The following is a 56,854-nucleotide window of genomic DNA, read 5'->3' on the forward strand; positions in this document are numbered from 1 at the left end:
CGGGTGCGTGCGGCGCCGGCAGGCAGCGTGTCGCGGGCACCGCGCTCAGGTGCCGGTGGCCGGCCGCCGTGAACGCTTCGCAGATCGTGCGGAACCACGCGCGATCGACGACGGCCAGCACGCGGCGCCCGTCGGGCAGCGCGTCCGGATCGAGCGCGATGTGACACCCGAGCGGATCCTGGATCAGCTGATCCTCGACGATGTTGGGCAGCGCCTGGCGCAGCTTCGGGCCCTTGAGCGGCGGCACGGTCGCGGCCAGCAGCAGCACGTCGCGCGCGGCGACGATCAGCACCGTCGCATTCGCGCGCGGCAGCAGCGCCAGCGCGGCGCGGCCGGCGCGCTGCACGTGGCCGGCCTTGTCGACGAGCGTGAACGGCAGCTCGGGCCACTGCCATTCCTGCAACGGCACGGCAGGCTCGCGCGGCGGCAAAGAAACAATCAACGTGCTCACAAGAGCTCCTCTCCCGAATGGCGTCGTTATAGCTGGTCGCGAATGCGCACGACCCGTGTCGAGTGCGTGGTCGGATCACGATACACGAGCGAGGTGCGATCGACCTCCGCGCGTTCGTGCTGGATCCGGCCATGCACGATGAAATAGCTCGAATTGACGTCGACGAGGCTCGAATCGAGCGTCACGTTCGGCGGCGCACCGGCGCCGCGCAGCGCGAGCTGCACATCGGCGACGTTGCGGAAAAACACGGTCTCGCGGCGCGACACGAGCGCCTGCGCGGACGACACGCTCATCCCCGGAATCAGCGCCGCGATCACCTCGGCCGGCGCGGTGTTCATGTTCACGGGCGTCGTGGTCGGGAGTACGGTGACGAACGGGCGCAGCCGCGCGACCATCTCGGGCGTCACGCCGTCGACGTCGAGCAGGCTGTCGACACCCGTCATCATCAGCGGCGCGGGCCCGCGGTCGCCGCCCGTCATGCCGGGATCGTCGGTGAAGCCGCCGCCGCCCTGCTGATCGGTCGTCACCGGCGCGGTGACCGGCGGCGCCGTGCCGCCGCCCGGCAGCGTGGGCATCTGGAAACGCGTCGCCGAATGCAGCAGGCCCGCGCGCACCTGCAGCGCGACGCGTTTCGCGAACGCGCCGTCGTAGCCGAGTGTCGTCAGCAGGCGCTGGAACGCCTGGACCTGCGTGACGTTCAACTGCAGCACGCCGGGCGCCGGCGACGCCACGAGGTTGCGCAGGTTGAACTTCGCCTGGGCGTCCTCGATCGAGCCGGAGATATAGGTGTCTTCGCCGCCGGTGTCGTTGGGCGCGCCGATCCGCCCGAGGAAGTCCGACAGTTTCGTCTTCGCGATCGGCACGCCCCAGATGCCGCCGAGGTACGTGATGCCGGGCGCCGTATCGCCTTCGGAGCGCAGGATCATCCGCGTCCAGTCGAGCGCGCCGCGCGCGACCCACTGCGCCTGCGCGATCTCGCGCTGGTTCTCGATGCGGCGGATCTGCACCTGCTGGCGCCACAGCATCCCCGAGACGAGGATCGCCGACAGCGCGACGACGAGCAGCGCGGTGATGATCGCCGCGCCGCGCTGGCGGCCGCGTGCCCGTGCGTGGCTGGCAGCACGGGCGGCAGGCAATGAACGGGGAGGGCGCGCGCGCATCGTCATTCCCCGACGAGGAAGATGCGCGTGACCGGCACGCGCAGCGACGTCGCACCGATGCTGACCTGCAGCCCCGTCACCGCGCGCGTCGGCGGCGCGTTGCCGAGCTGCGGCACCTTGAGCGCGTCGTTGTTCTGCGCGAGCGCGTCGTCGGCCGTCTGCAGGTTGGTGGTCCAGCCCACGCGCGGCACGTACAGCTTCGCGTCGATCGCGCCGACGCCGCCCATCAGCGCGACCCAGCTCCAGCCTTCGACGCTGCTGTCCTTCAGCATGCCGCGCAGCCGGTTCGCGTCGTCGATCGGCGGCGACGCGTAGCGCACGACCCGTCCGCCGGCGATCCGGTAGCGGACCACCTGCAGCCGCGGCGCGACGCCCGGCACCTCGAGTTCGCGGACGATCTGCAGCGTGTTGCCGGCGACGCCGATCGCCGGCTGGCCGGCTTCGTCATCGGTCGCGGCGAGCCGCGCGTCGATGCGCATCTGGTCGAACATCTGCGCGAACACGCGTTCGTCTTCCATCGCAGCCGCGACCTTGTCGCGACCGCGCATGATCTGGTCGAGCCCGCGCCACGCGAGGATCGCGACCACCGCGAGGATCGCGATCGCGATCATCAGCTCGATCAGCGTGAAGCCGCGGGCGGGGCGGGCGAACGGGCGTCGCATCGGCGCGTCAGAGCGGACGGCTGGTTTCATTCGCGACCACCGTCACCATCTGCGCGAGCACGCCGGCATGCCCGGGCGAGCTCACCGAAATCCGGACGCGCCGGAACACCGGGTTGGGCGTGGTGCTCACGCGCTGCGTGCAGACGAGCTGCACGTTGCCTTGCGAGCAGTCGAAACTCTGCTCGCCGATCTCCGGCCACGCATGCGTGAGCCGCATCTGCGCGAGCGCGTTGTCGGCGCTCCAGCCGGCGAGCAGCCGGCGATGAAGATCGGAGGCGTTGGTCGCCATCGTCCCGACCGCGCGGATCGACGCGGCGAGCGCGACCGCGATGATCGCGAGCGCGACCAGCACCTCGATCATCGTGAAACCGCGCCGCGCATGAAGTCCCGTCGGGGCATGGCGGTGCGATGAAGCAACGGGGAAGGGCAGGCGACGACGCATCGTCATTGCACCTCGTAGCGGCCGTTGCCGGTGCCGACGATCGTCGCGCTGCCGGCGGCCGAATGCAGCGTCACGCGCACCGGCGTGTCGATGCTCTCGGTGCCGAACACGACGCGGCTCGCGCGCGTGTCGGACCCCGGATAGTCGATGTCGGCGCCCGTGACGCCGCCGTCCCAGTCACGCGGGCGCAGCAGGTCGTCGCGCAGCGTGCGCCAGCCGTCGGGCGAGCTCACGTCGAAACGGAAGCCGTGTTCGGTCGGCTGCCATGCGATCGGCCGGGCACGCACCTGCGCCTCGTCGCCGGCGGTCTCGAACAGCAGCGCGATGCGCTGCGCTTCCTCGCGCAGGTCGGTACGCGGATTGCGCGTGAGCGACAGCGACGCGAGCGATACGAGCAGGCCCGCGATCACGAGCACGACCAGCATTTCGAGCAGCGTGAAGCCGCGCGTGCGCCGCCGCCGCGCACCGTGCTTCGTCGGCCCGCCGTCGGCATGCGCCGGCACGGACGAAGCCGCGCCGCGACGCGCACGGCGGTCGCGACCGCAGCGGGAGGTCGTGCGAATGGCGAGCATGAAGAACGGGAACGAAGCGTCGGGCCGGTCAGTGAGCGCTTATTGCCACGAACCGATGTCGGTATCGTTGCCTTCGCCGCCTTCCTTGCCGTCGGCGCCGTAGCTGAACACGTCGATCTCGCCGTGCACGCCCGGGTTCAGGTACTTGTAGCCGTTGCCCCACGGATCGTTCGGCAGGCGCTCGAGATAACCGCCGTCCTTCCAGTTGTTCGGGATCGGATCGGTGGACGGCTTCTGGATCAGTGCGTTCAGGCCCTGATCCTGGGTCGGGTAGCGGCCGTTGTCGAGACGGTACAGCTTGAGCGCCTGCATGATCGTGCCGATGTCCTGTTTCGCGGCGATGCGGCGCGCCTCGTCCGGGCGGCTCATGATCTTCGGCACGATCAGCGCCGCCAGGATCCCGAGGATCGCGACCACCACCATGATCTCGATCAGCGTGAAACCGCGCTGACGACGCACGGCCGCGTTGCGGCGAGTGATCCACGTTTGCATGACTGACTACCTCTTTCCAAAAAATGTCGTTGGTTGGGTGACGCGCCCGGTGCACCGGACGATTGCCTGACAGCAACCTTCCGGACCCGCGGTCGCGGAGCACGCATTGTAAGGCGCGCATTGCCGAGGGCTTTCACCCAACGCAAATTTCACATAGATCCGTACAATAGCGCGCATGAACGCGCTCTCGATCCGGATCCTCTCCCTAGCCCTCTTCGCGGGTTTGTGCGCGACGGCCACCTACTGGGTCGTCACGCTGTCAGCCCGTGAAGCGCCGCTGCCCGCCGCCGCCGCGCGGCTGCCGATCCGTACCGAGGACGCCGCGGCGCTCTTCGGCGGTCAGCTCGACAAGAATCCCGTGCAGGACATCCACCTGTTCGGCATCCTCTCGCTCGATCGCGGTGCCGCCGCGATCGTCGGCGTCGGCGGCGAACCGCCGCGCGCCGTGTCGCTCGGCGCGGAGGTCACGCCCGGCGCGAAGCTCGCCGAAGTCCGCCCCCGCTCGATCGTCGTCGACCGCAACGGCGCCCGCGCCGAAATCCAGCTGCCGGCGAACACGCCGTCCCCCGCGATCTACATGCGCTGAACGGTAGCGGCCTGATCGACCGTCGGGCCGTTACTGCACCATGTTGTTCAGCTCGATGATCGGCAGCATCACGGCCAGCACGATCACGAGCACGATCCCGCCCATCGCCAGGATCAGGAGCGGCTCGAGCAGGCTCGTCAGGAACATCGTGCGGCGCTCGAGCTCGCGCGCTTCGCCTTCGGCCGCGCGATCCAGCATCGTCGTCACGTCGCCCGTCGCTTCGCCGGAACGGATCAGGTGCACGAGCACCGGCGGAAACGTCTTCACGTTGTTCAGCGCGCGCGACAGCGCGGAGCCTTCGCGCACGCGCACGATCGCATCGTCGATGTTCGCGCGCATCGCGCGGTTCGACAGCGTCTCGCCGGCCGCCTGCAACGCGCGCAGGATCGGCACGCCCGCCGCGGTGAGAATGCCGAGCGTGCTCGCGAACCGCACCGTGTTGTAGCCGCGCACGAGCTTGCCCGCGAGCGGCGCGGTCAGCACCCAGCGGTCGAAGCGCAGCCGCGGGCCGTCACGCGACAGCGTCGCCTTCACGAACCACACGACGAGCACGACCGCGATCAGGATCGCCCACCACCAGTGCCGCACGAAATCCGACAGCGCCATCATCACGATCGTCAGCACGGGCAGCTGCTGCTTCGTGCTCGCGAACACGTTGACGACCTGGGGCACGACATAGCTCAGCAGGAACGTGACGATGCCGAATGCGATCAGCGTGACGATTCCCGGGTACGTGAACGCGAGCAGGATCTTCTGCTTCAGCGCGTTGCTCTGCTCGATGTAGTCGGCGAGGCGCGACAGCACGATGCCGAGCTTGCCGGTGTGCTCGCCGGCCGCGACGAGCGCGCGATAGATTTCGGGGAAGTCGCGCGGATGCTGGCCCAGCGCGTTCGCGAGCGAATGGCCGCCCAGCACTTCCGCGCGGATCGCGGCCATCAGTTCGCGGATGTAGTCGCGCTCGGCCTGCTCGGTCAGCACGCCGAGCGCCTCGTCGAGCGGCAGGCCCGCGATCAGCAGGCTGGCGAGCTGGCGCGTGAGGATCGCCTGTTCGCGCTGCGACAGCTTGCGGCCGAACGCGAGCCGCTGCGACCGCGCCCCGCGCGTCGCGCTGGCGGCCGGCTCGACGACGAGCGGCGTCAGCCCCTGCGTACGCAGCTGGCCGCGCGCGGCACGCGCGCTGTCGGCGTCGATGACGCCCTTCTGCGCGCGTCCCGCCGAATCGATTGCTTCGAAACGGAATGCCGGCATCGCGCTATGCGCCTCCCGTCACGCGCAACACTTCCTCGAGCGACGTCGCGCCGGACGCGAGCCAGCGCTCGGCGTCGTCGCGCAGCGTGCGCATCCCTTCCGCACGACCGGCGGCGAGAATCTCCGCGTCGGCCGCGTTGCGGTGGATCAGCGAGCGGATCGACTCGTCGACCAGCAGCAGTTCGTACACCCCGCGCCGGCCCGCATAACCCGAATGCCCGCACTTGTCGCAGCCGACCGGATGCCACACGGTGCGGCCTTCTTCCTGGCGTTCTTCCTTGCAGACGGGGCAGAGCTGGCGCACGAGCCGCTGCGCGAGCACGCCGAGCAGCGACGACGCGAGCAGGTAGGGTTCGACGCCCATGTCGGTCAGACGCGTGACGGCCGATGCCGCATCGTTCGTGTGCAGCGTCGCGAGCACGAGGTGGCCCGTCAGCGACGCCTGCACCGCGATCTGCGCGGTTTCGAGGTCGCGGATCTCGCCGATCATGATCACGTCCGGATCCTGGCGCAGGATCGAACGCAGCGCCCGGGCGAAGGTCATCCCGATCCGCTCGTTCACCTGCGTCTGGCCGATGCCGCCGAGGTCGTATTCGATCGGGTCCTCGACGGTCATGATGTTGGTCGTCGCGGTTTCGAGCCGCGACATCGACGCATACAGCGTGGTCGTCTTGCCCGAACCGGTCGGGCCGGTGACGAGCACGATGCCGTGCGGGCGCGCGATCAGCTTGTCGAACTGGACGAGCGTGTCGCGGCCCATCCCGAGCGCTTCGAGGTTCAGCCGCTGCGCATCCTTTTCCAGCAGACGCAGCACCGCACGCTCGCCGTGGCCCGTCGGTAGCGTCGACACGCGCACGTCCACCGGCCGCCCGCCGACACGCAGCGTGATGCGGCCGTCCTGCGGCAGGCGCTTCTCCGCGATGTCGAGCTGCGCCATGATCTTGATCCGCGAGATCAGCGCACCGTGCAGCGCCTTCTTCGGCCGCACGACGTCACGCAGCGTGCCGTCGACGCGAAAGCGCACGACCGACGCATTCTCGAACGGCTCGATGTGGATGTCCGACGCCTGTTCGCGCGCCGCTTGCGTGAGCAGCGCGTTGATCATCCGGATGATCGGCGCATCGTCTTCCGATTCGAGCAGATCCTCGACTTCGGGGATGTCCTGCATCAGCCGCGACAGGTCGACTTCGCCTTCGACCTCGCCGACCACCTGCGCGGCGCTGCCGTCCTGGCGTGCGTACGCGTGGTTGATCGCCTGCGCGAGCTCGTCGGCCGGCACGCGATGCACGGAGATCGAGCCGAAGTTGCGCGCGATCTCAGCGAGTGCGGCATCGCTCGTGCGTTCGCTGATCCACACCTCGAGCGTATCGTCGAGCTGGTGCGCGATCAGCACCTGGCCGCTCTTCGCGAAGCCGTACGGCAGCAGCCGCGCGGCGAGCGGCGACGGCGGCTGGCGGTCGCCCGGCGCGCCGTCGTGGGCGGAAGAGGCGTGCACGTCGCTCACTGCGACGCTCCCGGCGTGGCCGTCAGCGGCTGTTGCGGCACCGCCTGCTGCGGCACGCTCTGCGGCTGGGCGGGCGTCGCCTCCGGCAACGGCTGGGCCGGCACCGGCGCGACCTGGCGCTGCAGCTGCTGGCGACGCATCTTGTCGAGATCGAACAGGTTGCCCGCGGCCGTGCCACCCTGGCTCGGGCCGATCGGCATCGGCGGGACGACCGGATCGTCCTTGTCGCGCATCACGTTGTTGTCCGACTTGTATGCGCCCGTCACGCCCTGGATGTAGTCGTAGCGATTGGCCGTCACTTCCTGCGCGGTACTGCGATCGGAGATGATCACCGGGCGCAGGAATACCATCAGGTTGGTTTTCGAGCGAAGCTTCGTTTCGGAGCGGAACAACTGGCCGATCCACGGGATGTCGCCGAGCAGCGGCACCTTGCTGTTCGACACCTGGTAGTTGTCCTGCATCAGGCCGCCGAGCACGATGATCTCGCCGTTGTCCGCGAGGATCGTCGACTGGATCGAGCGCTTCGTGAAGGTCGGGCCGGTCTGCGCGCTGGTCGTGCCGGCGACCACCGCCGAATCCTCGGTATAGAGCTGCAGCTTGAGGATCCCGCCGTCGGTGATCTGCGGCTTCACGTGCAGCGTCAGGCCGACGTCGCGACGGTCGTAGGTGTTGAACGCGTTGTTCGTGTTGCCGCTCGTCAGGTTCGAATACGAACCCGTCGCGATCGGCACGTTCTGGCCGACGACGATCTTCGCTTCCTCGTTGTCGAGCGTGATCAGGTTCGGTGTCGACAGCACGTTCGCGTCGCTCACGCCCGCGAAATACTGCAGCAATGCGCCGAGCCCCTGCACGCCGAACATGTTGTGCAGCCAGCCGATGTTGAGCCCCTGGCTCAGCGCCCCGAGATTGTTGACCAGCCCGCCGCCGGTGATGCCGCCGGCGGCGTTGGCCACGCCGCCCGCCGTCAGGTTGACGATGCTGTTGCCCAGACCGCCAGTCGGGTTCAGGTTCGTGCCGCCGAGAAACTGGCCGCTCGCGACCTGCCACTGGATACCGAGGTTGCCGGACGTATTCGAGTTCAGCTCGACGATCAGCGCTTCGATATAGACCTGCGCGCGCCGCGCGTCGAGCTGGTCGATCACCGAGCGCAGATTCCGGTACACCGGATCCGACGCGGTGATGATCAGCGAGTTGGTCGCCGCGTCGGCCTGGATCATGCCGCCCGGCTGGTTGTCGTCGCCTTTGTCCTTGTCGCCGCCGAGCAGGCCGGCGCTGCCGAGACCGCCGCCGCTGCCCGACGAACCGCCGTACCCCGACGAGGACGACGAACCGCCGAGGCCGCCCGACGGCAGCGGCGGCGTGCCCGACGTGCCGGTCGAGAAGTTGCCGCTCGACGACGAGCCGCCGTTCTGGTTGAAGCTGTTCGCATCGTTGGACGATGCCGACGAGCCGCTGTCGCTGCCGCTCCCCTTGCCGAGCATGCCGCGCAGCGTCTTCGCCAGCTTCACCGCATCGGCATTGCGCAGCGGCACGACATGCATGTTGCCGGGCACCCCGCTCGGCGCGTCGAGCTGCTGTACGAGCCGCTTCGCGGCCGCGAGGCGCGACGCGCTCGACGCGCGCAGCAGCAGCGAGTTGGTGCGCGGGTCGGCCGTGACCGACACCTTCAGCGTCGCGTCGCTGTTGCCGATCGCGCCCGGGTCGAGCATTTTCTGCAGCTGCGCGGCGAGGTCGATCGCGTTCGCGTTGCGCAGCGGAACGACCTGCACCTGCGCGCCCGCGGCGCTGTCGACGCCCGCGATGATCTGCGCGATGCGCCGCACGTTGTCCGCGTAGTCGGTGACGACGATCGTGTTGTTCGCCGGGTAGGCCGTCACCGTGTTGTTCGGCGAGATCAGCGGCCGCAGCACGGGCAGCAGGTTGTTCGCCGATTCGTTGTGCAGCTCGAACACCTGCGTGATCACCTGGTCGCCGCGCGCCTGCGGCGCGTTGCCGACGTAGGTCGGCACGCCCTGCAGCTTCGCGTCGGCCTCGGGCACGACCTTCAGCACGCCGTGATCCTGCACGAGCGCGAAGCCCTGCATCCGCAGCGCAGACTGCAGCGTCTTCAGCGCCTGGTCTTCCGGCACCGGCCGTTCGGCCACGAGGTTGAGCTGCCCCTTCACGCGGGGGTCGACGATGATGGTCTTGCCGGTTGCGGCGCCGATCGCCTTGGCGACCTGGTCGATATCCGCATTCACGAAGTTGAGCGTGACCTGAGCGTAGGCGGCCTGCGAAACGATGAGGCCGGCGACGATCAGGGTCGTGGCGACACGCCGCATAACGAAGCGATTTCTTGTCATGGATGAATGGGTCGATGCCGGCTCAGGCCACTTCCGGCGGTAGTGCTGGGATCCAAGTCCTAAAGAGGCGACATTAGCAGTTTTTCATGTCCGAAATATCACATTGACCCGAGGACTGTCTCACATACGACATGTATTCTGCGAGCCGTATGCAATATGTAATGTTCGGCGCTATGCTCTGCATCCCGGCCATCGCCCCCGTTTCACGATGAACCGACACGGAAATGCGGTATAACCGGGCTGCCGTATTCCTGTATGTCGCAAGCTGACGGACTGTCGGTATGATACGGGCGGCGCGTTTCTCATCGCACGAATAACAGGCACGGGTTTTCCCGACCTTCGCGCAATTTATTATCGATTCCGCACCATGAACAGACGGTTCGCCTCGATTGCGTTGATCGCCGCCGGCGCGTGTTTCGCCAGCGCGAACGCTCGCGCGGACTGTTTCGACGAGGCGGCAAGATATCAGCAGGTCAATCCGCTGATCCTGCGCGCGATCGCGTGGCAGGAGTCGCGCAACCGGCCCGGCGCGCTGAACAAGAACACGAACGGCTCGGTCGACTACGGCCTGATGCAGATCAATTCGATCCACCTGCCGACGCTGTCGCGCTACGGGATCGGCCGCGACACGCTGATGGAGCCGTGCAAGAACGTCTACATCGCCGCGTGGCATCTCAAGCAGAAGATGAACCGCTACGGCAACACGTGGCAGGCGGTCGGTGCCTATCATTCGGAAACACCGTCGCTGCGCGACAAGTACGCGCGGCAGATCGCCGCCATCCTGACGCAGTGGAAGCTGTTGCCGCCCGTGCAATGACGCTGCGGCCCGGCGCGGCCTGACGCCGTACCGGCCGGCCGGCGCGCGTTTGATGCACAATGCGGATCTCACGCCGCAATTTCGCCCGTCCGCGGGACGATCGCGCCCCGGAAGGGCGCCGCGGCCGCTTTTTCAATTTTTCCGTTGGTGCGTATCGCTATGAATCCGGCTATGAACCAGCCGTTGCCCGTCACCGTGCTGTCCGGTTTCCTCGGCGCCGGCAAGACCACGCTGCTCAACCATGTCCTCGCGAACCGCGCGGGCCTGAAAGTCGCCGTGATCGTCAACGATCTCGCAGCGGTCAACATCGACGCATCGCTCGTGCGCGACGCGCAGGCGCTGTCGCACGTCGAGGAACGCCTCGTCGAGATGTCGAACGGCTGCATCTGCTGCACGCTGCGCGACGACCTCCTCGTCGAGATCCGCAACCTCGCATCCGAAGGCCGCTTCGATGCGATCATGATCGAATCGACCGGTATCGCGGAGCCGATGCCGATCGCCGAAACCTTTACGTTCGTCGACGACGACGGCACGTCGCTGTCCGCGATCGCGCGGCTCGACACGCTCGTCACCGTGGTCGACGCGTACAACTTCCTCCGCGACTACGGCTCGGACGACGCGCTCGCAACCCGCGGCATCGCCGCCTCGGAAGAGGACGACCGCACGCTCGTCGAGCTGCTGATCGAGCAGATCGAATTCTGCGACGTGCTGGTGATCAACAAGGCCGACCTCGTCGGCGCCGACGAACTCGCACGCCTGCAGCACATCCTCGCGCGCCTCAACCCGCGCGCGCACCAGGTCGTGTCGACGTTCGGCAACGTGCCGCTCGACGAAGTGCTGAACACGGGCCGTTTCGATTTCGACGAGGCCGCGAACGCGCCGGGCTGGCTCGCGTCGCTCGATCACGATCACACGCATTGCGACGACCCGGACTGCCATGACGAACATCATGCGCACGTGCACGGCGAAGCCGACGAATTCGGCATCGGCAATTTTGTTTACCGCGCGCGCCGGCCGTTTCATCCGGCACGGCTCTGGGCGCTGCTGCACCAGGAGTGGCCGGGCGTGCTGCGCAGCAAGGGCTTCTTCTGGCTCGCGACGCGCAACGACATCGCAGGCTCGCTGTCGCAGGCGGGCGGCGTATGCCGGCATGGCCCGGCGGGTCTGTGGTGGGCTGCGCAGGATCGCGCGGAATGGCCGGACGACGACGAACTGCTCGCGGAAATCCGCGCCGAATGGCACGGCGATCTCGACGATCGCGCGGTGGGCGATCGCCGGCAGGAACTCGTGCTGATCGGCATTGCGCTCGACGCGGATGCATGGCGCGAGAAACTCGATGCGTGCCTGCTGACCGATGCGGAATTCGCGCTCGGCGCGGCGGGATGGCACGCGTTCGACGATCCGTTCCCGGCGTGGGACATCGATTCGCACGACGACGACGATCATGGCGACACGCAGATCGTGCACGTGTAACGCGTTGTAAAAACAACCGTTAAATCTTGCAAGAGGGGCGCGGACTGTGGCGAAAATGCCGCGCGCGCCCAACAAAAAACCCGCCGAAAGGCGGGTTTTTCTTGGAACAGGCGCTGGATTAACGCTTGTTGACGGCGTCCTTGAACGCCTTGCCAGCCGTGAACTTGACCGTCTTGGCTGCCGGGATCTTGATGGTTTCGCCCGTCTTCGGGTTGCGGCCCGTACGTGCTGCGCGCTTGCCCGAACCGAAGCTGCCGAAGCCGATCAGCTGAACCGCATCACCCTTCGACACGGCCTTCTTGATAACTTCGAGCAGCGTGTCCAGCGTTTCGCCGGTTTGAGCCTTGCTGGCGCCCGTTTGGGCGGCGACGGCGTCGATCAGTTCCTGTTTGTTCATTAAGGTTCCTTTATCAGGTTAGGTTGACACGAACAGCGCGAACGCGCCGATTATACGTGCGCGAACCGTGCCGTCGAGAGTCAGACTCCGACGACACAGCGCCGAATCCTGGCCCGCGCGACGCGCCCTCCGGTATGCCGGCGGCCACCCCGCGGTACGGCGTTGCTATGATAGCGCAGCGCAAACCCAATAACGACAAGGGTTTCAAAGATTTTCATCGGTATTTCGCCGAATGAATCACGGACTGCCCATTTTTTGACCAGCGCCAACCGGACAGGATACGCAGCGCGGTCCGCCCGTGCGCCGCCCCGTTGGCTTTTTCCAACGGCCGGACGGACGGCCCCGCGCAATCCCTTGCCAGGCTTGGCTGCCACGTTTTTTGTTTCGCATGACCGACCGACTTGTTCCCGCCACGCTCGCCATCCGCGACGACGGCACGCTCGTGTCGCCCGAGTTCGGCGACATCTATCACAACGTCGCGGGCGCGCTCGCGCAGGCGAACTACGTGTCCGTCGCGGGCAACCGGCTGCCGGCGCGCTGGCAAGGCCGCCGCACGTTCACGATCGTCGAGACGGGGTTCGGCACGGGCGCCAACTTCCTCGCGACCTGGGCCGCATGGCGCGAGGATCCCGCACGCTGCGAGCGGCTGCATTTCGTGTCGGTCGAGAAGCACCCGTTCTCGCGCGACGACTTGCGCAAGGCGCTTTCCCATATCGTTGCGAACACAACCATATCGGCCGAAGCCGCGATGCTTGCCAATGCGTGGCCGACGCTCGTGCCGGGTTTGCACCGGCTCGAATTCGACGACGGGCGGGTCGTGCTCACGCTTGCATTCGGCGACGCGCGCGAGATGCTGCCGAAACTCGTCGCACGTGCCGATGCGTTTTATCTGGACGGTTTTGCGCCGGCGAAAAACCCGGACATGTGGTCGGCCGACGTGTTCCGCGCGCTCGGACGCCTCGCTGCCGAAGGCGCGACCTTCTCGACGTATTCGAGTTCGGGCGTCGTGAAACAGGCGCTCACCGACGCGGGTTTCACGTATCGCAAGGTCGACGGGTTTGCCGGCAAGTTCGTGATGCTCGTCGGCGAATACGCGCCGCGCTGGCGCGCGCGCCGGCACGAGCCGCCGCTCGCATTGCCCGTTGCGGCACGCCGCGCGATCGTGATCGGTGCGGGCCTGGCGGGCTGCGCGGTCGTCGAACGTCTCGCCGCGCGCGGCTGGGAGGTCACGCTGATCGAACGGCACGACCGGATCGCGAGCGAGGCGTCGGGCAATCCGGCCGGCGTGTTCCATCCGCTGATGACGCGCGACGACAACGTCGCGAGCCGGCTCACGCGCGGCGGCTTCCTGCACGCGATCGCACGCTGGCGCGCACTCGAACGCGCGGGCCATGCATTCGCGCGCAGCACGCACGGGATGATTCATCTCGCCGAATCGGCCGACGACTTCGCGCGGATGCGTGATGCTTTCGATGCGTTCAGCGCACCGTCCGACTACGTATCGCTGCTCGACGCCGATGCCGCGCGCGCCCATCTGAACCTGCCGGTCGCGCACGGCGGCCTGCTGTTTCCGCACGGCGGCGCCGTCTGGCCGGCCGGCCTTTGCGCGGCCCAGTGCGAGGCGGCCGGCGAGCGCGTGCGCTTGCTCGCGTCCACCGCCGTGGCCCGACTCGAACGGCGGGGCGATACATGGCATGCGCTCGACGATGCGGGCGGCACACTGGCCGAAGCGCCCGTCGTCGTGCTCGCGAATGCCGGCGATGCCGCGCGCCTCGCCGGGCTGCAGCATGTCGCGCTGCAACCGGTGCGTGGCCAGCTCACGCTGCTGCCCCCCGGCAGCACGGCACCACTGCCGTGCCCGGCGATCGGCGACGGTTACGCGGTACCGCTCGACGACGGCACGCTGCTGATCGGCGCGACGTTCGAGCCCGACGACGTCGATCCCGCGATGCGCGCGGCCGGTCACGCGGAAAACCTCGAGCGCGTGCGCCATCTGCTGCCGGGCCTGATTGGCGACGTGCCGGACCCCGGCACGCTGCGCGGCCGCGTTGCGTTTCGCTGGGTCGTCGGCGATCGTCTGCCGCTCATCGGCCCGCTCGCGGACGAAGCGGGAGCCGTCGCCAAGGCACGCGCGCTGAGCGGTGCGCAGGCGCGCGACCTGCCGCGCATGCCCGGACTCTACGGCGCATTCGGTTTCGGTTCGCGCGGCCTCGTATGGGCCGCACTCGGCGCCGAACTGATCGCATCGCAACTCGAAGGTGAGCCGTGGCCGCTCGAACGCGAACTCGCCGATGCCGTCGATCCCGCACGCTTCCTGATCCGCGCATTGCGCGCACGCCGCGTCAGCCAGGCCGGCTGACCGGCCACCCCGGCCGATCACAGTTTCCCGATTTTTTCGCGCAAGGTTATCCACTCGACGCTGTGGATAACCGCGCGGAATCCGCGCGCACTTCGTGTGCAATCACAGTGGACGTAAACTGGGCAACTCGGCACAGCTGTGAAGCGGCCCGAAAGTTGCTCAATCGAAACTTCTGTGCACGAACAGCCTGTGCAACGGGTTATGGGCTCTCCAACGCCTTGATCCGTCGACGTAAACCGAAGTTATCCACAGAACTGTGCGCGCCTTGTTAACTTCTACTACGTATATATACAAGTAAACCTTTGAAACCAAAGACCTGAGGTGCCGCACAGCGCCGCGAGTCGAGTCAATGGGTTCCAGACCGAAAAAGCTGTGGCACAATCGGTTTCCTTCGCGTTCATCCGGCCAGGCGCCGGACATGCTTCAATGGAACGGTCGGCACGATTTCGAATCTGAATCTTCGAGACTGCGCAGTCCGTTCACACACCAGGCCGACAATCCAGATCGGCAACCTGAGCGACTTTCCGCCCTGTGGCGGAACAGGCGGATCCCATGTCCCGCCGTCGTCGACACAACAATCACATTCGGGGCGATACCCAGCCGGCGCGCATCCATTTCTGACGCTTGATCCTGTGTCGCTGGCGGTCGCTTCCAAAGGAGAAGTCACCACGATGAAGTCGGCGTTCTCATTCCTGCCCAACTGGCCGCTTACGCCGGATGCCGTGTTCTGGGCCGGGCTCGCGCTGTTCGCGGCCGGCCTGTGCGGCGAGCTGTGCTATCGCGCATGGCGGCTGCCGCGCATCACCGGTTATGCGGTGATCGGTCTTATCGCCGGATCGTTCGGATTCGGCGTGATCGATGCAAGCACCGACGAAACCTCTCGGCTGCTGATCGACGTCGCGCTCGGCCTGTTGCTGTTCGAGCTCGGCAGCCGTCTCGACCTGCGCTGGATCCGGCGCAATCCGTGGCTCGTTGCGTCGAGCCTCGCCGAAGCCACGCTGACGTTCGTGCTGGTGCTGTTCGTGATGCTGGCGCTCGGCGTGTCGGGGATGGTCGCGCTCGTGCTGTCGGCGATCGCGATCGCGACATCGCCATCGATGGTGATCCAGCTGAAGACCGAACTGCGCGCGGAAGGGCAGGTGTCGCAACGCCTCATCACGCTCACCGCGCTCAACAGCGTCTATGCGATCGTGCTGACCAAGCTCGTGACGAGCTGGCTCCACCAGGAAGCGTACGGCAACGTTTTCGCGACGATCCTGCAGCCGCTCTACCTGCTCGCCGGTTCGTTCATCGTCGCGTATCTCGTCGCGCGTTCGTGCAATTTCCTGTTCCGCCACATGACGTCGACGATGCGCGACGAGCATTCGTTCGTCGCGCTGTTCGGGCTCGTGATGCTCGCGATCGCGGTGGCCCAGGCACTGAAGCTGTCGACGCTGCTCACGCTGCTGCTTGCCGGCATCATCGTGAAGAACCTCGAGGCGCGCCCGCAGCTGTGGCCCGAGCATTTCGGCACGGCCGGCTGGCTGCTGACGGTGGTCCTGTTCGTGCTCACGCTCACGTCGTTCACGTGGGGCGACATCGCGCTCGGCGGGTTGCTCGCGATCGTGCTGATCGTCACGCGGCTCGTCGCGAAGCTGGCCGGTGTCGTCGCGTTCGCGAAACCGAGCGGCATCGGGATGAAGCAGGGCATCGCGCTCGGCATCGCGCTCACCCCGATGTCCGCGCTGTCGTACCTGCTCGTCGACGACACCTACCAGCTCTATCCGAATTTCGACCCGCACCTGCGCGCGATCGTGATGTGCACGATCGTGATCCTGCAGCTCGTCAGCCCGTTCATCGTCTACCGCTGCCTGTCGGCGGTCGGTGAGCGCAGCGACAGCAACTGATTCCGGAACCTGCCATGGCACTCGAAACCTTCGTCAATTCCGAGCCTTTCACGTTCGGCGTCGAACTGGAGATCCAGGTCGTCAACACGCACAACTACGACCTGACCAAAGCGGCATCCGACCTGATGCGCCTGATCCAGGGCGAGACCTTTCCGGGCAACATCACGCCGGAAATCACCGAGAGCATGATCGAGCTGTCGACCGGCATCTGCCATTCGCACGAGCAGGCGGTGAGCGAGCTGCACGCGATCCGCGACGTGCTCGTGAAGGCGGCCGACCAGCTCAACGTCGGGCTGGCCGGCGGCGGCACGCATGCGTTCCAGCAATGGAGCGACCGGCAGATCTACGATGCGCCGCGCTTCCAGTACATTTCCGAACTATACGGTTACCTGGCCAAACAGTTCACCGTGTTCGGCCAGCACGTGCACATCGGTTGCCCCGATCCCGACAGTGCGCTGTTCCTGCTGCACTCGATGTCGCGCTTCATTCCGCACTTCATCGCGCTGTCCGCGTCGTCGCCGTTCGTGCAGAACGTCGACACCGGCTTCCATTCGGCACGCCTGAATTCGGTGTTCGCGTTCCCGCTGTCGGGCCGCGCGCCGTTCGTGCTGACCTGGGACAGCTTCGAGGAGTACTTCACGAAGATGGTGAACACGGGTGTCGTCAACTCGATGAAGGACTTCTACTGGGACATCCGCCCGAAACCCGGCTACGGGACGATCGAGGTGCGCGTGATGGACACGCCGCTGTCGGTCGACCGCGCGGCGGCGATCGCCTGCTACATCCAGACGCTCGCGCGCTACCTGCTGACCGACCGGCCGCTGAAGCTGTCGGAGGACGACTACCTCGTCTACACGTTCAACCGTTTCGAGGCGTGCCGCTTCGGGCTCGAGGGCACCTGCGTGAATCCTCAGACGGGTGAGCGCCGTACCATCGCCGAAGACATCCTCGACACGCTCGACCGGATCGCGCCGCATGCGGCCGCGCTCGGTTCGCGCGCGGCCCTCGACGAGATCGGCGCACTGGCCCAGGCGCGCGTGAACGACGCGTCGTGGTTGAGAACCGTTTTCAAACAGGAAAAATCGCTCAACGAGACGGTCCGCCAGCAGTGCTTACGTTGGCGCGAGTGAAAAAATGTTTTGCAGATTACGGGGTCGACCGAGTCGCGATTCACTGAATGGCTGGCGGCCTCGATTGACGCCGAAATCGTTGCCGGTTGTCCTGAAAATCTGTGGATAACCCGATATTCCGCTGCAAAGTCAACGATCTGTACACGGGATAACCCGGTGGATCATAGCGGTCGACCCGATGGCCGATCCGAACAGGAAAATGTCCCGACACCCCGCCGCGCGGGCGTTCGGCATTGCAGGCACAACGAAAAATTTTGGTTATCCAGTGATTTTCCACAGAATGAAGGGGATAACTTAGCTGTGCGATTTTCCGCTCTCGCTTAGAATGTCGGCTTTGCGGACACCGGAACGATGCGTGTCTTACCGGTCGCCGCGAACGCGACCGCCGCGTGTGCCCTCGCGACGGCCGTGCTGACGCACTCGCAAGAGCGTGTCTGTTTTGAGATAGACATTCGATCTCCACACTACGGCCGCTCGGCAAACCGGGCGGCGGCAAAGCGAAAAGACTATGAGCGAAGGCGTTTACGGGAATCAGGCTTCGGGACGTGTGACCCACAGCCTGCTGCGGTTGAGTACGGCCATGCGAAGCCAGGCATGGGATTGGGCGGAAGGCGCTGGCCTCACGCCGACGCAGGGCGAGATTCTCGTGCTGCTGCTGCAACGCAAGGGCCCGATGCGGCTCGGCGAGATCGCGCGCGAGACGCAGCTGACCGCGGCGACCACGAGCGATGCGGTCAGCACGCTCGAGACGAAGGGTCTCGTCGAGAAGCGCCGCGCGCTGGACGACGGCCGTGCACTGGCCGTGCGCCTGTCGGCCCGTGGCCGCACGGCCGCGAAGAAGGCGCTGCAATGGCCTGAATTCCTGACGAAAGCCGTCGGCAAGCTTGGCGCGGACGAGCAGGGCGCACTGTATCGCGCGCTGCTGAAGACGCTGCGCGAACTGCAGGTGGCCGGTGCGACGCCGCCGCAGCGCATGTGCCTGACGTGCGCCCACTTCCAGCCGGGCAAGCTGTCGAAGAAGACCGTGCATCACTGCGCGGCGCTCGACATCTCGATGTCCGACAGCGATCTGCGTCTCGACTGCTCGGTGCAGGAAGAAGCCGACGCGGCAACGCAGAAGAAGACCTGGAAGATTTTCGCCGGCTGACGTCCGTCGATCGACCGGGAGGCCGATGATGAACGCTGAAGTCGTGGCGATCCGCCACGTGCACTTCGAGGATCTCGGGAGCTTCGAGCAGGTGCTCGGCGAACGGGGGCGGCGGGTGCGCTACGTCGACGTCGGGTCATCGCGCTTCGAGGTGCTCGACGTACTCGAACCGTCGCTCCTCGTCGTGCTCGGCGGGCCGCTCAGCGTGTACGACGACGCGCAGTATCCGACGATCGCGCCGCTCGCGGCGCTCGTGCGCACGCGCATCGACGCCGGGCTGCCGATCCTCGGCATCTGCCTGGGCGCGCAGTTCATCGCCCGGGCGCTCGGCGCGCGCGTCTACCCGGCCGCTCAGCACGAACTCGGCTGGGCGCCGCTGACGCTCACCGATGCCGGCCGTGCATCGCCGCTGCGCCATCTCGATGGCGCGGCGACGTCGATGCTGCACTGGCATGGCGACACGTTCGACCTGCCGGGCGGTGCGATTCATCTCGCGTCGACACCGGCCTGCCGCCACCAGGCATTCGCGTGGGGCCAGCACGTGCTGGCGCTGCAATGCCATCCGGAAATCCGTACCGATCGCTTCGAACCGTGGCTGATCGCCAACGCCGGCGAAATCGCGGCCACGCCCGGCATCGACGCGCGCCAGTTGCGCGCCGATACCGCGCAGCACGGCCCCGCGCTCGAGGCGGCCGCGCGACGGATGTTCGCGGAGTGGCTCGACGGCGTCGGGCTCTGACGCGGCAAGCGGCGCCGCCGTTTGCCGCGAAGCGGTTGCCCGGCCCGCGTCCGTTGCAGGCCGGCGCATCGCTGCATGCGCGCGGTTGGCCGCGTCGCCGGCAACCCGCCGCGGGCCGTACCTGACCATCCGCTTACTGCCGCGTGCACCGTCAGCACGCTTGCGGCCTGCGTGCTACGCTCGTTCGCTCTTTCCTTTCCTGGCGAGCGGCCTCCATGACTGCGCTGTTTTCCCCGTTCACGCTGCGCGGCGTGACTCTTCCGAACCGGATCGTGATCTCCCCGATGTGCCAGTATTCGGCCGAGCGCGGTGAAGCGACCGACTGGCACATGATTCACCTCGGCCATCTCGCGCTGTCGGGCGCGGGGTTGCTCTGCATCGAGGCGACTGCGGTGGAACCGGACGGGCGCATCACGCATGGCGACCTTGGCCTCTGGGACGACGTGACCGAAGCCGCGCTGAAGCCCGTGCTGGCCGCGATCCGCAAGCATTCGCCGATCCGCGTCGCGATGCAGTTGTCGCACGCGGGGCGCAAGGCGTCGAGCAACGTGCCGTGGCAGGGCGGTCAGCTCGTGCCGGTCGCCGACGGCGGCTGGTTGCCGCACGCGCCGTCGGCGGTGCCGCACAAGGACGGCGAGACGCCGCCCCTCGCCCTCGATGCCGCCGGCCTGAACCGGATCCGCGAAGCGTTCGCGGCCTCGGCGAAGCGTGCCGCACGGCTCGGCATCGACGCGATCGAGGTGCATGCGGCACATGGCTACCTGCTGCACCAGTTCCTGTCGCCGCTCGCGAACCAGCGCACCGACGAATACGGCGGCTCGCTCGAAAACCGGATGCGCTTTCCGCTCGAGATCTTCGAGATCGTGCGCGCGGCGTTTCCGGAGGACCGGCCGGTCGGCGTGCGCGTGTCGGCCACCGACTGGGTCGAAGGCGGCTGGGAGCTCGACGATACGATCGCGTTCGCGCACGAACTGAAGCGCCGCGGCTGCGACTGGATCGACGTGTCGTCCGGCGGCGTGTCGCCGCTGCAGAAAATTCCGCTGTCGCCCGGTTACCAGGTGCCGTTCGCGCAGGCGGTGAAGCGTGCGGTCGGTATGCCGACGGTTGCCGTCGGGCTGATCAACGAGCCCGCGCATGCGAACCGGCTGATCGAGGCCGGCGATGCCGATTTCGTCGCGATGGCGCGTGCGATGCTGTACGACCCGCGCTGGCCGTGGCACGCGGCGGCCGAGCTCGGTGCGCAGGTGACGGCGCCGCCGCAGTACTGGCGTTCGCAGCCGCGCGAGCACAAGGCGTTGTTCGGCGACGTCGCTTTCGGCCAGCGTTGAGCATCGCACGCGCAATATTGCGTGTGATGTTGAACGAAGCAATCGTGAACGTGTAGGATGCGGGTGATTCGCCGCATGCCCCGACGCGGCACCGACCGGTGCCGCGTTTTCGTTTTGCGCGGCGCGAGGCCGCGATCGCGGCCGCCCCCATTCAAGTCGTTTTCACAAGGATTCGGTCGATGAGTTCACGCAGGATCGCGGTGCGCCGCTCGGGAGTACACGGCAAGGGCGTGTTCGCCGTGGCGCCGATCAAGGCCGGCGAGCGCGTAGTGGAATACAAGGGCGAACGAATTTCGTGGAAGGAAGCGCTGCGTCGCCATCCGCACGACCCGAGCGAACCGAACCATACGTTCTACTTCGCACTGGACGAGGGCGGGGTGATCGACGGCAAGATCGACGGCAACAGCGCGCGCTGGATCAACCACTCGTGCGCACCGAACTGCGAAGCCGAGGAAGTCAAAGGCCGCGTGTACATTCACGCACTGCGCGACATCGGGCCGGAAGAGGAACTGTTCTACGACTACGGCCTCGTGATCGACGCGAAGCTGACGAAGTCGCTCAAGCGTGAATACGCGTGCCATTGCGGCGCAACGTCGTGCCGCGGCACGCTGCTCGCGACGCCCGACGACGGCGGCAAGAAGAAAAAGAAGAAGGACAAGAAGGACGGCAAGTCCGAGTCCCGTTCGAAGGACAAGAAAAACAGGAAGTGACGCAGGCGGCGGCGCATCGTGCGCTGCCGTTGCCGTTTCAGCGCCCGGCTGCCGCATCATGCGGCTTGCTGCCGGGTTTTCCGCCTTCGTCATCCGGCGCGCGGCCCGGCCAGGGGCTGCCCGCCGCGAATCGCTCAGTGCGTCGACTCGGCGGCCGGGGTTTCGCTGGCCGGCTTGTCCGTGCGTGCAGCCAGCGGCACCCTCACCACGAAGCGCGAGCCGCCTTCCGACGCATCCTCGTACGATACGGTGCCGCCGTGCATCGCGATGATGTCGTGCACGATCGCGAGGCCGAGCCCGGCGCCCGTCTCGACGCCGTTGCCGTTTTGCGCGTCGCCGCGGAAGAATCTCTTGAACAGGTCGGCCTGCTGGTTGGCGGGCACGCCGGGGCCGTTGTCCTCGACGACGATCTCGGCGGCCGGTTGGCCGCCCTCGAGCACGCCTCGCGCGACGTTCACCGTGATCCGCGCACCGTCCGGCCGCGCGAGCGGCACGTACTTCAGCGCATTGTCGAGCAGGTTCGCGATCACCTCGCGCAACAGCACGGGGTTGCCGCGCACGACCAGCTTCTCGTCGTCACCCGGATCGTCGGTGCGCTGGAAGCCGAGGTCGACGTGCGACGCGAGTGCGCGCGGCACCCATTCGGCGCCCGTCTCGAATGCCATCGCCGCGAGGTCGACGTCGACGAACCGTGCGGCCTGTTCGCCCGGTTCCGCGCGAGCGAGCGACAGCAACTGGTTCGACAGTCGTACCGCGCGGTCGGCGGCCGCGCGCAGCTCGCGCACCGCGGCGAAGGTCTGGTGCGGGTCGCGTGCAACGGCCGCTTGCTCCGCGTGCAGCTTCACGGCCGTGAGCGGCGTGCGCAACTGGTGCGCGGCGTCGGCGATGAACTTGCGCTGCGCGTCGAGCGCGGTTTTCAGGCGGCCGAGCAGGGCGTTCATCGCGCTCGTCAGCGGCCGGATTTCCAGCGGCACCTCGGTTTCGTCGACCGGTTCCAGCGACGTGTGGGTCTGCCGGTTCAGCGAATCGGCCAGATGCGTGAGCGGGCCGAGCTGCTGGTTGACGACGCGCCACACGATGCCCCAGCCCGCGAGCAGCAGCAGCAGCAGCGGCATCATGATCGCGACGAGGAATTCGGCCGCGATCCGGTAGCGGTGCCGCACCGGCTGCGCGACCTCGACGACCATCGGCTTGCCGCCCTCGACGTTGTCGACGCGCACCTGCGCGACCCGTACCGCGCGGTTGTCGTATTCGGCCTCGAACACGTACGCGTGATGCATGCGGCGCACGTTGATGCCCCGCAGCGGCAGCTTCGGATCGCCGGCGAGTTCCTGTTCGCCGTCGCTGATCCGGTAGATCAGCGCTTCGGCGGGATCGGAGAACATCGCCTGCGCGAGTGGCGGCACCGTGAACGGCGCGTCGGGGCCGGCGATCTGGATCTGTTTGGAAATGGCGGTCGCGAGATCGGCGAGCGAGCGGTCGATCACGTGCTGCGTGTATTGCCACGCGAGCCAGTAGGCGATCAGGCCGCTCATCAGTGCGAGCATCGACAACGGGGCGGCGAGGCGCCGAAGCAGCGAGCGGCGCAGGCTGGTGGTCACAGCCGGATCAGGTGACATTTCGACGGGCAAATGGATAAGCGCCGCTCACGGGGAGCGGCGCGGTCGTACGCCGGGCGGCGATGCGGGCAGGGTGGGCACGCCGGCGGGCCAGGCCGGCCGGTGCGCCGCACCGCCGTTCAGACGCTCGCCGTCTGGCGGATTTCCTGCAGCAGGTAGCCGAAGCCGCGCACCGTGACGATTTCGACGCGGCACTGCTCGAGTTTCTTGCGCACGCGGTGAACGTAGACTTCGATCGCGGTGTCGCCGAGATCGCCGCCGAAGTGCGTGAGGTGATCCTGCAGCTGGGCCTTGCTGACGACGCGGCCGTGACGCAGCAGCAGCATTTCGAGCACCGCGAATTCACGCGGCGACAGTTCGAGCGGCTTGTCGTCGTTGAAGATGCGGCGATCGACGCCCGACAGGCGGACGCCGCCGAGCGACACTTCCGGGCGCGGCATGTCGCTGTGCGGGCCGCTGCGGCGCATCACCGCGCGGATGCGCGCTTCGAGCTCGGCCGGCTCGAACGGCTTGAGCATGTAGTCGTCGGCGCCGGAGTTCAGGCCCTGGATCCGGTCGTTCAGCTCGTCGCGTGCGGTCAGCACGATGACGGGCGTGTGGCGGTTGGTCTGGCGGAAGCGCGTGAGCAGCGTCATCCCGTCGATGCCCGGCAGGCCGAGGTCGAGGATCACGAGTTCGTGGCGATTCTGTGCCAGCGCCTGTTCGGCAAAGATGCCGTCATGCACCATGTCGACGGTGAAGCCAGCCTGCTCGAGGCTGCTCTGGATACCGCGTGCGATGGGGCGGTCGTCTTCGATCAGAAGGAGTCGCATGAAGTTCGCTCAAGTACAATGGGTTGGCGGTTCAGGCACGCGGACAGCACGACGCCGTTTCCACAGGGGTGCCGCGACACCTGACATCAAGCATGGCGGCCAGCGAACGATTAAATCCAATCATGTCCGATATTTCGATCAACGACCTAGAAGCCGCGATCAATTTCTGGCGCGCCCGCTCGCCGTCGAGCGGCGACGAACTCAAACTCTGCGAAGAGGCCAGCGCGCTTTCCAAGCCGTATGCGCTGCTGATTGTACAGCGCCAAGGCGCGCTGCAACTGGAAGGTTTGGACCCCAAGGCACGGAATGCGTACGAGACTTACGTGCGCCTTAAGGATGGCTTGGAAAGCTGAAGGCTTTCGCTGACTACATCCTAGAAAACGTTCATCGAAATGAAAAGTTGACGCGCCGCGCATCGAAGGACGCGCGGCGGTAGAGGAAAGTGTCAGGCGGCCGGTTTCGCGTGCGCGCCGGCAAGGTCGATGAAAAGCGCCAGTTCGACGTCGCGTTCGGTCAGGCCGTCGGCGTCGTGGGTCGACAACGTGATGTCGACGCGGTTGTACACGTTGAACCATTCCGGATGGTGGTTCATTTCCTGCGCCTTGATCGCGACGCGCGTCATGAAGCCGAAGGCTTCGTTGAAATCGGCGAAGCGCAGGCTGCGCTGGATCGCGTCGCGGCCCGGTACGGCCGACCAGAGCGGCAGGCCTTCGAGCCGGGTCTTGCGTTCTTCTGATGTGAGCTTGTGGATCATCTTGCACCTCTCGTTCGGTAACGGCGCCCGCGCGCGGCTGCGCCGCGCGACGAAGCCGGCACCGGTCATTGTTTCATAGTTGTGGGACGGCCATCCGGCGACGGGCATCCGGGGACGGCCATCCGGCGACCATCGGCGCGCGTTCGCGGGTCACGCGTCGGCGTCGTCGGGCCAGCCTTCGCCGGAGCCGCGATGCAGCACGCGATCGGTATCGAGCACCGCGCCGGCCGCGAACTCGGGCAGCGCCGCCAGCCGGTCGGCCAGCGCGCGGCCGTCGACGTCGGCGAGCGCGAACAGCTGCGCGAAATCGTCGATCACGAAGTAGGTTTTCTGGAACGTGTCGATCCGGTACTTCGTGCGCATCACGCGCTCGAGGTCGAAGCCGAGCCGGTTCGGCGCCGCGCTTTCGAGGCTGTGCAGGCTTTCGCCCTTGCTCGACACGATCCCGGCGCCGTAGATCGACAGGCCGTTCGTGCCGCGCGGATCGCGGATCAACCCGAATTCCACCGTATACCAGTAGAGTCGCGCGAGCCGCGCCAGCGCCGCTTCGTCGTCGGCGACCGCGAGCGCGGTGCGGCCGTACGCCTGCATGTAGTCGGCGAACACCGGGTCGATCAGCAGCGGCACGTGGCCGAAGAGATCGTGGAAGCAGTCGGGTTCCTGCAGGTAGTCGAGCTGGTCGGGGCGGCGCATCCACCAGGTGACCGGGAAGCGCCGGTTCGCGAGATGCTCGAAGAACACGCGGTCGGGCACGAGGCCCGGCACGGCGACGATCTCCCAGCCCGTTGCCGGCTTCAGCTGGCGGTTCACGTCGGCGAACGACGGGACGCGATCGGCCGGCAGGTCGATCTTCCCGAGCCCCGCGACGAACGCGTCGCACGCGCGCCCGCGCAGCAGCGCCGACTGGCGTGCATAGAGCTGCTTCCACACCGCGTGGTCGACCTGGCCGTATCGCGCGAGCGGCTGGTCGATGGTGAAATCGGCGCGGGTTTCGAGGCCCGCATCGAACTGCTCCTGCAGTTTCGCGGTGACGACGGTGGACATGATCTGGCTCTGCACGTGGCGGTTGTGAACCATGCAAGTGTAGAGCGGGCTGCGCGCGGAATGGGCGCAATATTGGCGTTGATTCGCACGATGATGCGATAATCGCGCATCAAATAACGAATCAATGCGGAGAATACTCATGCTGGAACTCGATCACTTCGATCTCGCGCTGCTGGACGTGCTGCAGCGCTTCGGCCGCGCGACGCATCAGCAGCTCGGCGAGGAGGTGCCGCTGTCGCCGTCGCAGATCGGCCGGCGGCTGCAGCGGCTCGAGGCGGCCGGCGTGATCGAAGGCTACCGCGTGATGCTCCGGCCCGAAAAGCTCGGGCTCGGCGTCACCGCGTTCACGAGCCTCAAGCTCAAGCACCACGGCGATTCGATCATCGAGCAGTTCCAGCAGCAGATCGACGTGCTGCCCGAAGTGCTCGAATGCCATGCGGTGGTGGGCGACGCGGACTACCTGCTGCGAATCGTCGCGCCCGACCTGAACGCGCTGTCGCAGTTCGTGATGAAGAAGCTGATGCGCGTGCCGGGCGTCGACAGCGTGCGCTCGAACATCGTGCTGACGACCTTCAAGCGCAACGGCGCGCTGCCGCTCGCGCACCTGGCGCCCGGCGCGGCCTGACACGGCGACAGGGCGGCGACGGGGCGTCAGGGTCGAAGGCGGCGCGGGTTGCGCCGCCCCGGCGCAGGGCCGGATCAGGCCGCTTCGGGCTGCGTGTCGGCGTTCAGCAGGTCGACGTATGCGACCGCGACGAGGTCGTCCGGCGACACGCCGAGCTTCGCGAACACGGCGTGCGCTTCGGCTTCGCCGCCGGCTTCGTCGTCGTCGGGGCCGAGCACGACTTCCAGTTCGATGAAATCGCCGAGGCCGTCGATGCGGTCGAGATGGATGCGCGTGCGGCCCGCCAGGTACACGTGCCGTTCCTTCGTCACGATCCCGCGCGTGGTCAGCGCGGTGGCGAGCAGCGCGTGCATCGCGTCGGGGTTCGTCACCGGGCTGCGCGTGTAGTACGACGCCTTCGGGCCGTCGCGGTCGTCGCGCTGGTAGAAGATCAGTTCGGCCGGCGTGCCGTCCTCGAAGCGGCGCAGCTTCAGCCGGCCGCGCGGCACGTCATAGAAGAAATCCTGCTGCCGATAGAAGAGCGGCGCTTCGGTCGCGAGTTTGGCCGCCTGTTCGCGCAGCTGGTCGAATTCGCGGGCGCGGGCTTTGATCTCGATGTTGCGGGCCATGCGGGTCTCCTTCAATCGGGGTCTCGCGGTGTGCGAACGCACAATCTAGCAAAAACGCGGAGACGGTGGCGTGACGGCAGGGGCGGGGTGCGGCGCGATGACGCGTGTCGTGCCCGGCAGCGGGATGCCCGACGCCCGATGCCCGATGCCCGGAACGCGCACTTTCATCAGCGCCGCTCATATCGCCCATTGCGCTTCGATCAGCCGCAGCGCCGCCGCGATTGCCGGTTCGTCGCGCCGCTCGGCGAGCGTCACGAACGTCAGTTCGGTCGGCACCGTCACGCGTTCGACGATCGTCAGCGCATGCGCGTGCGCTTCGGCCAGCGCGGTCGAGTCGCGCGCGAGCGTCAATCCGATGCCCGATTTGACGAGATCGAGCATCGACTGCTCCTGGTCGACCTCGGCAACCTTGAGCGGCTGCGCGCCGGCGTCGGCGAAGCGCCGCGACAGCAGCCGGTGGTGCGCGGATGCCGGCGGCGTCCAGATCCACGGCAGCGTGGCCAGCGAGCGCCAGTCGTTCACGCGCTGTACGCGCTCCTTCCATCCGGCCGGCGCGAGCACGCGGTACTCGAACTGCGTGAGCGTGACGGTGTGGAACAGTGCGCCGTCGAGCGGATCGTCCTCGCCTGGCCGGCCGATGTAGTAGCCGACGTCGAGCGCCTGCGTGCGCACCTGTTCGATGACCCACCCCGACATCCCGTGCCGCAGCGCGGTTTCGATCTGCGGATGGGTTTCGACGAGCGCGCGCAGGAAGCCGCCGAGCCGCAGGAAGCCCGGATCGAGGATCGTGCCGATCCGCAGCCGGCCGCGCACCTCGTGCCGCAGCGCAGCAGCGGCGCGCTGTACGTCGGCGGCCGCGGCGAGCGCGCGTTCCGCATGCGGCAGCAGGGTCTGGCCGTCGCGCGTCAGCGCGAGCCCGCGCGACGTGCGCGTAAACAGCGTGACGCCGAGCGTTTCCTGCAGATGCTTGATCTGCAGGCTGACGGCCGGCTGCGTCAGGTGCAGCTGCACGGCGGCGCGTGTCAGGTTGCCTTCGCGTGCGACCGTCGCGAACGCACGGAGCAGGGTGAGATCCATCGTCGTGATATGAGCGCGGCTTATAACGCAGTTCAGCATAACTCATTGGATCGCCAGCCGGCGGCGGGAGTACGCTTCATCGGTCGTGTCGCCCGGCCGCCAGCGCGGGCCGCGACGCACTATGCTGAAAATGCGCGCGGCACCGCGCCGCGCGGCGCACAACAACGAAGAAGGGGACACGCCGTGAGTACTCCACGCACGCTCGAAGGCGAATTCGACTACGTGATCGTCGGCGCGGGCACCGCGGGCTGCGTGCTCGCGAACCGCCTGACCGAGGATCCCGACATCCGCGTGCTGCTGCTCGAAGCAGGCGGCAAGGACGACTATCACTGGATCCACATCCCGGTCGGCTACCTGTATTGCATCGGCAACCCGCGCACCGACTGGCTGTACAAGACCCAACCCGAAGCGGCGCTCAACGGCCGGGCACTGTCGTATCCGCGCGGCCGCGTGCTCGGCGGCTGCTCGTCGATCAACGGGATGATCTACATGCGCGGCCAGCGCGAGGATTACGACAGCTGGGCGCAGGAAACCGGCGACGCCGGCTGGTCGTGGGACAGCGTGCTGCCGATCTTCAAGCGCAGCGAGGATCACCATGCGGGCGCGAGCGACGCACACGGCGCGGGCGGTTACTGGCGTGTCGAGAAGCAGCGGCTGCGCTGGGAGATCCTCGAATCGTTCGCGCAGGCCGCGCAGCAGACGGGCATCCCGGCAACCGACGACTTCAACCGCGGCGACAATTCCGGGGTCGGTTATTTCGAGGTGAACCAGAAGCGCGGCGTGCGCTGGAATACGTCGAAGGCGTTCCTGCGGCCCGCGATGGCGCGCCCGAACCTGACCGTGATCACCGGCGCGCACGCGCAGCGCGTGATTTTCGACGGGCGGCGCGCGGTCGGCGTCGAATATCGCGGCGGCGGCACCGATTACGTTGCACGGGCGCGCGCGGAGGTGCTGCTGACGTCCGGCGCCGTGAATTCGCCGCAGCTGCTCGAACTGTCGGGCATCGGCGACGGCCGGCGGCTGCAGGCGCTCGGCATCGACGTCGTACAGGATCTGCCGGGCGTCGGCGAAAACCTGCAGGATCACCTGCAATTGAGGATGGCGTTTCGCGTCGAAGGCGTGCGCACGCTCAACACGCTGTCCGCGCACTGGTGGGGTAAGCTGATGATCGGCGCGGAATATGCGTTGCTGCAGCGCGGGCCGATGTCGATGGCGCCGTCGCAGCTCGGCGCATTCGCGAAATCCGATCCCGACGATCCGGCACTCACGCGCCCCGATCTCGAATACCACGTGCAGCCGCTGTCGCTCGAACGTTTCGGCGAGCCGCTGCACAGCTTCAATGCATTTACGGCGTCCGTGTGCCATCTGCGGCCGACGTCGCGCGGCAGCGTGCATGTCGCGAGCGCCGATCCGGGTGTCGCACCCGCAATCGCGCCGAACTATCTGTCGACCGACCACGATCGCCACGTCGCCGCGAATGCGTTGCGCCTCACGCGCCGGATCGCGTCCGCGCCGGCGCTCGCGCGTTATCGGCCCGAGGAGATCCTGCCCGGCACGCAGTACCGCAGCGAAGCCGAGCTGATCGACGCGGCGGGCGCCGTCGGCACGACGATCTTCCACCCGGTCGGCACCTGCCGGATGGGGCGGGCCGACGACGAGTGTGCGGTCGTCGACAGCCGGCTGCGCGTACGCGGGATTGCCGGGCTGCGGATCGTCGATGCGTCGGTGATGCCCTTCATTACATCGGGCAATACCAATTCGCCGACGCTGATGATCGCCGAGCGCGCGAGCGACATGATCCGTGCCGATCGCCGCGCGGCGCGCGAAGCGACGACGGTGCGAACGGAGCCCGCGGCGACGGCCGCGTGACGGAACGCTGACACGCACGACAGCGGGCCGTCATGATGACGCCCGCTGATTCGATATGCGAAACAAGCTGCCGGTGCCGATCGTGTCGATTGCGTCGCTTCACCGGCAAGATCCATGCAAGCCGCGCAGTCTGCGTGCCTGCCGCGCCGTGCGAAGAGGCAACGGTCGATGATGCACGTGTCAAAAAAACGTGGCGAAAAACCGTGCACAGCCGCGTGCGACATGGCGGCCAGCCCTATAAGTGCAAATCCCGATGATTGCACTGCACCAACGGCGAGACAATGTGGCGCAGTGTGCATACGCGTCGGCGCGGGAGACCACCCTCGAGGCGTAACACGGCGCCCGGGGCAGCCTGCTCATCCGCTGACGTGTTTCGCGGCCGCTTCGCGCGAATCTTCCCGGTGCTTCGCCTGACTTCGTACGGAAGGGAACATGATTCTCGGCGACACGATTCTGGAAACACGCGGACTGACCAAGGAATTCAGGGGTTTCACGGCCGTCAACGGCGTGAACCTGCGTGTGCGTCGCGGTGCGATCCATGCGTTGATCGGACCGAACGGCGCGGGCAAGACAACCTGCTTCAACCTCCTCACCAAATTCCTGACACCGACGGCCGGCCAGATCGTCTTCAACGGGATCGACATCACCGACGAGCGGCCCGCGCAGGTTGCGCGGCGCGGCATCATCCGTTCGTTCCAGATCTCGGCCGTCTTTCCGCACCTGACCGCACTGCAGAACGTGCGCATCGGCCTGCAGCGCGCGCTCGGCACCGAATTCCATTTCTGGCGCAGCGAACGCACGCTCAAGCGGCTCGACGACCGCGCAATGGATCTGCTCACGCAGGTCGGCCTCACCGATTTCGCGCAGGTGCCGACCGTCGAACTCGCATACGGCCGCAAGCGCGCACTGGAGATCGCGACCACGCTCGCGATGGAGCCCGAGCTGATGCTGCTCGACGAGCCCACGCAAGGGATGGGCCACGAGGACGTCGATCGCGTGACCGCACTGATCAAGAAGGTCGCGAGCGGCCGCACGATCCTGATGGTCGAGCACAACATGAACGTGATCGCGGGCATCTCCGACACGATCACCGTCCTGCAACGCGGCGAGGTGCTGGCGGAAGGCTCGTATGCGGAAGTGTCGAAGAATCCGCTCGTCATCGAAGCCTACATGGGCAGCGCCGACGCGGCGCTCGCGGGGGCGCACGCATGAAGCACAGCGAACGGGAGGAACGCGAATTGAGCGGCGTCGAAAGCGGTACGCCCGCGCTGGAGATCACGGGCCTGGAGGCCTGGTACGGGGAATCCCACATATTGCACGGTGTCGACCTGACGGTGCATCGCGGCGAGGTCGTCACGCTGCTCGGCCGCAACGGCGCGGGCCGCACGACGACGCTGCGCGCGATCATGGGCCTCACGGGCCGCCGCAGCGGGTCGATCAAGGTCGCGGGCAACGAGACGATCGGCCTCGCGACACACCGCATCGCGCATTTCGGTGTCGGCTACTGCCCGGAGGAGCGCGGGATCTTCTCGAGCCTGTCGTGCGAGGAGAACCTGATGCTGCCGCCGCCGATCGGGCCGCGCGATCACGCGATGTCGATCGACGAGATCTACACGATGTTCCCGAACCTCGCATCGCGCCGGCAGAGCCAGGGCACGCGGCTGTCCGGCGGCGAGCAGCAGATGCTCGCGGTCGCGCGGATCCTGCGCACCGGCGCGAACCTGCTGCTGCTCGACGAGATCTCCGAAGGCCTCGCGCCGGTGATCGTGCAGTCGCTGGCGCGGATGATCGTCGCGCTGAAGGCGCGCGGCTACACGATCGTGATGGTCGAACAGAATTTCCGCTTCGCGGCGCCGCTCGCCGACCGGTTCTACGTGATGGAGCACGGCAGCATCGTCGAACATTTCCAGGCGGCCGAACTGGAAAGCAAGATGCCGACCCTGCACGACCTGCTCGGGGTGTGACGCCGCCCCGTCTCTCTCGCCGCTAGCCGTGGCGGCTTCGAACAACCACAACGCATCAGAACAACAGGAGACGTCAATGAAAATGAAGACCCTCGCACAGGCCTGTCTCGCGCTCGCGGCCGCCGCGTTCACCGCCGGCGCCGCACACGCGGCGGATACCGTGAAGATCGGCTTCATCACCGACATGTCGGGGCTTTACGCGGATATCGACGGGCAGGGCGGCCTCGAGGCGATCCGCATGGCGGTCGCCGATTTCGGCGGCAAGGTGCTCGGCAAGCCGATCGAGGTCGTCTATGCCGACCACCAGAACAAGGCCGACATCGCCGCGTCGAAGGCGCGCGAATGGATGGACCGCGGCGGGCTCGACCTGCTGGTCGGCGGCACGAACTCGGCCACCGCGCTGTCGATGAACCAGGTCGCGGGCGAGAAGAAGAAGGTCTACATCAACATCGGCGCGGGCGCCGACACGCTGACGAACGAGCAGTGCACGCCGTACACGGTCCACTACGCATACGACACGATGGCGCTCGCGAAGGGCACCGGTTCGGCGGTGGTGAAGCAGGGCGGCAAGAGCTGGTTCTTCCTGACCGCCGACTACGCGTTCGGCAAGGCGCTCGAGAAGAACACGTCGGATGTCGTGAAGGCGAACGGCGGGCAGGTGCTCGGCACGGTGCGTCACCCGCTGTCCGCGTCGGACTTCTCGTCGTTCCTGCTGCAGGCGCAGGCGTCGAAGGCGCAGATCCTCGGCCTCGCGAACGCGGGCGGCGACACGATCAACTCGATCAAGGCCGCGAAGGAGTTCGGCATCACGAAGACGATGAAGCTCGCCGCGCTGCTGATGTTCATCGACGACGTGCACAGCCTCGGCCTCGAGACGACGCAGGGCCTCGTGCTGACCGACAGCTGGTACTGGAACCGCGATGCGGCGTCGCGCCAGTGGGCGCAACGCTACTTCGGCAAGATGAAGAAGATGCCGTCGAGCCTGCAGGCGGCCGACTACTCGTCGGTCACGACCTACCTGAAGGCGGTCCAGGCTGCCGGCACGACCGATTCCGACAAGGTGATGGCCGAGCTGAAGAAGATCAAGATCAACGACTTCTACGCGAAGGGCTACATCCGCACGGACGGCAGCATGATTCACGACATGTACCTGATGGAAGTGAAGAAGCCTGCTGAATCGAAGGAGCCGTGGGATTACTACAAGGTGCTCGCGACGATTCCGGGCGAACAGGCGTTCGGGACCAAGCAGGAATCGCGCTGCGCGTTGTGGAAGTAAGCGGGGCTTGGCGGCGCGCGAGTTGCGCGCCGCACGGTGGCGGCCGCAGCGATGTGCCCCGCTGCGCCGCCCGCGTGCGTGTCCCTGGAAGGTTGCGCGCGCAACGAAACTCATACTGACGGCTAAGTCGATGGAAATCTTTGGCATTCCGTTGCCGGCGATGCTGAGCCAGTTGCTGCTCGGGCTCGTCAACGGCTCGTTCTACGCGATCCTGAGCCTCGGGCTCGCGGTGATCTTCGGGCTGCTCAACGTGATCAACTTCGCGCACGGCGCGCTGTTCATGCTGGGCGCGATGCTCGCGTGGATGGGCCTGTCGTACTTCGGGCTGCCGTACTGGGCGATGCTCGTGATCGCGCCGCTGGTCGTCGGTGCGTTCGGGATCCTGATCGAGCGCTCGATGCTGCGCTGGCTGTACAAGCTCGATCACCTGTACGGGCTGCTGCTCACGTTCGGGCTCACGCTGGTCGTCGAGGGCGTGTTCCGGTCGATCTACGGCTCGTCCGGCCAGCCGTACGACGTGCCGTCGCAGCTGTCCGGCGCCACCAACCTCGGCTTCATGTTCCTGCCGAACTACCGCGCGTGGGTGGTCGTCGCGTCGCTCGCGGTGTGTCTCGTGACCTGGTTCGTGATCGAGAAGACGCGCCTCGGCGCCTATCTGCGCGCGGGCACCGAGAACCCGAAGCTCGTCGAGGCATTCGGCGTGAACGTGCCGATGATGATCACGCTCACCTACGGCTTCGGCGTCGCGCTCGCGGCGTTCGCGGGCGTGCTGGCCGCGCCGGTGATCCAGGTGTCGCCGCTGATGGGCCAGCCGATGATCATCACCGTGTTCGCGGTGGTCGTGATCGGCGGGATGGGGTCGATCCTCGGCTCGATCGTCACGGGCCTGATGCTCGGCGTGATCGAGGGTTTCACGCGCGTGTTCTACCCCGAAGCGTCGGCCACCGTCGTGTTCGTGATCATGGCGATCGTGCTGCTGTTCCGCCCGGCGGGCCTCTTCGGCAAGGAAAAATGATGCAGAGAAAAGTGCTCTACGGCGTGCTGCTTGCCGCACTGCTCGCCGCGCCGTTCATCGGCGCGTACCCGGTGTTCGTGATGAAGGTGCTCACGTTCGCGCTGTTCGCGGCCGCATTCAACCTGCTGATCGGTTATACGGGGCTGCTGTCGTTCGGCCATGCGATGTTCCTCGCGACCGCCGGTTATGCGACCGGTTATTCGATGCAGACGCTCGGCTTCACGCCGGAACTCGGGGTGCTCGTCGGCACCGTCGCCGCGACGCTGCTCGGGCTCGTCGTCGGGCTGTTCGCGATCCGCCGGCAGGGCATCTACTTCGCGATGATCACGCTCGCGTTCGCGCAGATGGTCTATTTCATCTACCTGCAGGCGCCGTTCACGCACGGCGAAGACGGGTTGCAGGGCGTGCCGCGCGGCCACCTGTTCGGGCTGCTCGACCTGTCGAACGACGTCGCGCTGTACTACGTCGTGGTGGCGGTGGTCGTCGCCGCGTGCGCGTTCATCGTGCGGGTCGTGCATTCGCCGTTCGGCCAGGTGCTCGTCGCGATCAAGGAGAACGAGGCGCGCGCGATCTCGCTCGGCTACGACACCGACCGTTTCAAGCTGCTCGCGTTCATCCTGTCGGCGGGCATCGCGGGGCTGGCCGGCTCGCTGAAGGTGCTCGTGCTCGGCTTCGAGACGCTGTCGGACGCGTACTGGACGATGTCGGGCCTGGTCGTGCTGATGACGCTCGTCGGCGGCATGGGCACGCTGTTCGGGCCGCTGCTCGGCGCCGCGCTGATCGTCGCGCTCGAAGACCGGCTCGGCGACATCGGCGAATGGCTCGCGTCGACGACGGGCGTCGCGTGGTTCCATTCGCTCGGCGAATCGGCGACGATCGTCACGGGGCTGATCTTCATCGTGTGCGTGCTCGCCTTCCGGCGCGGCATCGTCGGCGAGATGGTCGCGCGGATCAAGCCGCTCAGGGCCTCCTGAGCGCATGCCGTGCACGTCGCCGCGGGTTGATGCGAAGCACCATCCGGCATGCTCGTGAAGCGCGTCGCAGCGCGCTCGGGGCGGCACCGCGCGGCTGGCTGCTGCCCCATTTTCGTGCGGCGATGCACCATAGGGGTAAATGCTAAGTTGCCGTGGTGCTTAAGCCTCTTTAAGATTCACTTCAGTTCTGATGCACCGCGAAACGAATTTGCAGGTGGAGAACGAGGAGACAATCGAGGCACAAAGTGCCCGGACCCTAAAGCGCTGTTGGACGGAATCCAACAGCGCTTTTTCATTTGGTGCACGAATTTCCATCGACGGTGCAGGCGAATCGCGCTGTGTTCCGCGCGCCCGTGTTCTGCCTCGCGTCACTCGCGCGTCATCCCGTCCCCCGATTTCATCCATTCCTGCCGGTCGATCGCTGTCGGCGCGCAGCCGTGCGCATGCCGTCCGGGCTTACCCGGTTGGCGTGCGCAAAAAGCGTCCGTTACACTCAGCTTTCGCCGACCGTGCGGTCGGGAAAACGGTCGGCAGTTCTCCTACAAGCACAATGCAGAAGAGGGAGTGCGGTTGGATGAGAAGCGCGGGACGAAGGATCGGGGCGGAAGGGGCGGCTGGCGCCGCTCGTTCGGGGGCGGACGTGCATCGGTATGCCGCGGCTTTCACGAGCCGCCCTGCGGCCGGCATGTGCGTTCCGATGCAATCTGCCGGCACGATGGTGTGTCCGGTCGTTGCGTTCGCATCCGATGTGTCGTTCGCATTCGCATGAACGCCCGTTTTTCCGATCCCGCATTGCCCGCGCGTGGAGCCGTATCAGGCCCGGCCGGCCGACCTTCCGGCGATCGTTGCGCCCGCATCGATCGCGTTTCGCGCAGCGCCGCTTTTCTCCGTTCCCTTCATCCTGACGACATTGCCGCCGCGCATCGTGGCGGCCGAACGACCGTATCGGCACGCGCCGCGGCGCGTGCATGTGCGGTATCGCCGGGGCTCGATGGCGGCGCCGGCGTGTCACGGGAAAACGAGTGTAGGCGGGGCAAGGCGAGATAGTTAAATTATTAACTTGTTTGGAGACCGGGAGCCGCCCGAGCGACCCGAGGCTTTTTCGAGCAGCGTTTGGAGACGACATAAATGAAGATGAATCGATGGATGGAAGTTCTGCTTGCCGCGGGCCTCGTGTGCGCGGCCGCCACGGCGTCGGCGCAGGTGAAGATCGGCGTGACGCTGTCGGCCACCGGCCCGGCCGCGTCGCTCGGGATTCCGGAAAAGAACACGATCGCGCTGCTGCCGAAGGAAATCGCGGGCAAGAGCGTGCAGTACATCGTGCTCGACGACGCATCCGACACGAGCCGCGCGGTGCAGAACGTGCGGAAGCTGATCGACGAGGATCACGTCGACGCGATCATCGGTTCGTCCGTCACGCCGAACTCGCTCGCGATGCTCGATCCCGTGTCGCAGGGCAAGACGCCGACGATCTCGCTCGCGGCGAGCGCGCAGATCATCTCGCCGATGGATGCGAAGCGCGCCTGGATGTTCAAGGTGCCGCAGAACGACCAGCTGATGGCCGACGCGATCGCCGGCTACATGGCGAAGCACGGCGTGAAGACGGTCGGCTTCATCGGCTTCGCCGATGCATACGGCGACAGCTGGTACAACACGTTCAACGCGGCGGCCGCGAAGAACGGCCTGAAGGTCGTGTCGAACGAGCGCTTCAACCGGACCGACGCGTCGGTGATGGGGCAGGTGCTGAAACTGATGGGCTCGAATCCCGATGCGGTGCTGATCGCCGGCTCGGGCACGCCGGCGGCGCTGCCGGCGAAGACGCTGAAGGAGCGCGGCTACAAGGGCAAGGTGTACCAGACGCACGGCGTCGCGAACAACGACTTCCTGCGTGTGTGCGGCAAGGACTGTGAAGGCGAGATCCTGCCGGCCGGCCCGGTGCTCGTGACCGACCAGCTGCCCGATTCGAATCCGGTGAAGAAACCGGCGCTCGGGTACAAGGCCGCGTACGAGAAGGCCTACGGCGCGGGCTCGCTGGCGACGTTCGGCGGCCATGCGTGGGATGCGGGGCTGCTGCTGCAGCGCGCGATTCCGGAAGCGCTGAAGAAGGGCCAGCCGGGCACCGAGGCGTTCCGCGAAGCGCTGCGCGCGTCGCTCGAAAGCGTGAAGGACCTGCCCGTGTCGCACGGCGTGATCAACATGACGCCGACCGATCACAACGGCTTCGATACGCGTGCGCGCGTGATGGTGCAGATCGTCGACGGCAAGTGGAAGCTGCAGGCCGAGTAAGCATCACGTGAAACCGGCGTGCGCGGCGCGAACGGCGCCGTGCGTGCCGTCGGCAGGGGGCGGGGCCCGACGGGTCGCGCTCGTGCCGCCTGGAACCGCCGGGGCCCGTCGCCGGGTGCCTGCGCACCGGTCTTGCCGTCCGCGCGCCCCGGCCGTTTCCGTCTTTCGTTTCTCCGCAGCATTCTCGATACACGAAACGTATGGATCTCTCGATTGCAGCGATCCTCGCGCAAGACGGCATCACGACCGGCGCCATATATGCATTGCTGTCGCTGGCGCTCGTGCTGGTATTTTCCGTCACGCGGGTGATCTTCATTCCCCAGGGCGAATTCGTCGCCTACGGTGCGCTGACGCTTGCCGCGTTGCAGGCGCAGAAATTTCCCGCCACCTGCTGGTTGCTGTTCGTGATGGGCATCGCGTGCTTCCTGCTCGAAGTCGGCGGCCTGATCCGGCATCGCGAACGGCGCCATCAGCTCGGCCGCACACTCGCGACACTCGGCAGCCGCTACATCCTGCTGCCGCTCGCGGTGTTCGCGATCACGCGCAGCTTTGCCGCGCAGCCGCTGCCGATGCTCGCGCAGATCGCGCTGACGCTTGCGATCGTCGTGCCGATGGGGCCGTTCGTCTACCGGCTCGTGTACCAGCCGATCGCCGAAGGCACGACGCTGCTGCTGCTGATCGTGTCGGTCGCCGTCCACTTCGCGATGGTCGGCCTCGGGCTCGTGATGTTCGGCGCGGAAGGCTCGCGCACCAACGGGTTCTCGGATGCGTCGCTCGCGATCGGCAGCATGACCGTGTCGGTGCAGAGCATCCTGGTCGTCGTGACGGCACTCGTGCTGATCGGCGCGCTCTACGTGTACTTCGGCCGCACGATCGCCGGCAAGGCGCTGCGCGCGACGTCGGTGAACCGGCTCGGCGCGCGGCTCGTCGGCATCGGCACGACCGAGGCAGGGCGGCTCGCGTTCACGTTCGCGGCGGGGCTCGGCGTGCTGTCCGGGATCCTCGTCGGCCCGCTGACGACGATCTACTACGACTCGGGCTTCCTGATCGGCCTGAAGGGTTTCGTCGGCGCGATCATCGGCGGCCTCGTCAGTTATCCGCTTGCTGCCGCCGGCTCGCTGCTCGTCGGCGTGCTCGAATCGTATTCGTCGTTCTGGGCGAGCGCGTACAAGGAGGTGATCGTGTTCACGCTGATCATTCCGGTGCTGCTGTGGCGGAGTTTCGCGACGCCGCACGCGGAAGAGGAAGAGGAGTGACACGATGAAGACGATGGTACGCAACAAGACCTTCTGGGTGTTTCTCGTGGTGCTGTTCGCGCTGCCGGTGCTGCCTGGTGCGCTGCAGGTGCCCGAATACTGGATCACGCTGCTGAACTACATCGGCCTCTACGCGATCGTCGCGATCGGGCTCGTGCTGCTGACGGGCGTCGGCGGGATGACGAGCTTCGGGCAGGCCGCGTTCGTCGGCATCGGCGCCTATGCGACCGCGTTCCTGACGACGCGCTACGGCGTGTCGCCGTGGCTCGCGCTGATCGTCGGCGTCGTACTGACGGCGCTCGTCGCGCTCGTGCTCGGCGCGGTCACGATGCGGCTGTCCGGCCACTTCCTGCCGCTCGGCACGATTGCGTGGGGCCTCGCGCTGTTCTACCTGTTCGGCAACCTCGAACTGCTCGGCAAGTACGACGGCATCAACGGGATTCCGGCGCTGAACCTGTTCGGCATCGAGCTTGGCAGCGGGCGCAGCCTGTATTTCCTGATCTGGGCCGTCGTGCTGGCCGCGATCGTGTCGGTGCAGAACCTGCTGAACAGCCGCCCGGGCCGTGCGATCCGCGCGCTGCGCGGCGGCGGCGTGATGGCCGAGGCGATGGGCGTGAACACCGCGTGGATGCGCGTCGTGATCTTCGTTTATGCGGCCGTGCTCGCGGCCGTGTCGGGCTTCCTGTACGCGCACCTGCAGCGCGCGGTGAACCCGACGCCGTTCGGGCTGAACCACGGGATCGAGTTCCTGTTCATGGCCGTGGTCGGCGGCGTGTCGCACGTGTGGGGCGCGGTGCTCGGCGCGGCGATCCTGACCGTGCTGCAGGACTATCTGCAGACGCTGCTGCCGAAGCTGCTCGGCTCGGAAGGCAACTTCGAGATCATCGTGTTCGGCGTGCTGATGGTGCTGCTGCTGCAGTACGCGCGCCAGGGCGTGTGGCCGTTCGTCGCGAGGCTGTTCCCGCGCGGGCCGCGCGCGCATGTGCCCGAGCACGCCGATCCGTTGCCGCAGCGCGCGAAGCCGACGGCCGGCGAGCCGCTGCTCGTCGTCGACAACGCGCGCAAGCAGTTCGGCGGGCTCGTGGCCGTCAACGACGTCAGCTTCGACGTGAAAGCGGGGCAGATCATCGGGCTGATCGGCCCGAACGGCGCCGGCAAGTCGACCACGTTCAACCTCGTGACGGGTGTGCTGAAGCCGACCGGCGGCACGATCACGTTCCGTGGCGAGCGTATCGACGGGCTCACATCGCGCCAGATCGTCCGCCGCGGCATCGGCCGCACGTTCCAGCACGTGAAGCTGTTGCCGGCGATGACGGTGCTCGAGAACGTCGCGATCGGTGCGCACCTGCGTGGCCGTACGGGCGTGTGGCGCAGCGTCGCGCGGCTCAATGCCCATGAGGAAGCGCAGTTGCTGGCTGAGGCCGCACGCCAGATCCGCCGCGTCGGGCTTGAAAAACACATGTACGACGAAGCGGGCAGTCTTGCGCTGGGGCAGCAGCGGATTCTGGAAATCGCGCGGGCGCTGTGCTGCGATCCGACGCTGCTGCTGCTCGACGAGCCGGCCGCCGGGCTGCGTTACCAGGAGAAGCAGCAACTCGCCGATCTGTTGCGGCGGCTGAAGGCGGAAGGCATGAGCGTGTTGCTCGTGGAACACGACATGGATTTCGTGATGAATCTCACCGATCGTTTGGTGGTGATGGAGTTCGGCACGCGGATCGCGGAAGGACTGCCGCAGGACGTGCAGCAGGATCCGGCGGTGCTGGAAGCGTATCTGGGCGGGGTGGAGTGATGACGGACACGACGATGCCGATTCTCGAAGTGCGCGGGCTGGCGGTCCGGTACGGGAAGGTGGAGGCGCTGCACGGCGCGGCGATCAAGGTTGGCGCGGGGCAGATCGTCAGCGTGATCGGCCCGAACGGCGCCGGCAAATCGACGCTGCTGAACGCGATCATGGGCGCGCTGCCGGTGACCGGGCATGCATCGGGTGCGATCGTGTACCGCGGTCATGACGTCGGTGCATTGCCGGTCGAGCAGCGCGTCGCACGCGGGATGTGCCTCGTACCGGAGAAGCGTGAGCTGTTCAGCACGATGACGGTCGAAGACAACCTCGTATTGGGCGCGTATCGGCGCAAGCAGGCCGGTGAAGCGAACTTTCTCGACCAGCTCGATCATGTGTTCGCCCTGTTTCCGCGGCTGAAGGAGCGCCGCAAGCAGGCGGCCGGCACGCTCTCCGGCGGCGAGCGGCAGATGCTTGCGGTTGGGCGCGCGCTGATGGGCAAGCCCGATCTGCTGATGCTCGACGAGCCCAGCCTCGGGCTGGCGCCGCTGATCGTGAAGGAGATTTTTCATATCATCAGCGCGTTGCGCGGTACGGGCGTGGCGACGCTGCTGATCGAGCAGAATGCACGGGCTGCCCTGCAGATCTCCGATTACGGGTATGTGCTGGAGACAGGCGAATTTGCGCTGGAAGGGCCGGCGGCCGACCTCGCGCAGAATCCGCGCGTGATCGAGACGTACCTCGGGTTGGCGAAGAAAACGGCCTGATCGGTGGCGTGGTGGGCGGGAAACGGGCGGCGTGTTTCACGTGAAACACGCCGTTTTTGTTTTTGGGTGAGATGCGACCCCGGCACACGACGGCTAGTAACCGGGGGATAAGTGCCGCGGAAACAGTCGGAAGCTCTGTGCGAGCGGATGACGATCCGGAGCATCGTTCGCGGGTGGCTGCCGCCTGTTCCACACACTGGGGATGTTGTGCCGGGTCACAGGGGATAAGTGTCGGGCGAACCGACCGAAATTCTGTGAGGGAGAGGGTGGGCGCGGTCGCACAGGGTGTTCCGTCCAGATTGCCGTGCGGGGCACAGGTATCGAACGGGTTTGTGTTCCACGTGAAATTTCCCGGCAAGCGAATTTTTTGCACAAGCGTAACGATGTGCTGCCGGCGGGCCGGAAGCGTTGCCGGAGCGGGCTCTGCGCCACGGATTCGGCGTCCGAGCACAGAAAAATCGCCGAAATGCACAGACCCTACCATTCGGACGGCCTTCGGGTGAAAAGCGAACCCGCTATAATTCGGCCCATACATTTCTCAGATAGGTTCGTGCGCCGTCCTGCGTACGGAATCCACCATGCTTTTTCCCACAGAATTTGACGTCATCGTCGTCGGTGGCGGTCATGCCGGCACGGAAGCCGCGCTGGCGTCCGCCCGCATGGGCGCAAAGACATTACTGCTGACCCACAACATCGAAACGCTTGGGCAGATGAGCTGCAATCCGTCGATCGGCGGCATTGGCAAGGGCCATCTGGTCAAGGAAGTCGATGCGCTGGGCGGCGCAATGGCAGCCGCGACCGACGAGAGCGGTATTCAGTTCCGGATCCTCAATTCGTCGAAGGGGCCGGCCGTGCGCGCGACGCGTGCGCAGGCCGATCGCATCCTGTACAAGGCCGCGATTCGCCACCGGCTCGAGAATCAGCCGAACCTGTGGCTGTTCCAGCAGGCCGTCGACGACCTGATGGTCGAAGGCGACCGCGTGGTGGGCGCCGTCACGCAGATCGGCATCCGCTTCCGTGCGCGTGCGGTCGTGCTGACCGCCGGTACGTTCCTCGACGGCAAGATTCACGTCGGCCTGAACAACTATACGGGTGGCCGCGCGGGCGATCCGGCGGCCGTGTCGCTGTCGTCGCGCCTGAAGGAGCTGAAGCTGCCGCAGGGCCGCCTGAAGACCGGTACGCCGCCGCGTATCGATGGTCGCTCGATCGACTTCTCGCAGCTGGATGAACAGCCGGGTGATCTCGATCCGATCCCCGTTTTCTCGTTCCTGGGCCGTGCGGAGCAGCATCCGCGGCAACTGCCGTGCTGGGTCACGCATACGAACGAGCGCACGCACGACATCATTCGTGGTGGCCTCGACCGTTCGCCTATGTATACAGGCGTGATCGAAGGCGTCGGGCCGCGCTATTGCCCGTCGATCGAGGACAAGATTCACCGTTTCGCTTCTAAGGAATCGCACCAGATCTTCCTGGAGCCGGAAGGGCTGACGACCAACGAGTTCTACCCGAACGGGATCTCGACGAGCCTGCCGTTCGACGTCCAGCTCGAGCTCGTGCACTCGATGCGCGGCCTTGAGAACGCGCATATCCTGCGCCCCGGCTACGCGATCGAGTACGACTACTTCGACCCGCGTGCGCTGAAGGCGTCGCTCGAAACGAAGGCGATCAACGGGCTGTTCTTTGCGGGACAGATCAACGGGACGACGGGCTATGAAGAAGCGGCCGCGCAGGGGCTGCTGGCCGGTCTCAACGCCGGCCGCTACGTGCAGGAGAAGGACGCATGGTGCCCGCGCCGTGACCAGGCCTATCTTGGCGTGCTGGTCGACGATCTCGTGACGCGCGGGGTGGCCGAGCCGTACCGGATGTTCACGAGCCGCGCCGAGTATCGCCTCAGCCTGCGTGAAGACAATGCCGACATGCGCTTGACCGAGATCGGCCGCGAATTGGGGCTCGTCGACGACGCGCGCTGGGATGCATTCAGCCGGAAGCGCGACGCTGTTTCACGTGAAACCGAACGCCTGAAGTCGACGTGGGTCACGCCGAAGACGTTGCCGCCGGAAGAGGCGACCGCGCTCCTCGGCAAGGCGATCGACCACGAATACAGCCTCGCCGAACTGCTGCGCCGTCCGGGTATCAGCTACGACGGTGTGTGCGGACTGAAGGGCGGCGAGTGCGGCCCCGCAGAGCCGCTGGCCGACGATCCGGTGCTGCTCGAGCAGATCAAGGAGCAGGTCGAGATCGGCATCAAGTATCAGGGCTACATCGAGCGGCAGGCATCGGAAATCGAACGCAACGATGCGAACGAGAACACGCGTCTGCCCGACGGTATCGATTACCGCGAAGTCCGCGGCCTGTCGTTCGAGGTGAGCCAGAAGCTCAACGAGTTCCGGCCGGAAACGATCGGGCAGGCGTCGCGCATCTCGGGTGTCACGCCGGCGGCAATCTCGCTGCTGATGGTGCACCTGAAGCGTCGCGGCCTGGGCCGTCGGAATGGCGCGGCCGAAGCGGCAGCGGAGCAGGGGGACGGCGCCGTCCCGACGCAACAATGACGGCGCGTCGCGCGCCGGCGGTTAATCGGGACGTACTGGAACAGATGCTCGTCGAAGGCACGACGGCGCTCGGCCTCACGCTGACGGATGCACAGCGCAACCAGCTGCTCGACTACGTCGCGCTGCTCGGCAAGTGGAACGCGGTCTACAACCTGACCGCGATCCGCGACCCGAAGCAGATGCTGATCCAGCACATCCTCGATTCGCTTTCCATCGTTCCGCATCTGCGTGGCCGTGCATCGGCCCGCGTGCTCGACGTCGGTTCGGGCGGCGGGTTGCCCGGTATCGTGCTGGCGATCGTCGAGCCGGATTGGCAGATCACGCTGAACGATATCGTGCAGAAGAAGTCTGCATTCCAGACCCAGATGCGTGCGGAGCTGAAGCTCGCGAACCTGTCGGTGGTCACGGGGCGGGTCGAATCGCTGCAGCCGGGTGTCGAAGTGCCGGAAAAATTCGACATGATCGTCTCCCGCGCTTTCGCGGACCTGTCCGACTTCGTTAAACTTGCTCGTCACCTGGTTGCGCCGGGCGGATCGATCTGGGCAATGAAGGGTGTTCATCCGGACGACGAGATTGCGCGGTTGCCGGAAGGCAGCCGCGTGAAGCAGACGATACGGCTGGCGGTGCCGCTGCTCGATGCCGAACGGCATCTGATCGAAGTGGCCGTCGACGAAGCGAATTGAAGGGCCGGCGCGCGATGGCGCGCCGTTTGTTTGAAGGTAAAGGGAACACACCAACGATGGCAAAGATCTTCTGCGTTGCGAACCAGAAGGGGGGCGTCGGCAAGACGACGACATCGGTCAATCTCGCCGCAAGCCTTGCAGCGCAGGAGCAACGAGTCCTGCTGATCGATCTCGACCCGCAGGGTAACGCGACGATGGGCAGCGGGATCGACAAGGCTGCTTGCGAAGCGACCGTGTACGAGGTGCTGGTCGACGGCGTGTCGGTGACCGACGCGCGCATCCGGCCGGACGGCGTCACCTACGACGTGCTGCCCGCGAACCGCGAACTGTCCGGTGCCGAGATCGAACTGATCAGCATCGACAACCGCGAGCGTCGGCTGAAGGCCGCGCTCGAGCAGGTGGCCGACGACTACGATTTCGTGCTGATCGATTGCCCGCCGACGCTGTCGCTGCTGACGCTGAACGGCTTGTGCGCGGCGCATGGCGTCGTGATCCCCATGCAGTGCGAGTACTTCGCACTGGAGGGGTTGTCGGACCTCGTCAACACGATCAAGCAGGTTCACGCGAACATGAACCGCGACCTGAAGATCATCGGCTTGCTGCGTGTGATGTTCGATCCGCGCATCACGCTGCAGCAGCAAGTCTCCGATCAACTGAAAGCGCACTTCGGCGACAAGGTGTTCGACGCGGTGATTCCGCGCAACGTGCGCCTGGCGGAAGCGCCGAGTTACGGGCTGCCGGGCGTCGTGTTCGACCGCAGCTCGCGCGGTGCGCAAGCGTATCTCCAGTTCGGTGCCGAGATGATCGACCGCGTTCGCGCGTTCGAGGTGTCGTGATCCGGACATGAGCGAAGCGAGGAAGAAAGACATGAACGCGGTACCAAAGAAGAAGGGCTTGGGACGTGGCCTCGAAGCGCTGCTCGGCGGCAGTGCCGATATCACCGAAGCGGTGAAGATCGAAGGGGCACCGAACACGCTCGCGCTCGGCAAGCTGCAGGCCGGCAAGTACCAGCCGCGGACGCGGATGGACGAAGGCAGCCTGCAGGAGCTCGCGGCGAGCATTCGCGCACAGGGCGTGATGCAGCCGATCCTGGTACGGCCCATTTCATCAGACAAATATGAGATCATCGCGGGCGAGCGCCGTTTCCGCGCGGCGCGCCTGGCGGGCCTTGATGAAGTGCCGGTGCTCGTGAAGGATGTGTCCGACCAGGCCGCCGCGGCGATGGCGCTGATCGAGAACATCCAGCGCGAGGATCTGAACCCGCTTGAAGAGGCGCACGGTATCCAGCGCCTGCTCGACGAGTTCGGTTTCACGCACGAACAGGCGGCCGAATCGGTCGGCCGTTCGCGCAGTGCGGTGTCGAACCTGCTGCGCCTGCTGAACCTGGCTTCGCCGGTGCAGACGATGCTGCTGGCCGGTGATCTCGACATGGGGCATGCGCGCGCGCTGCTCGCCGTCGATGCGGCCACGCAGATCACGCTCGCTCATCAGGTCGTCAACAAGCGCATGTCGGTGCGGGAGACCGAGAAACTCGTCTCGCACACGACGAAGGAAGCGCCGGCCGTGAAGGCGCGCGCGAAGGACGACGGCGGCCGCGATACGCGCCGTCTCGAGGAGGAGTTGTCCGACCTGCTCGCGTCGACGGTGAAGATCAAGCTCGGCCGCCGCGGGCGAGGGCAGGTCACGATCGACTTCGGCAACCTCGACGCGCTCGAGGGCATTCTCGTGCGGCTGCGCGGTAACGTCGCGACCGAAGAGTAACGCGGTGCCGATGGAGAAGACGGGCGCGCCGACGCCGCGCCGGTGGTTGGGATGGCTTGCGCAGGAGCCGGTGCTGTCGGTTCTTGTCCTTGGCCTGATCGTGCTGCAATGGGTGCGTCCGCAACCATTTTCCGTGTTGGCCGGTCGTGTCGACTGGCAGACGGTCGCGACGCTGGCGGGCCTGCTGATGCTGACCAAGGCGCTCGAGTTGTCCGGCTGCCTGATGTGGCTCGCACACCGCATCGTGCATCACGTGCATTCCGAACGCGGGCTCGCGTTGTTGCTCGTGGGGTTCGCCGCGTTGTTGTCGATGTGGCTCACCAACGACGTCGCGCTGTTCGTCGTCGTGCCTTTGATGGTCTCGTTGCGTGCGCTGACGCCACTGCCGTTCCGGCGGCTCGTGATCGTCGTCGCGCTGGCGGTCAACGCGGGGTCCGTCGCGACGCCGCTCGGCAATCCCCAGAATCTTTTCCTGTGGCAATTGAGCGGCGTGTCGTTCGGCCGCTTCGTCGTCACGCTCGGGCCGCTCGCGATCGCGCTGATGGCGCTGCTGCTCGTGCTGACCGCATGCGCGTTTCGCGCAAAGCCGCTCGACTTGTCCGGTGATGCCACTGCGCTGCCCGTGCAACGCATGCACGCGCTGATCGCGGCGGTGCTGTTCGCCGCGTTCGTGCTGCTCGCCGATGCGCATCATCCGCTGCCTGGTCTCGTCGGTGTCGCCATCGTGCTGCTTGCCGTCAAACGCGACGCAGTCCTGAAGATCGACTGGCTGCTGCTGCTGATCTTCGTACTGATGTTCGTCGTGCTGCGTACCGCGGCTGCGCTGCCCGTCGTGCACGACACGATTGCGAACGCGCAGCTCGATTCGCCGCTGCGCGTCTACGCGGCCGGCGCGCTGTTGTCACAGGTCATCAGCAATGTACCGGCCGCGATCCTGTTGTCGGAATTCACGCATGACTGGCGTGCGCTCGCGTTCGGCGTATCGGTCGGCGGCTTCGGCTTCGCGATCGGCTCGCTTGCGAACCTGATCGCGGTGCGTCTCGCGAAGGAGCCGCGCATGTGGCTGCCGTTCCATCTGGTCTCGATTCCGTTCGCACTCGCCAGCGCGGCGGTCGGCGCGTGGCTGCTCGTTCATGGTTGAGTGACGCGGCTGCGCGCGGCACAGCCGTGCGATTCGGGTGGCGGGGCGGGTGCACAGTATTCGCGCTGGTTGCGGGGCTGTTGATAAGTCCGGCAATTCACAGTCGATTGCCTGTGGTGGCATGACAACTGATTGGATGATCCGACGCGTCGACGTCGGCCCCGATTTCGTGCATCCGGTGCTGCTGGGTGGTCACAGGGTTTTGCCTGTCCGCTGCGTCGTGCCGGGCGCGAGCCCGGGGCCGCGTCACGGCGTGGATTCTGGACGGCGTTCGTGCCGTCCCGCCGGCACCCGCATCGGGCCTCGTTTCCTTGCCATTTCCTCGTCGCCGGGTTTTTTCGAGCAAGAAATACCGGTGCAAAAAAGCGACCTTACAACTGTCATCGTACGTCGTCGAATCGCGTGTTTTTTCACATGATGAGGCGTCGTTTTACGCAGGTTTTTGTCGCGTCTAAAGCCTTGAATCACTTGCAACTATCGCTTACAATCGCCCGGATTTGTTAGCTAGGCACCCCTGAAAGCTTTCAGAAAGCTTGGGGCCGGGTTCAAGGATTTTGCGGAAGATTGCGATGGCGGGTCAGGCGCCGGACGACAGGCACGATGATCAGCGCACGCAACGCACCGCTTCGGCGGCCGGCGAGCGGCGCGAATCCGACGATGACTGGGATGCCGAGCAGCAAGATAACAACATCGTTCCGCTCACGCGGGCAGAAGCCGAAAAGCTGTTCGGCCCGAACGTGAGCAAGCCCTCGCGCGTGACCCCCTATAAGGTGGTATTCGCGCAAGTGGTTCTGTCCCTGGTTGCAACGCTGGCGTGGTGGCTGTTTTCGAAGTCGCCGGGCGCCGCTGCGCAATCCGCGTTTCTGGGCGGAGCGATCGGCTGGGTGCCAAGTGCGGTATTCGTGGCACGACTGAAGGCAGGTGGTTCGGCCACCGTGATGAGCTGGGTGATGGGCGAAGCCCTGAAGCTCGCTCTGACGATCGGGATGTTCACTGCAGTGGCGTTCGGCTGGGCCGGCGTGCACTGGGTGCCGTTCCTCGTCACGTACCTCGTCGTGCTGAAGACGTACTGGATCGCGCTGGCCTGGCGGTAAGGAACAAGCAGCGTGCGGTTTCGACAACGAACCGCACCGGCCCGTTCCCGCAATAGCGTGTTGCGGAACGGGCAAAACGATTTTCGACAATTTGGGTGGCATTAACGATATGGCAGCTAGCGAAGGCACGCGCGGTCCGGATCCGTCCGAGTACATTGCGCACCACTTGCAGAATTTCTCCACCTCGCATCAGACGTCGATTTTCGACATCCACGTCTGGAATCTCGACACGCTGTTCTGGTCGATCGTTTGCGGCATCGTGACGATCGTCTTGCTGCGTCTGGCTGCCCGCAAGGCGACGTCGGGCGTGCCGGGCCGTTTCCAGTGCGCGATCGAGATGCTCGTCGAGATGGTCGAAGACCAATCGAAGGCCATCGTTCACGGCAATCGTACCTTCATCGCTCCGCTCGCGCTCACGGTGTTCGTGTGGGTCGCGCTGATGAACTCCCTCGACTTCCTCCCGGTCGACCTGCCGGGCCGCGTGATCGGCCTGCTCGGTCTGTCGGACGTGATTTCCCACCATCGCATCGTCCCGACGGCCGACCTGAACGGCACGCTCGGCATCGCGCTCGGCGTGTTCGTCCTGATGATCTACTACAGCATCAAGATCAAGGGCGCGGGCGGCTTTGTGCATGAGCTGCTGTCGGCACCGTTCGGCGCCCACCCGCTGCTGTGGATCCCTAACCTCGCGCTCAACATCGTCGAATATCTCGCCAAGACCGTCTCCCTCGGTATGCGGCTGTTCGGCAACATGTACGCGGGTGAGCTGTTGTTCCTGTTGATCGCCCTGCTCGGCAGCATGTGGAGCTTCGGTGGCGACGCAACGTTCCTCGGCTTCGTTGGCCACGTGATCGCGGGCAGCGTCTGGGCAATCTTCCACATCCTGATTGTTCTGTTGCAGGCATTCATTTTCATGATGCTGACGCTGGTGTATCTCGGCCAGGCGCACGACAAGCACTAAGCGCGGCGTGCAAAAAAGAGTTTCCGTTTTAGTTTTTTAAATCTCAGTTCCAAGTCTTTTCACAAAGGAGTGATCATGCAAGCTTACATCGCCAACATCCAGGGTCTGACCGCCATCGGTATCGGCATCATCATCGGCCTGGGTGCAATCGGCGCCTGTATCGGTATCGCGCTGATGGGTGGTAAGTACATCGAAGCCTGCGCACGTCAGCCGGAACTCATCAACCCGCTGCAAACGAAGATGTTCCTGCTGGCTGGTCTGATCGACGCGGCATTCCTGATCGGCGTGGGTGTTGCAATGCTGTTCGCGTTCGCGAACCCGCTCCTGTCGAAGCTCGTCGCAGGCTAAGGTTCCTCGGAAATATGCGTCCGGCGTGAGCCGGCGCAGGGCGGAACGGAGACTTGGGGCGCTGATCGAATGCAACTCGATGAGCGCCTTACCGTTTCATTTTTCCGGAATAGCAGATAAGGAAACACCGTGAATCTCAACGCAACTCTGTTTGCGCAAATGGTCGTGTTCCTGGTCCTCGCGTGGTTCACGATGAAGTTCGTGTGGCCGCCGTTGATCAACGCCCTCGACGAACGTTCGAAGAAGATCGCCGACGGCCTCGCCGCCGCCGAGAAGGGCAAGGCAGAACTCGACGCAGCGCACAAGCGCGTGGACCAGGAACTCGCGCAGGCCCGCAATGACGGCCAGCAGCGCATCGCCGACGCTGAAAAGCGTGCCCAGGCGGTCGCCGAGGAAATCAAGGCCAACGCCCAGGCTGAAGCCGCCCGCATCGTCGCCCAGGCGAAGGCGGAAGCAGAACAGCAAATCGTGAAGGCGCGCGAAGCGCTGCGTGGCGAAGTCGCTACGCTGGCCGTGAAGGGCGCCGAGCAGATCCTGAAGCGCGAAGTCGATCAAACGGCCCACGCCCAACTGCTGAATCAACTGAAAGCCGAGCTCTGATCATGGCCGAACTTGCAACCATCGCCCGCCCTTACGCAGAAGCGCTGTTCCGCGTGGCCGAGGGCGGTGACATCGCCGCCTGGTCCACGCTCGTGCAAGAGCTGGCCCAGGTTGCGCGTCTGCCGGAAGTGCTGTCGGTCGCGTCGAGCCCGAAGGTGACGCGCACGCAAGTAGCCGAGTTGCTGCTTGCTGCTGCGAAGTCGCCGCTCGCGGCCGGCGCCGAAGCGAAGAACTTCGTGCAGATGCTGGTCGACAATCATCGCATCGCGCTGCTGCCGGAAATTGCCGAGCAGTTCGAGGCGCTCAAGAACGAACGTGAAGGTGCAGCCGACGCCGAGATCGTGAGCGCGTTCCCGCTGAACGGCGCGGATCTCGACAGTCTCGTCTCGGGCCTCGAACGCAAGTTCAAGCGCAAGCTGAAACCGACGGTCGAAGTCGATTCGTCGCTGATCGGCGGCGTGCGCGTGACGGTCGGCGACGAAGTGCTCGACACCTCGGTTCGCGCGCGCCTCGCATCGATGCAGGCTGCCTTGACCGCCTGAGCGCCACGCCGGCACGCAACAGAATTGACTATCAGGAGCGAATAATGCAACTCAATCCCTCTGAGATCAGCGAGCTGATCAAGAGCCGGATCCAGGGCCTTGAAGCGAGCGCAGACGTTCGCAACCAGGGCACCGTGATCTCCGTGACCGACGGTATCGTGCGTATCCACGGCCTGTCGGACGTGATGCAGGGCGAAATGCTCGAATTTCCGGGCAACACGTTCGGCCTCGCGCTGAACCTCGAGCGCGACTCGGTCGGCGCGGTGATTCTCGGCGAATACGAACACATCTCGGAAGGCGACATCGTCAAGACGACGGGCCGCATTCTCGAAGTCCCGGTTGGCCCGGAACTCGTCGGCCGCGTGGTCGATGCGCTCGGCAACCCGATCGACGGCAAGGGCCCGGTCAACGCGAAGCTGACCGACGCGATCGAAAAGATCGCCCCGGGCGTGATCTGGCGTAAGTCGGTGTCGCAGCCGGTGCAGACGGGCATCAAGTCGATCGACGCGATGGTGCCGATCGGCCGTGGCCAGCGTGAGCTGATCATCGGCGACCGTCAGTGCGGCAAGACCGCGGTGGCGCTCGACGCGATCATCAACCAGAAGGGCAAGGACCTGATCTGTATCTACGTCGCGATCGGCCAGAAGGCTTCGTCGATCATGAACGTGGTTCGCAAGCTCGAAGAAACGGGCGCGATGGAATACACGATCGTCGTCGCCGCTTCGGCTTCGGATTCGGCAGCGATGCAGTACCTCGCACCGTACGCCGGCTGCACGATGGGCGAATACTTCCGCGATCGCGGCCAGGACGCGCTGATCATCTATGACGACTTGACCAAGCAGGCTTGGGCATACCGTCAGATCTCGCTGCTGCTGCGCCGCCCGCCGGGCCGTGAAGCGTACCCGGGTGACGTGTTCTATCTGCACTCGCGTCTGCTCGAGCGTGCGGCTCGCGTGTCGGAAGAGTACGTCGAGAAGTTCACGAACGGCGAAGTGAAGGGCAAGAGCGGCTCGCTGACGGCACTGCCGGTCATCGAAACGCAGGCTGGCGACGTGACCGCGTTCGTTCCGACGAACGTGATCTCGATTACCGACGGCCAGATCTTCCTGGAAACCGACCTGTTCAACGCAGGCATCCGCCCGGCAATCAACGCCGGCGTGTCGGTGTCGCGCGTCGGTGGCGCCGCTCAGACGAAGGTCGTGAAGAAGCTGTCGGGCGGTATCCGTACCGACCTCGCGCAGTACCGTGAACTGGCGGCATTCGCGCAGTTCGCATCGGACCTCGACGAAGCGACCCGCAAGCAGCTCGAGCGCGGCCGCCGCGTGACGGAACTGCTGAAGCAGCCGCAGTACCAGCCGCTGCAGGTCTGGGAACTGGCCGTGTCGCTGTACGCCGCGAACAACGGCTACCTCGACGACCTCGACGTAAAGCAAGTGCTGTCGTTCGAGAAGGGCCTGCGCGAAAACCTGAAGACCAGCCACGCTGACCTCATCAAGCGCATCGAAGACACCAAGGATCTCTCGAAGGACGACGAAGGCGCACTGCGCTCGGCGATCGAATCCTTCAAGAAGTCCGGTGCCTATTGATCCGCGAGTGACACACTGAGGCCGCGCGGGTGCTGATGCGCCCGCGCCGCTTCGGTGAGCGATGCATGAGCCCCGAGTAAAGCGCTAAAGCGCTAACTCGGGGCGCAAAGGAGCAAGCTATGGCTGGAATGAAGGAAATTCGCGGGAAGATCAAGAGCGTGCAGAACACGCGCAAGATCACGAAGGCGATGGAGATGGTGGCCGCATCGAAGATGCGTCGCGCGCAGGAACGCATGCGCGCCGCTCGTCCTTATGCGGACAAGGTCCGTGCCATCGCCGCGCACATGAGCCGTGCGAACCCGGAGTACCGTCACCCGTTCATGGTGGCGAACGAAGGTGCGAACACGGCCGGCATCATTCTCGTTACGACGGACAAGGGTCTGTGCGGCGGTCTGAACACCAACGTGCTGCGTGCGACGGTTCAGAAGTTCAAGGAGCTGGAAGAGAAGGGCCAGAAGGTCGAAGCTACCGCGATCGGTAGCAAGGGCCTCGGGTTCCTGAACCGCTTCGGCGCGAAGGTGATGTCGCAGGTCGTGCACCTCGGCGACACCCCGCATCTGGACAAGCTGATCGGCGCCGTGAAGACGCAGCTCGATCTGTACTCGGAAGGCAAGCTGTCGGCGGTTTATATCGCTTACACGCGCTTCGTCAACACGATGAAGCAGGAAGCCGTGATCGAGCAGTTGCTGCCGCTGTCGTCGGAACACTTCGAAGCCGATGACGGTACGCCGGCCACGTCGTGGGACTACATCTACGAGCCGGACGCGCAGGCAGTCGTCGACGAACTGCTCGTGCGTTACGTCGAGGCGCTGGTGTACCAGGCCGTCGCGGAAAACATGGCGTCCGAGCAATCGGCGCGCATGGTCGCGATGAAGGCCGCGTCCGACAACGCGAAGACGGTGATCAGCGAACTGCAGCTCGTATACAACAAGAGCCGCCAGGCCGCGATCACGAAAGAACTGTCGGAGATCGTCGGCGGCGCAGCCGCTGTTTAAGCGCGCGCCACGGACGACAACTGCGCCTTTGCGCGAGTAAAGAATCAGGTATTTAAAGGAAAAGCGATGAGTACTGCTGCTTTGGTAGAAGGCAAGATCGTACAGTGCATCGGCGCCGTTATCGACGTGGAATTCCCGCGCGACAGCATGCCGAAGATCTACGACGCGCTCATTCTCGATGGCTCGGAACTGACGCTCGAAGTCCAGCAACAGCTGGGCGACGGCGTGGTCCGTACCATTTGTCTGGGTGCATCCGACGGCCTGCGCCGCGGCCTGACCGTGAAGAACACGAGCAAGCCGATTTCGGTGCCGGTCGGCAAGCCGACCCTCGGTCGTATCATGGACGTCCTCGGCCGTCCGATCGACGAAGCCGGCCCGATCGAAAGCGAACATACGCGTTCGATCCACCAGAAGGCTCCGGCGTTCGACGAACTGTCGCCGTCGACCGAACTGCTCGAAACGGGTATCAAGGTTATCGACCTGATCTGCCCGTTCGCAAAGGGCGGCAAGGTCGGCCTGTTCGGCGGTGCTGGCGTGGGCAAGACCGTCAACATGATGGAGCTCATCAACAACATCGCGAAGGAACACGGCGGTTACTCCGTGTTCGCGGGCGTGGGCGAGCGTACCCGTGAAGGGAACGACTTCTACCACGAAATGAAGGACTCGAACGTTCTCGACAAGGTCGCGCTGGTGTACGGCCAGATGAACGAGCCGCCGGGCAACCGTCTGCGCGTCGCGCTGACCGGCCTGACGATGGCCGAGCACTTCCGTGACGAAGGCCTCGACGTGCTGTTCTTCGTCGACAACATCTACCGTTTCACGCTGGCCGGTACCGAAGTGTCGGCACTGCTCGGCCGTATGCCGTCGGCAGTGGGCTATCAGCCGACGCTGGCTGAAGAAATGGGCAAGCTGCAAGAGCGCATCACGTCGACCAAGAAGGGCTCGATTACGTCGGTCCAGGCCGTGTACGTCCCTGCGGACGACTTGACCGACCCGTCGCCGGCCACGACCTTCGGCCACCTGGACGCAACCGTCGTTCTGTCGCGTGACATCGCTTCGCTGGGTATCTACCCGGCGGTCGACCCGCTCGACTCGACGTCGCGCCAGATCGACCCGAACGTGATCGGTGAAGAGCACTACTCGATCACCCGTCGCGTTCAGCAGACGCTGCAGCGCTACAAGGAACTGCGCGACATCATCGCGATTCTGGGCATGGACGAACTGTCGCCGGAAGACAAGCTGTCGGTCGCACGTGCGCGTAAGATCCAGCGTTTCCTGTCGCAGCCGTTCCACGTCGCTGAAGTGTTCACGGGCTCGCCGGGCAAGTACGTGCCGCTGAAGGAAACGATCCGTGGCTTCAAGATGATCGTCGACGGCGAGTGCGACCACCTGCCGGAACAGGCGTTCTACATGGTCGGCACGATCGACGAAGCCTTCGAAAAGGCCAAGAAGATCTCGTAAGGGTCAGGCGTAACGCAGCGGGCGCCGCTACGTCCGTGAGGGATACCTTGATGGTATCCGTTCGCGGACAGGCGCTCACGTAATACGCTCAACCCGCCGTGCATGGGATCGGAGCCGGCGCTGAAGCGCTCGTTCCGATCGACAGGAGTCGATATGGCAACCATCAAAGTAGACGTCGTCAGCGCGGAAGAGCAGATCTTCTCGGGCGAGGCGAAATTCGTCGCGCTGCCGGGCGAAACGGGTGAGCTGGGCATTCTGCCGGGTCACACGCCGCTGATCACGCGGATTCGTCCGGGTGCGGTGCGCATCGAAGTCGAGGGCGGCAACGACGAATTCGTGTTCGTCGCGGGCGGCATTCTCGAAGTGCAGCCGGGTGCCGTGACGGTGCTCGCCGACACCGCGATCCGCGGCAAGGACCTCGACGCGGCGAAAGCCGAGGAAGCACGCAAGCGTGCCGAGGAAACGCTGCAGAACGCGAAGTCGGATCTCGACCTCGCGAAGGCGCAATCCGAGCTCGCGACCGCGATGGCGCAGCTCGAAGCGATCCAGCGTCTGGCGAAGATCCGCAGCCGGCACTGAGCCGCGCCGCGTATCCCGCGAAAGAAAGCAGCCTTCGGGCTGCTTTTTTTTCGTCCGTCGTTTCATCTGTTTTTACGGGTCGGATCATACCGTCCGGTCGTGCTATTTCACCCGTCCGTCGCGATTCGATGTCAGAGTGTCGTCAGCCGCGCACGGCATCATCCGCTCAGAGGCTATCCGTCGCGACGGCGGCGGAGCAGACACGCGTGAGCCGCATGTCGGGCCGGTCAGACAAAAACGGACGGAGACATTCATGGCAGCAGACCTTGGCGTGGGGGCGCTGATCGCGCCCGAAAACGGATTGTCGTACGTGCGCGGCACGACCGACGTGCCGCTCTCCGAAGCGACGATCGGGCGGTTCCTGCTCGACACGGCCGGCCGCTTTCCCGATCGTCCGGCCGTCGTGTTCCGCGAGCAGCAGGTGCGCTGGACCTGGCGCGAGTTCGCGAACGAGGTTGACGTGCTGGCGGCCGGGCTCGCCTCGCTCGGCATCGTGAAGGGCGATCGCGTCGGCATCTGGTCGCCGAACCGCAGCGAATGGCTGCTCACGCAGTTCGCGACCGCGCGGATCGGCGCGGTGCTCGTCAACATCAATCCTGCCTACCGGCTCGCGGAGCTCGAATACGCGCTGAACAAGGTCGGCTGTAAAGCCGTGATCGCCGCCGAGCGCTTCAAGACGTCCGCGTACGTCGAGATGCTGCAGACCATCGCGCCGGAGCTCGCGACCGCGACGCCGGGCAACCTGCATGCGGCGCGCGTGCCGAGCCTGCGCACGGTCGTGTCGATGGGCGACGTCGCGCCGGCCGGCATGTTCCGCTTCGCGGACGTGATGGCGCGCGGCCGCCAGGCCGTCGATCCCGCGCTGCTCGATGCGATCGGCGCGACGCTCTCGGCCCATGATCCGATCAACATCCAGTTCACGAGCGGCACGACGGGCAGCCCGAAGGGCGCGACGCTCACGCATCGCAACGTCGTCAACAACGGGCGCTCGATCGCGACCGCGATGCGGTTCACCGAGCAGGACACACTGTGCATCCCGGTGCCGCTGTATCACTGCTTCGGGATGGTGCTCGCGGTGCTCGCGTGCGTGTCGAAGGGGGCGGCGATGGTGTTCCCGGGCGAAGCGTTCGACCCGGTCGCGACGCTCGCGGCGGTGGCCGAAGAGCGCTGCACCGCGCTGCACGGCGTGCCGACGATGTTCATCGAGGAGCTCGATCATCCGGCGTTCGCGCAATTCGACCTGTCGACGCTGCGCACCGGGATCATGGCCGGCTCGCCGTGCCCGATCGAGACGATGAAGCGCGTCGTGTCGCAGATGCACCTGTCCGAAATCACGATCGCATACGGGATGACGGAGACGAGCCCCGTGTCGTTCCAGAGCTCGAC

General features: G+C 65.8%; 53 protein-coding genes (1 of these 53 cut by a window edge). 37 read left to right on the forward strand and 16 right to left on the reverse strand.

From position 1 onward, the window contains the following. The 6 genes from gspL to gspG all read right to left on the reverse strand — a co-directional run. The coding region (gene gspL / locus L810_RS21480; RefSeq protein ID WP_257008923.1) for a type II secretion system protein GspL at positions 1 to 451 on the reverse strand (451 nt) is incomplete at its 3' end. 26 nt (positions 452 to 477) lie between these two features. Next, positions 478 to 1,611, reverse strand: coding sequence for a type II secretion system minor pseudopilin GspK (gene gspK, locus L810_RS21485; RefSeq protein WP_021160401.1), 1,134 nt, complete (start codon positions 1,609 to 1,611; stop codon positions 478 to 480). Positions 1,612 to 1,613: 2 nt separating this feature from the next. Beyond that, positions 1,614 to 2,303, reverse strand: a complete 690-nt coding sequence (locus L810_RS21490; RefSeq protein WP_080982182.1) for a PulJ/GspJ family protein — start codon at positions 2,301 to 2,303, stop codon at positions 1,614 to 1,616. Then, on the reverse strand, positions 2,281 to 2,715 hold the full coding sequence (gspI, locus tag L810_RS21495; protein ID WP_042975635.1) for a type II secretion system minor pseudopilin GspI: 435 nt from the start codon (positions 2,713 to 2,715) through the stop codon (positions 2,281 to 2,283). Before gspI ends, L810_RS21490 begins: the two co-directional genes overlap by 23 nt. A 2-nt stretch (positions 2,716 to 2,717) precedes the next feature. Beyond that, positions 2,718 to 3,287, reverse strand: a complete 570-nt coding sequence (locus L810_RS21500; protein WP_021160404.1) for a GspH/FimT family pseudopilin — start codon at positions 3,285 to 3,287, stop codon at positions 2,718 to 2,720. A gap of 39 nt (positions 3,288 to 3,326) precedes the next feature. Beyond that, positions 3,327 to 3,779 (reverse strand): type II secretion system major pseudopilin GspG, encoded by a 453-nt coding sequence (gene gspG / locus L810_RS21505; protein WP_011350483.1) that lies wholly within the window; start codon positions 3,777 to 3,779, stop codon positions 3,327 to 3,329. A gap of 175 nt (positions 3,780 to 3,954) precedes the next feature. Here gspG and L810_RS21510 point away from each other — a divergent pair, with 175 nt between their 5' ends. Continuing rightward, complete coding sequence (locus L810_RS21510; protein WP_027788737.1) at positions 3,955 to 4,365, forward strand: type II secretion system protein N; 411 nt, start codon at positions 3,955 to 3,957, stop codon at positions 4,363 to 4,365. A gap of 30 nt (positions 4,366 to 4,395) precedes the next feature. Here L810_RS21510 and gspF read toward each other — a convergent pair whose 3' ends face one another. From gspF to gspD, 3 genes are read right to left on the reverse strand one after another with little or no spacing between them, the layout of a single operon-like run. Further along, entirely contained in the window at positions 4,396 to 5,613 is a 1,218-nt protein-coding gene (gene gspF / locus L810_RS21515) for a type II secretion system inner membrane protein GspF (protein ID WP_021160406.1), read from the reverse strand. Positions 5,614 to 5,617: 4 nt separating this feature from the next. Then, entirely contained in the window at positions 5,618 to 7,117 is a 1,500-nt protein-coding gene (gene gspE, locus L810_RS21520) for a type II secretion system ATPase GspE (RefSeq protein ID WP_021160407.1), read from the reverse strand. Next, complete coding sequence (gspD, locus tag L810_RS21525; protein ID WP_042975622.1) at positions 7,114 to 9,459, reverse strand: type II secretion system secretin GspD; 2,346 nt, start codon at positions 9,457 to 9,459, stop codon at positions 7,114 to 7,116. Before gspD ends, gspE begins: the two co-directional genes overlap by 4 nt. 367 nt (positions 9,460 to 9,826) lie before the next feature. On the opposite strand from gspD, the gene L810_RS21530 reads away from it, so the two are divergent. Both L810_RS21530 and L810_RS21535 read left to right on the forward strand, forming a co-directional pair. Further along, positions 9,827 to 10,276 (forward strand): lytic transglycosylase domain-containing protein, encoded by a 450-nt coding sequence (locus L810_RS21530; RefSeq protein WP_021160409.1) that lies wholly within the window; start codon positions 9,827 to 9,829, stop codon positions 10,274 to 10,276. Positions 10,277 to 10,435: 159 nt separating this feature from the next. Beyond that, positions 10,436 to 11,749 carry a GTP-binding protein gene (locus L810_RS21535; protein WP_042975625.1) on the forward strand — a complete coding sequence of 438 codons (1,314 nt, stop codon included), beginning with the start codon at positions 10,436 to 10,438 and terminating at the stop codon, positions 11,747 to 11,749. 118 nt (positions 11,750 to 11,867) lie between these two features. Here L810_RS21535 and L810_RS21540 read toward each other — a convergent pair whose 3' ends face one another. Continuing rightward, positions 11,868 to 12,146, reverse strand: a complete 279-nt coding sequence (locus L810_RS21540; RefSeq protein WP_006401505.1) for an HU family DNA-binding protein — start codon at positions 12,144 to 12,146, stop codon at positions 11,868 to 11,870. A gap of 388 nt (positions 12,147 to 12,534) precedes the next feature. Here L810_RS21540 and mnmC point away from each other — a divergent pair, with 388 nt between their 5' ends. From mnmC to L810_RS21575, 7 genes are all read left to right on the forward strand, one after another. Continuing rightward, positions 12,535 to 14,505 (forward strand): bifunctional tRNA (5-methylaminomethyl-2-thiouridine)(34)-methyltransferase MnmD/FAD-dependent 5-carboxymethylaminomethyl-2-thiouridine(34) oxidoreductase MnmC, encoded by a 1,971-nt coding sequence (mnmC, locus tag L810_RS21545; RefSeq protein WP_021160411.1) that lies wholly within the window; start codon positions 12,535 to 12,537, stop codon positions 14,503 to 14,505. Positions 14,506 to 15,176: 671 nt separating this feature from the next. After that, a complete protein-coding gene (locus L810_RS21550) occupies positions 15,177 to 16,391 on the forward strand; it encodes a cation:proton antiporter (protein WP_021160412.1) in 1,215 nt (404 codons plus the stop codon). 14 nt (positions 16,392 to 16,405) lie between these two features. Further along, positions 16,406 to 17,521: a YbdK family carboxylate-amine ligase gene (locus tag L810_RS21555; protein WP_021160413.1), complete on the forward strand. Its 1,116-nt coding sequence runs from the start codon at positions 16,406 to 16,408 to the stop codon at positions 17,519 to 17,521. A gap of 508 nt (positions 17,522 to 18,029) precedes the next feature. Further along, positions 18,030 to 18,668, forward strand: a complete 639-nt coding sequence (locus tag L810_RS21560; RefSeq protein WP_027788730.1) for a MarR family winged helix-turn-helix transcriptional regulator — start codon at positions 18,030 to 18,032, stop codon at positions 18,666 to 18,668. 28 nt (positions 18,669 to 18,696) lie between these two features. Beyond that, on the forward strand, positions 18,697 to 19,407 hold the full coding sequence (locus L810_RS21565) for a glutamine amidotransferase (RefSeq protein ID WP_042975637.1): 711 nt from the start codon (positions 18,697 to 18,699) through the stop codon (positions 19,405 to 19,407). A gap of 215 nt (positions 19,408 to 19,622) precedes the next feature. Continuing rightward, the gene (locus tag L810_RS21570; RefSeq protein ID WP_021160416.1) at positions 19,623 to 20,735 is read left to right on the forward strand and encodes an NADH:flavin oxidoreductase/NADH oxidase; all 1,113 of its coding nucleotides are present in this window, start codon (positions 19,623 to 19,625) and stop codon (positions 20,733 to 20,735) included. Positions 20,736 to 20,914: 179 nt separating this feature from the next. Next, positions 20,915 to 21,445, forward strand: coding sequence for an SET domain-containing protein (locus tag L810_RS21575; RefSeq protein WP_042975626.1), 531 nt, complete (start codon positions 20,915 to 20,917; stop codon positions 21,443 to 21,445). A gap of 134 nt (positions 21,446 to 21,579) precedes the next feature. Here the strand turns inward: L810_RS21575 and L810_RS21580 are convergent, their stop codons facing one another. Together L810_RS21580 and L810_RS21585 are read right to left on the reverse strand one after the other, a co-directional pair. After that, entirely contained in the window at positions 21,580 to 23,064 is a 1,485-nt protein-coding gene (locus L810_RS21580; protein WP_042975628.1) for a sensor histidine kinase, read from the reverse strand. 119 nt (positions 23,065 to 23,183) lie between these two features. Continuing rightward, entirely contained in the window at positions 23,184 to 23,876 is a 693-nt protein-coding gene (locus tag L810_RS21585; RefSeq protein WP_006401494.1) for a response regulator, read from the reverse strand. Positions 23,877 to 23,998: 122 nt separating this feature from the next. Here L810_RS21585 and L810_RS21590 point away from each other — a divergent pair, with 122 nt between their 5' ends. Beyond that, a complete protein-coding gene (locus L810_RS21590; RefSeq protein WP_021160419.1) occupies positions 23,999 to 24,229 on the forward strand; it encodes a DUF3717 domain-containing protein in 231 nt (76 codons plus the stop codon). A 92-nt stretch (positions 24,230 to 24,321) separates the two neighbouring features. Here L810_RS21590 and L810_RS21595 read toward each other — a convergent pair whose 3' ends face one another. Together L810_RS21595 and phhA are read right to left on the reverse strand one after the other, a co-directional pair. Beyond that, complete coding sequence (locus tag L810_RS21595) at positions 24,322 to 24,699, reverse strand: 4a-hydroxytetrahydrobiopterin dehydratase (protein WP_021160420.1); 378 nt, start codon at positions 24,697 to 24,699, stop codon at positions 24,322 to 24,324. 81 nt (positions 24,700 to 24,780) lie between these two features. Further along, positions 24,781 to 25,674: a phenylalanine 4-monooxygenase gene (phhA, locus tag L810_RS21600; RefSeq protein WP_042975639.1), complete on the reverse strand. Its 894-nt coding sequence runs from the start codon at positions 25,672 to 25,674 to the stop codon at positions 24,781 to 24,783. Positions 25,675 to 25,813: 139 nt separating this feature from the next. On the opposite strand from phhA, the gene L810_RS21605 reads away from it, so the two are divergent. Continuing rightward, positions 25,814 to 26,299, forward strand: coding sequence for an Lrp/AsnC family transcriptional regulator (locus tag L810_RS21605; protein ID WP_006408082.1), 486 nt, complete (start codon positions 25,814 to 25,816; stop codon positions 26,297 to 26,299). 74 nt (positions 26,300 to 26,373) lie between these two features. Here L810_RS21605 and L810_RS21610 read toward each other — a convergent pair whose 3' ends face one another. Continuing rightward, positions 26,374 to 26,907, reverse strand: a complete 534-nt coding sequence (locus L810_RS21610; protein ID WP_021160421.1) for a class IV adenylate cyclase — start codon at positions 26,905 to 26,907, stop codon at positions 26,374 to 26,376. 177 nt (positions 26,908 to 27,084) lie between these two features. After that, positions 27,085 to 27,984: a LysR family transcriptional regulator gene (locus tag L810_RS21615; RefSeq protein WP_042975630.1), complete on the reverse strand. Its 900-nt coding sequence runs from the start codon at positions 27,982 to 27,984 to the stop codon at positions 27,085 to 27,087. A 183-nt stretch (positions 27,985 to 28,167) separates the two neighbouring features. Here L810_RS21615 and L810_RS21620 point away from each other — a divergent pair, with 183 nt between their 5' ends. From L810_RS21620 to L810_RS21740, 25 genes are all read left to right on the forward strand, one after another. Further along, complete coding sequence (locus L810_RS21620) at positions 28,168 to 29,853, forward strand: GMC family oxidoreductase (RefSeq protein ID WP_021160425.1); 1,686 nt, start codon at positions 28,168 to 28,170, stop codon at positions 29,851 to 29,853. Between the two features lie 432 nt (positions 29,854 to 30,285). Beyond that, positions 30,286 to 31,065, forward strand: coding sequence for an ABC transporter ATP-binding protein (locus L810_RS21625; RefSeq protein WP_021160426.1), 780 nt, complete (start codon positions 30,286 to 30,288; stop codon positions 31,063 to 31,065). After that, positions 31,062 to 31,817 carry an ABC transporter ATP-binding protein gene (locus L810_RS21630; protein ID WP_021160427.1) on the forward strand — a complete coding sequence of 252 codons (756 nt, stop codon included), beginning with the start codon at positions 31,062 to 31,064 and terminating at the stop codon, positions 31,815 to 31,817. The genes L810_RS21625 and L810_RS21630 overlap by 4 nt, the downstream gene beginning before the upstream one ends. Before the next feature lie 76 nt (positions 31,818 to 31,893). Next, positions 31,894 to 33,093 (forward strand): ABC transporter substrate-binding protein, encoded by a 1,200-nt coding sequence (locus L810_RS21635; RefSeq protein ID WP_021160428.1) that lies wholly within the window; start codon positions 31,894 to 31,896, stop codon positions 33,091 to 33,093. Between the two features lie 130 nt (positions 33,094 to 33,223). Continuing rightward, positions 33,224 to 34,108, forward strand: a complete 885-nt coding sequence (locus L810_RS21640) for a branched-chain amino acid ABC transporter permease (RefSeq protein WP_021160429.1) — start codon at positions 33,224 to 33,226, stop codon at positions 34,106 to 34,108. Continuing rightward, the gene (locus tag L810_RS21645; RefSeq protein WP_021160430.1) at positions 34,108 to 35,082 is read left to right on the forward strand and encodes a branched-chain amino acid ABC transporter permease; all 975 of its coding nucleotides are present in this window, start codon (positions 34,108 to 34,110) and stop codon (positions 35,080 to 35,082) included. The genes L810_RS21640 and L810_RS21645 overlap by 1 nt, the downstream gene beginning before the upstream one ends. A 1,128-nt stretch (positions 35,083 to 36,210) precedes the next feature. Next, entirely contained in the window at positions 36,211 to 37,368 is a 1,158-nt protein-coding gene (locus tag L810_RS21650) for an ABC transporter substrate-binding protein (protein ID WP_021160432.1), read from the forward strand. A 200-nt stretch (positions 37,369 to 37,568) separates the two neighbouring features. After that, complete coding sequence (locus L810_RS21655; protein WP_021160433.1) at positions 37,569 to 38,624, forward strand: branched-chain amino acid ABC transporter permease; 1,056 nt, start codon at positions 37,569 to 37,571, stop codon at positions 38,622 to 38,624. Positions 38,625 to 38,628: 4 nt separating this feature from the next. After that, positions 38,629 to 40,413 carry a branched-chain amino acid ABC transporter ATP-binding protein/permease gene (locus tag L810_RS21660; RefSeq protein WP_021160434.1) on the forward strand — a complete coding sequence of 595 codons (1,785 nt, stop codon included), beginning with the start codon at positions 38,629 to 38,631 and terminating at the stop codon, positions 40,411 to 40,413. Next, positions 40,413 to 41,168 carry an ABC transporter ATP-binding protein gene (locus L810_RS21665; RefSeq protein ID WP_021160435.1) on the forward strand — a complete coding sequence of 252 codons (756 nt, stop codon included), beginning with the start codon at positions 40,413 to 40,415 and terminating at the stop codon, positions 41,166 to 41,168. Before L810_RS21660 ends, L810_RS21665 begins: the two co-directional genes overlap by 1 nt. Positions 41,169 to 41,746: 578 nt before the next feature. Then, positions 41,747 to 43,717 carry a tRNA uridine-5-carboxymethylaminomethyl(34) synthesis enzyme MnmG gene (gene mnmG, locus L810_RS21670; protein WP_021160436.1) on the forward strand — a complete coding sequence of 657 codons (1,971 nt, stop codon included), beginning with the start codon at positions 41,747 to 41,749 and terminating at the stop codon, positions 43,715 to 43,717. Further along, positions 43,714 to 44,400 (forward strand): 16S rRNA (guanine(527)-N(7))-methyltransferase RsmG, encoded by a 687-nt coding sequence (rsmG, locus tag L810_RS21675; RefSeq protein ID WP_042975631.1) that lies wholly within the window; start codon positions 43,714 to 43,716, stop codon positions 44,398 to 44,400. The genes mnmG and rsmG overlap by 4 nt, the downstream gene beginning before the upstream one ends. 56 nt (positions 44,401 to 44,456) lie before the next feature. Then, positions 44,457 to 45,236, forward strand: coding sequence for a ParA family protein (locus L810_RS21680; RefSeq protein WP_042975632.1), 780 nt, complete (start codon positions 44,457 to 44,459; stop codon positions 45,234 to 45,236). A gap of 31 nt (positions 45,237 to 45,267) precedes the next feature. Further along, complete coding sequence (locus tag L810_RS21685; RefSeq protein ID WP_021160439.1) at positions 45,268 to 46,161, forward strand: ParB/RepB/Spo0J family partition protein; 894 nt, start codon at positions 45,268 to 45,270, stop codon at positions 46,159 to 46,161. Between the two features lie 10 nt (positions 46,162 to 46,171). Continuing rightward, entirely contained in the window at positions 46,172 to 47,302 is a 1,131-nt protein-coding gene (locus tag L810_RS21690) for an SLC13 family permease (protein ID WP_042975633.1), read from the forward strand. A gap of 569 nt (positions 47,303 to 47,871) precedes the next feature. Continuing rightward, a complete protein-coding gene (locus L810_RS21695) occupies positions 47,872 to 48,396 on the forward strand; it encodes an ATP synthase subunit I (protein ID WP_021160441.1) in 525 nt (174 codons plus the stop codon). Between the two features lie 109 nt (positions 48,397 to 48,505). Then, positions 48,506 to 49,357 (forward strand): F0F1 ATP synthase subunit A, encoded by an 852-nt coding sequence (gene atpB / locus L810_RS21700; protein WP_012492242.1) that lies wholly within the window; start codon positions 48,506 to 48,508, stop codon positions 49,355 to 49,357. A 75-nt stretch (positions 49,358 to 49,432) separates the two neighbouring features. Next, positions 49,433 to 49,705, forward strand: coding sequence for a F0F1 ATP synthase subunit C (atpE, locus tag L810_RS21705; protein WP_021160442.1), 273 nt, complete (start codon positions 49,433 to 49,435; stop codon positions 49,703 to 49,705). A 129-nt stretch (positions 49,706 to 49,834) separates the two neighbouring features. Further along, the gene (locus tag L810_RS21710) at positions 49,835 to 50,305 is read left to right on the forward strand and encodes a F0F1 ATP synthase subunit B (protein ID WP_021160443.1); all 471 of its coding nucleotides are present in this window, start codon (positions 49,835 to 49,837) and stop codon (positions 50,303 to 50,305) included. 2 nt (positions 50,306 to 50,307) lie between these two features. Further along, a complete protein-coding gene (locus L810_RS21715; protein WP_006482713.1) occupies positions 50,308 to 50,847 on the forward strand; it encodes a F0F1 ATP synthase subunit delta in 540 nt (179 codons plus the stop codon). A 44-nt stretch (positions 50,848 to 50,891) separates the two neighbouring features. Next, entirely contained in the window at positions 50,892 to 52,433 is a 1,542-nt protein-coding gene (atpA, locus tag L810_RS21720) for a F0F1 ATP synthase subunit alpha (RefSeq protein ID WP_021160444.1), read from the forward strand. Positions 52,434 to 52,552: 119 nt separating this feature from the next. After that, entirely contained in the window at positions 52,553 to 53,428 is an 876-nt protein-coding gene (atpG, locus tag L810_RS21725) for a F0F1 ATP synthase subunit gamma (RefSeq protein WP_021160445.1), read from the forward strand. 66 nt (positions 53,429 to 53,494) lie between these two features. Continuing rightward, the gene (gene atpD, locus L810_RS21730) at positions 53,495 to 54,889 is read left to right on the forward strand and encodes a F0F1 ATP synthase subunit beta (protein WP_021160446.1); all 1,395 of its coding nucleotides are present in this window, start codon (positions 53,495 to 53,497) and stop codon (positions 54,887 to 54,889) included. 153 nt (positions 54,890 to 55,042) lie between these two features. Then, positions 55,043 to 55,468 carry a F0F1 ATP synthase subunit epsilon gene (locus L810_RS21735; protein WP_006477288.1) on the forward strand — a complete coding sequence of 142 codons (426 nt, stop codon included), beginning with the start codon at positions 55,043 to 55,045 and terminating at the stop codon, positions 55,466 to 55,468. Between the two features lie 253 nt (positions 55,469 to 55,721). Further along, positions 55,722 to 56,854, forward strand: partial view of an AMP-binding protein gene (locus L810_RS21740; protein ID WP_021160447.1) — the 5' portion only. The gene runs 595 nt beyond the window's last position; only the first 1,133 of its 1,728 coding nucleotides appear in the window; it begins with the start codon at positions 55,722 to 55,724; its stop codon lies beyond the right edge, outside the window.

It is taken from the genome of Burkholderia sp. AU4i (assembly GCF_000466765.1).
Taxonomy (GTDB): domain Bacteria; phylum Pseudomonadota; class Gammaproteobacteria; order Burkholderiales; family Burkholderiaceae; genus Burkholderia; species Burkholderia cepacia.

What these genes read in the sequence shown, in the direction of transcription:
- L810_RS21680 (WP_042975632.1), top strand. Translation starts at nt 44,457, where the DNA reads ATGGCAAAGATCTTCTGCGTTGCGAACCAGAAGGGGGGCGTCGGCAAG.
- L810_RS21715 (WP_006482713.1), top strand. Translation starts at nt 50,308, where the DNA reads ATGGCCGAACTTGCAACCATCGCCCGCCCTTACGCAGAAGCGCTGTTC.
- L810_RS21490 (WP_080982182.1), bottom strand. Translation starts at nt 2,303, where the DNA reads ATGAAACCAGCCGTCCGCTCTGACGCGCCGATGCGACGCCCGTTCGCC.
- L810_RS21540 (WP_006401505.1), bottom strand. Translation starts at nt 12,146, where the DNA reads ATGAACAAACAGGAACTGATCGACGCCGTCGCCGCCCAAACGGGCGCC.
- L810_RS21665 (WP_021160435.1), top strand. Translation starts at nt 40,413, where the DNA reads ATGACGGACACGACGATGCCGATTCTCGAAGTGCGCGGGCTGGCGGTC.
- gspK (WP_021160401.1), bottom strand. Translation starts at nt 1,611, where the DNA reads ATGCGCGCGCGCCCTCCCCGTTCATTGCCTGCCGCCCGTGCTGCCAGC.
- L810_RS21575 (WP_042975626.1), top strand. Translation starts at nt 20,915, where the DNA reads ATGAGTTCACGCAGGATCGCGGTGCGCCGCTCGGGAGTACACGGCAAG.
- atpA (WP_021160444.1), top strand. Translation starts at nt 50,892, where the DNA reads ATGCAACTCAATCCCTCTGAGATCAGCGAGCTGATCAAGAGCCGGATC.
- L810_RS21625 (WP_021160426.1), top strand. Translation starts at nt 30,286, where the DNA reads ATGATTCTCGGCGACACGATTCTGGAAACACGCGGACTGACCAAGGAA.
- L810_RS21585 (WP_006401494.1), bottom strand. Translation starts at nt 23,876, where the DNA reads ATGCGACTCCTTCTGATCGAAGACGACCGCCCCATCGCACGCGGTATC.
- rsmG (WP_042975631.1), top strand. Translation starts at nt 43,714, where the DNA reads ATGACGGCGCGTCGCGCGCCGGCGGTTAATCGGGACGTACTGGAACAG.
- L810_RS21640 (WP_021160429.1), top strand. Translation starts at nt 33,224, where the DNA reads ATGGAAATCTTTGGCATTCCGTTGCCGGCGATGCTGAGCCAGTTGCTG.
- L810_RS21610 (WP_021160421.1), bottom strand. Translation starts at nt 26,907, where the DNA reads ATGGCCCGCAACATCGAGATCAAAGCCCGCGCCCGCGAATTCGACCAG.
- L810_RS21530 (WP_021160409.1), top strand. Translation starts at nt 9,827, where the DNA reads ATGAACAGACGGTTCGCCTCGATTGCGTTGATCGCCGCCGGCGCGTGT.
- L810_RS21535 (WP_042975625.1), top strand. Translation starts at nt 10,436, where the DNA reads ATGAATCCGGCTATGAACCAGCCGTTGCCCGTCACCGTGCTGTCCGGT.
- atpB (WP_012492242.1), top strand. Translation starts at nt 48,506, where the DNA reads ATGGCAGCTAGCGAAGGCACGCGCGGTCCGGATCCGTCCGAGTACATT.
- L810_RS21650 (WP_021160432.1), top strand. Translation starts at nt 36,211, where the DNA reads ATGAAGATGAATCGATGGATGGAAGTTCTGCTTGCCGCGGGCCTCGTG.
- L810_RS21560 (WP_027788730.1), top strand. Translation starts at nt 18,030, where the DNA reads ATGAGCGAAGGCGTTTACGGGAATCAGGCTTCGGGACGTGTGACCCAC.
- L810_RS21550 (WP_021160412.1), top strand. Translation starts at nt 15,177, where the DNA reads ATGAAGTCGGCGTTCTCATTCCTGCCCAACTGGCCGCTTACGCCGGAT.
- gspG (WP_011350483.1), bottom strand. Translation starts at nt 3,779, where the DNA reads ATGCAAACGTGGATCACTCGCCGCAACGCGGCCGTGCGTCGTCAGCGC.
- L810_RS21660 (WP_021160434.1), top strand. Translation starts at nt 38,629, where the DNA reads ATGAAGACGATGGTACGCAACAAGACCTTCTGGGTGTTTCTCGTGGTG.
- L810_RS21500 (WP_021160404.1), bottom strand. Translation starts at nt 3,287, where the DNA reads ATGCTCGCCATTCGCACGACCTCCCGCTGCGGTCGCGACCGCCGTGCG.
- L810_RS21595 (WP_021160420.1), bottom strand. Translation starts at nt 24,699, where the DNA reads ATGACCGGTGCCGGCTTCGTCGCGCGGCGCAGCCGCGCGCGGGCGCCG.
- L810_RS21690 (WP_042975633.1), top strand. Translation starts at nt 46,172, where the DNA reads ATGGAGAAGACGGGCGCGCCGACGCCGCGCCGGTGGTTGGGATGGCTT.
- mnmG (WP_021160436.1), top strand. Translation starts at nt 41,747, where the DNA reads ATGCTTTTTCCCACAGAATTTGACGTCATCGTCGTCGGTGGCGGTCAT.
- phhA (WP_042975639.1), bottom strand. Translation starts at nt 25,674, where the DNA reads ATGTCCACCGTCGTCACCGCGAAACTGCAGGAGCAGTTCGATGCGGGC.
- atpE (WP_021160442.1), top strand. Translation starts at nt 49,433, where the DNA reads ATGCAAGCTTACATCGCCAACATCCAGGGTCTGACCGCCATCGGTATC.
- L810_RS21635 (WP_021160428.1), top strand. Translation starts at nt 31,894, where the DNA reads ATGAAAATGAAGACCCTCGCACAGGCCTGTCTCGCGCTCGCGGCCGCC.
- gspD (WP_042975622.1), bottom strand. Translation starts at nt 9,459, where the DNA reads ATGACAAGAAATCGCTTCGTTATGCGGCGTGTCGCCACGACCCTGATC.
- L810_RS21645 (WP_021160430.1), top strand. Translation starts at nt 34,108, where the DNA reads ATGCAGAGAAAAGTGCTCTACGGCGTGCTGCTTGCCGCACTGCTCGCC.
- L810_RS21615 (WP_042975630.1), bottom strand. Translation starts at nt 27,984, where the DNA reads ATGGATCTCACCCTGCTCCGTGCGTTCGCGACGGTCGCACGCGAAGGC.
- L810_RS21605 (WP_006408082.1), top strand. Translation starts at nt 25,814, where the DNA reads ATGCTGGAACTCGATCACTTCGATCTCGCGCTGCTGGACGTGCTGCAG.
- L810_RS21590 (WP_021160419.1), top strand. Translation starts at nt 23,999, where the DNA reads ATGTCCGATATTTCGATCAACGACCTAGAAGCCGCGATCAATTTCTGG.
- L810_RS21555 (WP_021160413.1), top strand. Translation starts at nt 16,406, where the DNA reads ATGGCACTCGAAACCTTCGTCAATTCCGAGCCTTTCACGTTCGGCGTC.
- L810_RS21695 (WP_021160441.1), top strand. Translation starts at nt 47,872, where the DNA reads ATGGCGGGTCAGGCGCCGGACGACAGGCACGATGATCAGCGCACGCAA.
- L810_RS21565 (WP_042975637.1), top strand. Translation starts at nt 18,697, where the DNA reads ATGAACGCTGAAGTCGTGGCGATCCGCCACGTGCACTTCGAGGATCTC.
- atpG (WP_021160445.1), top strand. Translation starts at nt 52,553, where the DNA reads ATGGCTGGAATGAAGGAAATTCGCGGGAAGATCAAGAGCGTGCAGAAC.
- gspF (WP_021160406.1), bottom strand. Translation starts at nt 5,613, where the DNA reads ATGCCGGCATTCCGTTTCGAAGCAATCGATTCGGCGGGACGCGCGCAG.
- atpD (WP_021160446.1), top strand. Translation starts at nt 53,495, where the DNA reads ATGAGTACTGCTGCTTTGGTAGAAGGCAAGATCGTACAGTGCATCGGC.
- L810_RS21735 (WP_006477288.1), top strand. Translation starts at nt 55,043, where the DNA reads ATGGCAACCATCAAAGTAGACGTCGTCAGCGCGGAAGAGCAGATCTTC.
- gspI (WP_042975635.1), bottom strand. Translation starts at nt 2,715, where the DNA reads ATGCGTCGTCGCCTGCCCTTCCCCGTTGCTTCATCGCACCGCCATGCC.
- L810_RS21655 (WP_021160433.1), top strand. Translation starts at nt 37,569, where the DNA reads ATGGATCTCTCGATTGCAGCGATCCTCGCGCAAGACGGCATCACGACC.
- L810_RS21570 (WP_021160416.1), top strand. Translation starts at nt 19,623, where the DNA reads ATGACTGCGCTGTTTTCCCCGTTCACGCTGCGCGGCGTGACTCTTCCG.
- L810_RS21630 (WP_021160427.1), top strand. Translation starts at nt 31,062, where the DNA reads ATGAAGCACAGCGAACGGGAGGAACGCGAATTGAGCGGCGTCGAAAGC.
- L810_RS21685 (WP_021160439.1), top strand. Translation starts at nt 45,268, where the DNA reads ATGAACGCGGTACCAAAGAAGAAGGGCTTGGGACGTGGCCTCGAAGCG.
- mnmC (WP_021160411.1), top strand. Translation starts at nt 12,535, where the DNA reads ATGACCGACCGACTTGTTCCCGCCACGCTCGCCATCCGCGACGACGGC.
- L810_RS21510 (WP_027788737.1), top strand. Translation starts at nt 3,955, where the DNA reads ATGAACGCGCTCTCGATCCGGATCCTCTCCCTAGCCCTCTTCGCGGGT.
- L810_RS21580 (WP_042975628.1), bottom strand. Translation starts at nt 23,064, where the DNA reads ATGTCACCTGATCCGGCTGTGACCACCAGCCTGCGCCGCTCGCTGCTT.